The 57,671-nt window shown below is 38.5% G+C and carries 55 protein-coding genes and 2 pseudogenes (2 of these 57 only partly in view); 34 read left to right on the top strand and 23 right to left on the bottom strand.

The window, feature by feature from the left end:
- The 5 genes in view from G6W45_RS01775 to rpiB are tightly spaced (at most 20 nt apart) and all read right to left on the bottom strand, a layout consistent with a single transcriptional unit that may run on beyond the window.
- A protein-coding gene (locus G6W45_RS01775; protein ID WP_194167326.1) for a leucyl aminopeptidase crosses the window boundary here: on the bottom strand, nt 1–82 show its beginning. 1,370 nt of this gene lie to the left of the window's left edge; the window shows 82 of its 1,452 coding nt (coding positions 1–82); its start codon is at nt 80–82; its stop codon lies beyond the left edge, outside the window.
- Complete coding sequence (locus tag G6W45_RS01780) at nt 63–668, bottom strand: DedA family protein (protein ID WP_021083652.1); 606 nt, start codon at nt 666–668, stop codon at nt 63–65. The genes G6W45_RS01775 and G6W45_RS01780 overlap by 20 nt, the downstream gene beginning before the upstream one ends.
- A gap of 1 nt (nt 669) precedes the next feature.
- Entirely contained in the window at nt 670–1,218 is a 549-nt protein-coding gene (gene apt, locus G6W45_RS01785; RefSeq protein WP_103571278.1) for an adenine phosphoribosyltransferase, read from the bottom strand.
- 20 nt (nt 1,219–1,238) lie between these two features.
- Complete coding sequence (locus tag G6W45_RS01790; RefSeq protein WP_002939538.1) at nt 1,239–1,571, bottom strand: hypothetical protein; 333 nt, start codon at nt 1,569–1,571, stop codon at nt 1,239–1,241.
- A complete protein-coding gene (gene rpiB / locus G6W45_RS01795) occupies nt 1,568–2,011 on the bottom strand; it encodes a ribose 5-phosphate isomerase B (RefSeq protein WP_021086444.1) in 444 nt (147 codons plus the stop codon). The genes G6W45_RS01790 and rpiB overlap by 4 nt, the downstream gene beginning before the upstream one ends.
- A gap of 110 nt (nt 2,012–2,121) precedes the next feature.
- Between rpiB and G6W45_RS01800 the strand changes: the two genes are divergently transcribed.
- Nucleotides 2,122–3,507, top strand: coding sequence for a DUF4139 domain-containing protein (locus G6W45_RS01800; protein WP_194167327.1), 1,386 nt, complete (start codon nt 2,122–2,124; stop codon nt 3,505–3,507).
- A gap of 18 nt (nt 3,508–3,525) precedes the next feature.
- Here G6W45_RS01800 and G6W45_RS01805 read toward each other — a convergent pair whose 3' ends face one another.
- Genes G6W45_RS01805 through folD form a run of 3 tightly spaced genes read right to left on the bottom strand, consistent with a single transcriptional unit; the run spans nt 3,526 to nt 5,940 of the window.
- Entirely contained in the window at nt 3,526–4,185 is a 660-nt protein-coding gene (locus G6W45_RS01805; protein WP_194167328.1) for a site-2 protease family protein, read from the bottom strand.
- Nucleotides 4,172–5,077 carry a signal peptidase I gene (lepB, locus tag G6W45_RS01810; protein ID WP_194167329.1) on the bottom strand — a complete coding sequence of 302 codons (906 nt, stop codon included), beginning with the start codon at nt 5,075–5,077 and terminating at the stop codon, nt 4,172–4,174. The genes G6W45_RS01805 and lepB overlap by 14 nt, the downstream gene beginning before the upstream one ends.
- A 2-nt stretch (nt 5,078–5,079) precedes the next feature.
- Entirely contained in the window at nt 5,080–5,940 is an 861-nt protein-coding gene (folD, locus tag G6W45_RS01815) for a bifunctional methylenetetrahydrofolate dehydrogenase/methenyltetrahydrofolate cyclohydrolase FolD (RefSeq protein ID WP_194167330.1), read from the bottom strand.
- 83 nt (nt 5,941–6,023) lie between these two features.
- On the opposite strand from folD, the pseudogene G6W45_RS01820 reads away from it, so the two are divergent.
- From G6W45_RS01820 to G6W45_RS01860, 9 genes and pseudogenes are all read left to right on the top strand, one after another.
- Nucleotides 6,024–6,359: pseudogene (locus tag G6W45_RS01820) on the top strand (c-type cytochrome); the annotation flags it as partial.
- Nucleotides 6,360–6,622: 263 nt separating this feature from the next.
- A complete protein-coding gene (hemL, locus tag G6W45_RS01825) occupies nt 6,623–7,906 on the top strand; it encodes a glutamate-1-semialdehyde 2,1-aminomutase (protein WP_194167331.1) in 1,284 nt (427 codons plus the stop codon).
- Nucleotides 7,906–8,187, top strand: coding sequence for an AtpZ/AtpI family protein (locus G6W45_RS01830; RefSeq protein ID WP_194167332.1), 282 nt, complete (start codon nt 7,906–7,908; stop codon nt 8,185–8,187). The genes hemL and G6W45_RS01830 overlap by 1 nt, the downstream gene beginning before the upstream one ends.
- Nucleotides 8,135–8,695 (top strand): hypothetical protein, encoded by a 561-nt coding sequence (locus G6W45_RS01835; RefSeq protein ID WP_242039026.1) that lies wholly within the window; start codon nt 8,135–8,137, stop codon nt 8,693–8,695. Before G6W45_RS01830 ends, G6W45_RS01835 begins: the two co-directional genes overlap by 53 nt.
- Nucleotides 8,685–9,929: an MFS transporter gene (locus tag G6W45_RS01840; protein WP_107811827.1), complete on the top strand. Its 1,245-nt coding sequence runs from the start codon at nt 8,685–8,687 to the stop codon at nt 9,927–9,929. Before G6W45_RS01835 ends, G6W45_RS01840 begins: the two co-directional genes overlap by 11 nt.
- Nucleotides 9,930–9,950: 21 nt before the next feature.
- Nucleotides 9,951–11,582 (top strand): flagellar hook-length control protein FliK, encoded by a 1,632-nt coding sequence (locus tag G6W45_RS01845; protein WP_194167333.1) that lies wholly within the window; start codon nt 9,951–9,953, stop codon nt 11,580–11,582.
- Complete coding sequence (locus G6W45_RS01850) at nt 11,582–11,842, top strand: FlhB-like flagellar biosynthesis protein (protein ID WP_021090972.1); 261 nt, start codon at nt 11,582–11,584, stop codon at nt 11,840–11,842. Before G6W45_RS01845 ends, G6W45_RS01850 begins: the two co-directional genes overlap by 1 nt.
- 111 nt (nt 11,843–11,953) lie before the next feature.
- On the top strand, nt 11,954–12,523 hold the full coding sequence (locus tag G6W45_RS01855) for a CheB methylesterase domain-containing protein (protein WP_021090732.1): 570 nt from the start codon (nt 11,954–11,956) through the stop codon (nt 12,521–12,523).
- On the top strand, nt 12,510–13,334 hold the full coding sequence (locus tag G6W45_RS01860; protein ID WP_021090925.1) for a CheR family methyltransferase: 825 nt from the start codon (nt 12,510–12,512) through the stop codon (nt 13,332–13,334). Before G6W45_RS01855 ends, G6W45_RS01860 begins: the two co-directional genes overlap by 14 nt.
- 49 nt (nt 13,335–13,383) lie before the next feature.
- Here G6W45_RS01860 and G6W45_RS01865 read toward each other — a convergent pair whose 3' ends face one another.
- Genes G6W45_RS01865 through G6W45_RS01875 form a run of 3 tightly spaced genes read right to left on the bottom strand, consistent with a single transcriptional unit; the run spans nt 13,384 to nt 16,261 of the window.
- Nucleotides 13,384–14,580, bottom strand: coding sequence for an MFS transporter (locus G6W45_RS01865; RefSeq protein ID WP_194167334.1), 1,197 nt, complete (start codon nt 14,578–14,580; stop codon nt 13,384–13,386).
- Between the two features lies 1 nt (nt 14,581).
- A complete protein-coding gene (locus G6W45_RS01870; protein WP_194167335.1) occupies nt 14,582–15,784 on the bottom strand; it encodes a copper resistance protein NlpE in 1,203 nt (400 codons plus the stop codon).
- Between the two features lie 48 nt (nt 15,785–15,832).
- Nucleotides 15,833–16,261: a copper resistance protein NlpE gene (locus G6W45_RS01875; RefSeq protein ID WP_194167336.1), complete on the bottom strand. Its 429-nt coding sequence runs from the start codon at nt 16,259–16,261 to the stop codon at nt 15,833–15,835.
- A gap of 80 nt (nt 16,262–16,341) precedes the next feature.
- On the opposite strand from G6W45_RS01875, the gene G6W45_RS01880 reads away from it, so the two are divergent.
- Together G6W45_RS01880 and G6W45_RS01885 are read left to right on the top strand one after the other, a co-directional pair.
- Nucleotides 16,342–17,256 carry an SPFH domain-containing protein gene (locus G6W45_RS01880; protein ID WP_054196349.1) on the top strand — a complete coding sequence of 305 codons (915 nt, stop codon included), beginning with the start codon at nt 16,342–16,344 and terminating at the stop codon, nt 17,254–17,256.
- Complete coding sequence (locus G6W45_RS01885) at nt 17,253–17,645, top strand: NfeD family protein (RefSeq protein ID WP_021090625.1); 393 nt, start codon at nt 17,253–17,255, stop codon at nt 17,643–17,645. Before G6W45_RS01880 ends, G6W45_RS01885 begins: the two co-directional genes overlap by 4 nt.
- 21 nt (nt 17,646–17,666) lie before the next feature.
- Here the strand turns inward: G6W45_RS01885 and G6W45_RS01890 are convergent, their stop codons facing one another.
- On the bottom strand, nt 17,667–17,879 hold the full coding sequence (locus G6W45_RS01890; protein WP_087576785.1) for a hypothetical protein: 213 nt from the start codon (nt 17,877–17,879) through the stop codon (nt 17,667–17,669).
- Nucleotides 17,880–18,011: 132 nt separating this feature from the next.
- Here G6W45_RS01890 and G6W45_RS01895 point away from each other — a divergent pair, with 132 nt between their 5' ends.
- Genes G6W45_RS01895 through recG form a run of 3 tightly spaced genes read left to right on the top strand, consistent with a single transcriptional unit; the run spans nt 18,012 to nt 22,095 of the window.
- Nucleotides 18,012–19,058, top strand: coding sequence for a dehypoxanthine futalosine cyclase (locus G6W45_RS01895; RefSeq protein WP_194167337.1), 1,047 nt, complete (start codon nt 18,012–18,014; stop codon nt 19,056–19,058).
- Nucleotides 19,059–20,288 carry a M16 family metallopeptidase gene (locus tag G6W45_RS01900; protein WP_194167338.1) on the top strand — a complete coding sequence of 410 codons (1,230 nt, stop codon included), beginning with the start codon at nt 19,059–19,061 and terminating at the stop codon, nt 20,286–20,288.
- Entirely contained in the window at nt 20,278–22,095 is a 1,818-nt protein-coding gene (gene recG, locus G6W45_RS01905) for an ATP-dependent DNA helicase RecG (protein ID WP_194167339.1), read from the top strand. The genes G6W45_RS01900 and recG overlap by 11 nt, the downstream gene beginning before the upstream one ends.
- 70 nt (nt 22,096–22,165) lie before the next feature.
- Here the strand turns inward: recG and G6W45_RS01910 are convergent, their stop codons facing one another.
- The 4 genes from G6W45_RS01910 to G6W45_RS01925 all read right to left on the bottom strand — a co-directional run bounded on the left by G6W45_RS01910 (nt 22,166) and on the right by G6W45_RS01925 (nt 25,291).
- A complete protein-coding gene (locus tag G6W45_RS01910) occupies nt 22,166–22,372 on the bottom strand; it encodes an excalibur calcium-binding domain-containing protein (protein WP_103628107.1) in 207 nt (68 codons plus the stop codon).
- A 79-nt stretch (nt 22,373–22,451) separates the two neighbouring features.
- A complete protein-coding gene (locus tag G6W45_RS01915; protein ID WP_194167340.1) occupies nt 22,452–23,225 on the bottom strand; it encodes an ABC transporter ATP-binding protein in 774 nt (257 codons plus the stop codon).
- Nucleotides 23,225–24,232 carry a FecCD family ABC transporter permease gene (locus tag G6W45_RS01920; protein WP_021084752.1) on the bottom strand — a complete coding sequence of 336 codons (1,008 nt, stop codon included), beginning with the start codon at nt 24,230–24,232 and terminating at the stop codon, nt 23,225–23,227. The genes G6W45_RS01915 and G6W45_RS01920 overlap by 1 nt, the downstream gene beginning before the upstream one ends.
- 3 nt (nt 24,233–24,235) lie before the next feature.
- A complete protein-coding gene (locus G6W45_RS01925) occupies nt 24,236–25,291 on the bottom strand; it encodes an ABC transporter substrate-binding protein (RefSeq protein ID WP_194167341.1) in 1,056 nt (351 codons plus the stop codon).
- A 217-nt stretch (nt 25,292–25,508) separates the two neighbouring features.
- Between G6W45_RS01925 and G6W45_RS01930 the strand changes: the two genes are divergently transcribed.
- Nucleotides 25,509–27,740 (top strand): nitric-oxide reductase large subunit, encoded by a 2,232-nt coding sequence (locus G6W45_RS01930; protein WP_148817083.1) that lies wholly within the window; start codon nt 25,509–25,511, stop codon nt 27,738–27,740.
- A 71-nt stretch (nt 27,741–27,811) separates the two neighbouring features.
- A complete protein-coding gene (locus G6W45_RS01935; RefSeq protein ID WP_194167342.1) occupies nt 27,812–28,354 on the top strand; it encodes a DUF1523 family protein in 543 nt (180 codons plus the stop codon).
- 471 nt (nt 28,355–28,825) lie between these two features.
- On the opposite strand, the gene hpf is transcribed toward G6W45_RS01935, so the two are convergent.
- The 6 genes from hpf to fliW form a co-directional block, all read right to left on the bottom strand.
- Entirely contained in the window at nt 28,826–29,353 is a 528-nt protein-coding gene (hpf, locus tag G6W45_RS01940) for a ribosome hibernation-promoting factor, HPF/YfiA family (protein ID WP_194167343.1), read from the bottom strand.
- Nucleotides 29,354–29,433: 80 nt separating this feature from the next.
- Complete coding sequence (locus G6W45_RS01945) at nt 29,434–29,856, bottom strand: hypothetical protein (RefSeq protein ID WP_103560627.1); 423 nt, start codon at nt 29,854–29,856, stop codon at nt 29,434–29,436.
- Nucleotides 29,856–30,872 (bottom strand): type II secretion system protein, encoded by a 1,017-nt coding sequence (locus tag G6W45_RS01950; RefSeq protein ID WP_242039027.1) that lies wholly within the window; start codon nt 30,870–30,872, stop codon nt 29,856–29,858. The genes G6W45_RS01945 and G6W45_RS01950 overlap by 1 nt, the downstream gene beginning before the upstream one ends.
- Nucleotides 30,869–31,564, bottom strand: coding sequence for a type II secretion system protein (locus G6W45_RS01955; RefSeq protein WP_054196360.1), 696 nt, complete (start codon nt 31,562–31,564; stop codon nt 30,869–30,871). The genes G6W45_RS01950 and G6W45_RS01955 overlap by 4 nt, the downstream gene beginning before the upstream one ends.
- Complete coding sequence (locus G6W45_RS01960; protein ID WP_194167345.1) at nt 31,558–35,775, bottom strand: hypothetical protein; 4,218 nt, start codon at nt 35,773–35,775, stop codon at nt 31,558–31,560. Before G6W45_RS01960 ends, G6W45_RS01955 begins: the two co-directional genes overlap by 7 nt.
- Nucleotides 35,776–35,835: 60 nt before the next feature.
- Complete coding sequence (fliW, locus tag G6W45_RS01965) at nt 35,836–36,219, bottom strand: flagellar assembly protein FliW (RefSeq protein ID WP_054196362.1); 384 nt, start codon at nt 36,217–36,219, stop codon at nt 35,836–35,838.
- Nucleotides 36,220–36,331: 112 nt separating this feature from the next.
- On the opposite strand from fliW, the gene bamD reads away from it, so the two are divergent.
- Both bamD and lon read left to right on the top strand, forming a co-directional pair.
- Nucleotides 36,332–36,979 carry an outer membrane protein assembly factor BamD gene (bamD, locus tag G6W45_RS01970; RefSeq protein ID WP_194167346.1) on the top strand — a complete coding sequence of 216 codons (648 nt, stop codon included), beginning with the start codon at nt 36,332–36,334 and terminating at the stop codon, nt 36,977–36,979.
- Between the two features lie 8 nt (nt 36,980–36,987).
- A complete protein-coding gene (gene lon, locus G6W45_RS01975; RefSeq protein WP_194167347.1) occupies nt 36,988–39,405 on the top strand; it encodes an endopeptidase La in 2,418 nt (805 codons plus the stop codon).
- A 627-nt stretch (nt 39,406–40,032) separates the two neighbouring features.
- On the opposite strand, the gene G6W45_RS01980 is transcribed toward lon, so the two are convergent.
- The gene (locus G6W45_RS01980) at nt 40,033–40,491 is read right to left on the bottom strand and encodes a methylated-DNA--[protein]-cysteine S-methyltransferase (RefSeq protein ID WP_194167348.1); all 459 of its coding nucleotides are present in this window, start codon (nt 40,489–40,491) and stop codon (nt 40,033–40,035) included.
- Between the two features lie 126 nt (nt 40,492–40,617).
- Between G6W45_RS01980 and G6W45_RS01985 the strand changes: the two genes are divergently transcribed.
- From G6W45_RS01985 to G6W45_RS02050, 15 genes and pseudogenes are all read left to right on the top strand, one after another.
- Nucleotides 40,618–43,203 (top strand): bifunctional aconitate hydratase 2/2-methylisocitrate dehydratase, encoded by a 2,586-nt coding sequence (locus G6W45_RS01985; RefSeq protein WP_194167349.1) that lies wholly within the window; start codon nt 40,618–40,620, stop codon nt 43,201–43,203.
- 36 nt (nt 43,204–43,239) lie between these two features.
- Nucleotides 43,240–44,451 carry an ankyrin repeat domain-containing protein gene (locus tag G6W45_RS01990; protein ID WP_194167350.1) on the top strand — a complete coding sequence of 404 codons (1,212 nt, stop codon included), beginning with the start codon at nt 43,240–43,242 and terminating at the stop codon, nt 44,449–44,451.
- A gap of 8 nt (nt 44,452–44,459) precedes the next feature.
- The gene (locus G6W45_RS01995; protein WP_194167351.1) at nt 44,460–45,206 is read left to right on the top strand and encodes an SDR family NAD(P)-dependent oxidoreductase; all 747 of its coding nucleotides are present in this window, start codon (nt 44,460–44,462) and stop codon (nt 45,204–45,206) included.
- Between the two features lie 9 nt (nt 45,207–45,215).
- Nucleotides 45,216–46,910, top strand: a complete 1,695-nt coding sequence (locus tag G6W45_RS02000; protein ID WP_194167352.1) for a Na+/H+ antiporter NhaC family protein — start codon at nt 45,216–45,218, stop codon at nt 46,908–46,910.
- Between the two features lie 2 nt (nt 46,911–46,912).
- Nucleotides 46,913–48,016, top strand: coding sequence for a tRNA (uridine(54)-C5)-methyltransferase TrmA (gene trmA, locus G6W45_RS02005; RefSeq protein WP_194167353.1), 1,104 nt, complete (start codon nt 46,913–46,915; stop codon nt 48,014–48,016).
- 22 nt (nt 48,017–48,038) lie between these two features.
- Entirely contained in the window at nt 48,039–49,250 is a 1,212-nt protein-coding gene (gene ilvA, locus G6W45_RS02010; protein WP_194167354.1) for a threonine ammonia-lyase, read from the top strand.
- Between the two features lie 103 nt (nt 49,251–49,353).
- On the top strand, nt 49,354–50,049 hold the full coding sequence (locus G6W45_RS02015) for a DUF4230 domain-containing protein (RefSeq protein WP_194167355.1): 696 nt from the start codon (nt 49,354–49,356) through the stop codon (nt 50,047–50,049).
- A 16-nt stretch (nt 50,050–50,065) separates the two neighbouring features.
- Nucleotides 50,066–50,989 carry a Dyp-type peroxidase gene (locus tag G6W45_RS02020; protein ID WP_194167356.1) on the top strand — a complete coding sequence of 308 codons (924 nt, stop codon included), beginning with the start codon at nt 50,066–50,068 and terminating at the stop codon, nt 50,987–50,989.
- A gap of 51 nt (nt 50,990–51,040) precedes the next feature.
- Nucleotides 51,041–51,463, top strand: a complete 423-nt coding sequence (locus G6W45_RS02025; protein ID WP_194167357.1) for an EamA family transporter — start codon at nt 51,041–51,043, stop codon at nt 51,461–51,463.
- 98 nt (nt 51,464–51,561) lie between these two features.
- The gene (locus G6W45_RS02030; RefSeq protein ID WP_194167358.1) at nt 51,562–52,137 is read left to right on the top strand and encodes a cytochrome C; all 576 of its coding nucleotides are present in this window, start codon (nt 51,562–51,564) and stop codon (nt 52,135–52,137) included.
- Between the two features lie 84 nt (nt 52,138–52,221).
- Nucleotides 52,222–54,789, top strand: coding sequence for a molybdopterin-dependent oxidoreductase (locus G6W45_RS02035; protein WP_194167359.1), 2,568 nt, complete (start codon nt 52,222–52,224; stop codon nt 54,787–54,789).
- Between the two features lie 157 nt (nt 54,790–54,946).
- Nucleotides 54,947–55,138, top strand: coding sequence for an EamA family transporter (locus G6W45_RS02040; protein WP_234411978.1), 192 nt, complete (start codon nt 54,947–54,949; stop codon nt 55,136–55,138).
- A gap of 235 nt (nt 55,139–55,373) precedes the next feature.
- A pseudogene (locus G6W45_RS10040) lies at nt 55,374–56,099 on the top strand (PDC sensor domain-containing protein); the annotation flags it as partial.
- A gap of 774 nt (nt 56,100–56,873) precedes the next feature.
- Nucleotides 56,874–57,314: a methyl-accepting chemotaxis protein gene (locus tag G6W45_RS10045; protein WP_374048479.1), complete on the top strand. Its 441-nt coding sequence runs from the start codon at nt 56,874–56,876 to the stop codon at nt 57,312–57,314.
- Nucleotides 57,315–57,511: 197 nt separating this feature from the next.
- A protein-coding gene (locus G6W45_RS02050) for a cache domain-containing protein (RefSeq protein ID WP_194167361.1) crosses the window boundary here: on the top strand, nt 57,512–57,671 show its start. Its footprint extends 1,169 nt past the window's final position; only the first 160 of its 1,329 coding nucleotides appear in the window; its start codon is at nt 57,512–57,514; its stop codon lies beyond the right edge, outside the window.

Raw genomic sequence — 57,671 nt, forward strand, 5'->3', positions numbered from 1 at the left:
TTAAGTCCTTATCTACTACAAAAATTAGTTCAATATCAGCTTTTATATCTTTTAATTTCTTATCAACTATTTGAAACTGCATGTCTTCTGTCTCTCCTTTCGTTTAAAATTTTATTTTCGATGCGCTTAAATGTATAGATCAAAAGCCCCATAAATATGGCAACCACTGGGATAGCGACATACCAGTGCTCTTTTGCTTTTTGAAGCAGCACTAATATATGCTCTCCAAGTATCCAAGCAGGTATGGTGGTGATCGCCGCCCAGCACCAAGCGCTGATCAAATTTATAAAGGCATATTTTTTAGCATCATAGCCGGTAAGCCCTATGCAAAGCGGTATGATGACACGAAAGCCATACATATAGCGTTGCAAAAAGATGATCGGCCAGCCGTATTTTTTCAGCATTATGTGCGCCACTGCAAATTTTCTCCGCTGCGTGTGAAGTCTTTTTGCGATGTATTTTTTATTGTAACGGCCAAGGTAGAAGTAAATTTGATCTCCCACAAAGCCTCCAAGTCCAGCCACAAAGATAGCAAGCGCGATGTGCATGTGCGTGGTGTGAGCGAGAATTCCAGCCATTATTAAGGCCATCTCGCCCTCCATGATACACCAGACAAAAAGTATGATGTAGCCGTACTCTTTAAGCAGTTCTATAAAAAACTCTTCCATTCTAAACCTCTAAAACGCTGTAAATTTTAGTAAGCGACTTTAGTTTTTCGCTTCCTTTTAGATCGACTAGATCTATGAGAAAGCAAGCTTCAACGCAGGTTGCGTTAGTTTGATTGATAAGCTCGACTGAAGCCTTTGCAGTGCCTCCAGTGGCTATGAGATCGTCCATCAAAAGCACTCTTGCACCTGCTTTTTCTCCAAAAGCATCGATGTGAATTTGCACTTCATCGACGCCGTATTCTAGGCTATATTTTTGAGAAAGCGTAATAAAAGGCAGTTTTTTGGGCTTGCGAATAGGCACAAAAGGCAGTCTTAGCCTTGCTGCAAGCGCCGCGCCAAAGATGAAACCACGTGACTCGATGCCAGTGATGTAGTCAATCTTTGCGTCCTCATATCTAGCCACTAAATGATCTATCAAAAAGTTAAATGCCTCTTTGTTGTTTAGTAGCGTCGTGATGTCACGAAAGACTATGCCAGGCTTTGGAAAGTCGTTTATGCAGCGAATAGAGTTTAGTAAAAATTCTTTGCCTTTTTGATCTAAAATTTTCATAAATTTCCTTAAATTTGATGTTAAAGTAACGCTTCGATCTTGCCTTCAAGCTCACGAATGCGTTGTCTTAGCTTGTCGTTTTCTAAGCGGTACTGGGAGTTTCTTGTGCGAAGTGAGGTTACGTCGTTTTTAGTTTTGTTTAGCTCATCTGTCAAGATGTCGATGTTGCCTAGACTTCGTTGAAGTTGGATCTGAAATTTTCTTATGACGACCTCGGTATCTTGGAGGTTATTTTTCATAAAATCTTTTGTCGCACGCTCTTTTTTTAGAAGCGTTTTGAAGTAAAAAACCATGACGGTTAGGTAGATCGCAGCACAAACAAGAGCGGTAAAAACGATCCACTCGCCTATCATTTGCCTGCCTCAAGCTCTATTTTTTTAACCCTTCTTTCGTGTCTGCCGCCTGCAAACTCAGTCTTTAAAAAGGCTTCAACCGCCGAGATAGCCACGCCTGCGCCAATAACCCTTGCACCAAAAGCGATGACATTTGCGTCGTTGTGCTCTCTTGCAAGTCTAGCGGTAAATTCGTCGTGGCAAAGGGCGCATCTTACGTTTTCGTGCCTGTTTGCAGCTATTGATATGCCTATGCCTGTACCACAAACTAGCACGCCGTAGCAGTTAGGCTCAAGCTTGCTCGCCAGCAAATGCGCATAATCAGGGTAATCAACGCTATTTTTATCGTTTGTGCCAAGATCAACTACTTCGTATCCAAGCCCTTTAATAGCCTCTTTAAGCTCGTTTTTTAGCTCAAAACCAGCGTGATCGCTAGCTAAGAAAACTTTGTCTATCTTCATGAAAAGTCCGTTAAATTTTTTGTTGATTATAGTCAAAGTTGCATTAAAATAAAATTTTGCTTGCATGTGAGAAAAGGCTATAATTTGTGAAATTCTTAAAAGGGAAAAATATGAAAAAGACACTCTTTTTAATGGTCTCAGCGCTAGCCTTTGCAAATGAAAATTTGATAGAGATCTACACGGATCAAACCATAATCACTCAAAAATTTAGTGACGCAAATAGCTCTTTTAGCGCCTTTGTGCCAGAGGGCGTACAGAGTGATAGTATCACTATAAATGGTGATTGTGACGTGAATGCTAATCTAGAAAAGATCAGTGAAGAAAATAGCCCAAGCTACATAAAATGGAAGCAAGAAGTTGCAAATTTAAGTAGCAAGCTTGAGGCACTAAAAGCAAGAGGTAGGTTTATAGAGCAAGCTTTAGTAGAAGAAAATAAAAGTAACGATGTGACAAAAAGAGCTGATGAGTTTTATAAATTTAGCCTAGATAATATCGAGAAAATTTCAGCTGCTAAAAGCGAGCTTGAAGCGCTTAAAGAAAATGAGCCAAAGAGTGAGATGGCTGGATTTTTGCAGATTGATATGAAATTTGCTTGTAGTCCAAAAGAGGCGATGCTTTCATATATGGATGACGAGGCCCCAAAGACGCTAAATGAAATTTATGCAGATACAAAAAACAAAAATATCTTGATAAAACAAGAAATTTTGCTTACCAACCCTTTTGCAAGTGATGTTAAAAATTTAAAACTAGCTATTTATCCGACCAGATATCAAAAGGCGCTTGCTCCAAGCAAGTTTTACTCTTGGTACGAGGAGAGCGAGGCGGAGGCTGATGGTTACGGCGCTTCAAAAAATATGCTAAAAACTGCGAAAGTCACTGCTGAGGTCGCTGATATGCGTGTGCAAAGAGATGAGAATGAGTTTGCCAAAATTTGGAAGATAGATGGGATAAATTTAGTAAAAGGCGAGAGCAAATATATAACTTATGATACGCAAAAAATGGATGCAAATTTTAGCGTTTTTGCTGATTTTTACGGCTCGCTAAAGGCATATAACGTAGCTAGCTTTAAGCTAAATGACGATCTAACTCCAGCTAAAACGCAGTTTTACGTTAATGGTGTGAGTGTTGGTAGTCCTAGCGAGTTTGAGATGAAAGCTAAAGATGAGCCAGTGCAGTTATTTTTAGGGCAAAACGAGCTAATCGAGCTTAAAAAAGAGCGCTTGAATAAATTTAAAAAGAGCTCGCTTCTTGGCAAGGAGCGCATAAGCGAAGAGGGCTATGAGATAAGTGTCAAAAATAACTCAAGCAAGAGCGTTGATGTCACCTTGGTGGAGCGCGTGCCAGTATCTGCTGATGAGGCGGTAAAGGTCGAGATAAAGGGCTTTGATAAAAAAGATATCAGCAAAGATGGCAAGGTGGAGCTTAAATTTAGCCTTGCGCCAAAAGAGGAATTTAAAAAAGAGTACTCTTATAAGATCAAAAAGCCAAAAATTTAGAGCAAATTTGCTCTAAATTTAGCCATTTATAAAGGCACTTGCGATATCTAAAACGTATCTTGTTGGATAAAAGATAGTATCTTTTAACGGCGAAACAAGGATGATAATAAGGATGACAAAGCCATATCTTGAGATGCCCTCAAGCTTTTCAGCCAGTGCGTGAAAGCCAAAATTTCTAAGTGCGTACTCGAGCGCGTGAAAGCCGTCAAGTGGCGGGATCGGATAGAGGTTGAAGCTGGCTAACATCAAATTTAAAAGCGCAAGCGTAAATAAAAACTGAAGTAAAATTTCAAAGGTTTCTATATTTAATAAAGCCTTTAACACAAAAAGCGATAAGACACCCAAGATGATGTTGTAACAGATGCCAGCTAGACTTACGTAGATAGCTGCCTTGTAGCCGCCATTTCGCACGACTGTGTAGGTATTTACAGGCACTGGTTTTGCCCAGCCAAACATCATACCAGTGCTTAGATAAAGTACTAGTGGCACGATGATAGTGCCAACTGGGTCAATATGTTTTATAGGATTTATGCTAAGTCTGCCAAGATTTTTTGCTGTGTTATCGCCAAATTTATAAGCGACATAGCCATGGGCGATCTCGTGACCGACGATGGCGATTATTAAAGAGATGACGATAGTGGCGACTTTAACTATGTCTATGTTATCAATGAAGCCCATCTACTTCGCCTTCTTTTAGAGCTTGTTTTGTAAAAAACTCATCGTTTTCTATCGTATCTACAAAGCGTCCGATACGCTCCCAGCGCACATTGTAGTTATTATCCCAGCTAAAATATATAAACCAAGGCTCTCCGACTATGTCCTTGTAAGCCACGCTTCCCCAAAAACGGCTATCATTTGAGTGATCGCGGTTGTCGCCTATCATGAAGTATTCGTCTTTTGGCACTTTTACATAAAATGCATTAAGGTTAAAATTTGGATTTTGCGGTAGTGAGCTAATGGACACTGGCTTCATAAAAACACTATCTTTGTTTGTATTTAGCATGAAAATCATCTGCTCAAATAAATTTACATTTTCATCGTAGTGGATGCCGCTAAATCTATATGGCTCTTTTATAAAAAGCTTGCCATCAAGCTCGGCTATATCGCTACATGAGTAGCCAAATTTGCTCTCTTTGCCGTTTAAATTTTCACGGCAGTTTGCCTTTATAAAATCATCTCCCTCTTTTGGACGCAAATACAAGGCTTTTTCGGTAAATACTATCTCATCTTCGCTAGTTGCAAAGCAGCGCTTTACAAAGTGAGTTTTCTCATCGTTTGGATAGCGAAATACGACTATGTCACCCCTTGCAGGACTGTCGCCTGTGATGAGGTGACCATTGTCATTTAGCTCAGGTAAAATTTTCACCTCAAGCCATGGAATTCTTGGTGTTGGTATACCATAAACAAATTTTTTGGCGAATAAAAAATCACCAACCAAAAGCGTGTTTTTCATCGAACCAGACGGGATCACAAAGGCTTGAGCTATGAAAAATATAACAAAAAGTACGATGATGACCGTGCCTGTCCAGCTTGAGCAAAAGTCATAAAATTTAGTAAAAAATTTTTTCATTATTACGCTCTTTTGTGGCTAGCTATCTTAGCTTGGGCTGCAAGGATTGTGTTATTTAAAAGCATCGCAATCGTCATCGGACCCACGCCTCCAGGAACTGGCGTGATGTATGAGCATTTTGGTGCGACCTCGTCAAAGTCCACATCGCCTACAAGTCTGCCATCATCAAGTCTATTTATGCCCACATCAACGACTACTGCGCCATCTTTTACCATGTCAGCCTTTAAGAAAAATGGCTTACCGATGGCTGCGACGATGAGGTCAGCATTTTTACAAATTTCTTTTAAATTTTTAGTCTTGCTGTGAGTGATCGTAACTGTTGCAGAAGCGTTTAGGAGTAAATTTGCCATAGGCTTGCCAACAATGTTGCTTCTACCGATCACCACCGCATTTAGTCCAGCCACATCAATGCCATACTCTTTTAAAATTTCCATAACTCCAAGCGGCGTACAAGGCACAAAGCCATCTAGTCCACTAACAAGTTTGCCGACATTTACAGCGTGAAAGCCATCTACGTCTTTTGCTGGATCGATCGTTGCTAAAACGGTATTTGTATCTATATGTTTTGGAAGTGGCAACTGCACCAAGATGCCGTGGATACTATCGTCTAAATTTAGCACATTTATAAGTGCTAGAAGCTCTGCTTGGGTTGTATTTTCGCTTAGACGGTGAGCTACGCTTTTTATGCCGTATTCGTTGCAGGCTTTTTCTTTGGCTCTAACGTATGTTTGAGATGCTTTATCTTCGCCTACTAAGATAACAGCTAGGGTTGGCTCTATGCCAAATTTTTTTAGTTCTTCAGCTCTTACTTTTACGCTTTCTTTGACCTTTAAAGATACGGCTTTGCCGTCTAAAATTTTCATATTGGATCCTTATTTAAAAGCTTTTTTAATCACAAGGGTGGTATCATACCTAAAATTAAATTAAAATTTTTAAAGAGAGGTTTATGCGGTCTGTTTTTTTGATTTTGCTTTTTTGCGTGGCGATTTTTGGTGCTGATTTTATCACAAAGACCGAATATGCCAAAATGCTCTACCTAAATCCACGTGGCATAGGATGCGATAAATGTCACGGCGCAAAGGGTGAGGGCAGTCTAATCTCCAAATACAAACACTTTGACAAAAAGGCAAACAAAACGGTTGACGATGAGCTTAGAGCGCCAAAGATAAATGATATAGAATTTGAAAGCTTTAAAGCCGCTTTAACTAAGCCAAAAGGCGTCATGCCAAGCTATTTTTTGACAGATGAAGAGACAACGATTCTTTATGAGTACATTACAAATAAGATAAATACTCCTTTAAAAGCAGCAAAAGCGCAAAATTTAAGTAGGCCAGTTTCCACTGATACGACGCAAAAACAGCCAGAGCAATCTGCCAAAGTCGCCCCTGCTACAAAACCAGCAGAGCCAGCTAAAACTACCACAGCTAAGCTAGCTGAGCCAGCAAAAGCTGCTACACCAGTGGTAAAAACACCGACTAAACCAGCTACAAACCCAAAAGATAATCAAAAGACAAATTTAAAAACACAAAATCAAAAGGATAAAAAATGACAAATAAAGAGGCATTTAGTGAAGCTAAAAAATATATCCCAGGCGGCGTAAATTCACCTGTTCGTGCATTTGGTAGTGTTGGTGGTGAGCCTGTAATGATCGATCACGCCAAGGGAGCTTATCTATACGACGTCGAGGGTAAAAAATACCTTGACTTCATCCAAAGCTGGGGTCCGCTCATATTTGGCCACTGCGACAAAGATATCGAAGAGGCGATCATCTCTGCTGTAAAACAAGGCTTATCTTACGGCGCTCCCTCTCCAAAAGAGACCGCTCTAGCAAAGCTAATATGTGATGAGTTTAAACAAATAGATAAAATTCGCTTCGTAAGCTCTGGCACAGAGGCCACTATGAGCGCGATAAGAGTGGCTAGAGGATATGCCAAAAAAGACGGACTTATAAAATTTGAAGGCTGCTACCACGGACACAGCGACGCACTTCTTATCAAAGCAGGAAGCGGTGCAACGACATACGGCAACGCTTCAAGCAGCGGCGTACCACAAGATGTTGTGAAAAACACCTATTTGGCAGTTTATAACGATATAGAAAGCGTAAAAGCCATTTTTGAAAATAATAAAGACAAAATCGGCGTCGTCATAATCGAGCCAATCGCAGGAAATATGGGGCTTGTGCCAGCTGATAAGAAATTTTTAGAGGAGCTTAGAGCGCTTTGCGATAAATTTGGCGCTGTGCTTATCCTTGATGAGGTTATGAGTGGCTTTAGAGCCTCACGCCTCGGCTCATATCCATTTCACGAAGTGGATGCTGATCTTATCACATTTGGCAAGGTTATAGGCGGAGGCATGAACGTCGCTGCATTTGGTGGCAAGGCTGAGATAATGGACTGCTTAAGCCCAGATGGAGCTGTCTATCAAGCAGGTACGCTAAGTGGCAACCCGGTGGCGATGAGTGCTGGCATAGCAGCTATTTCAAAGATAAATAGTGATCTAAATTTATACGCTAGACTCGAAAAACTTGCCACAAAACTGATGGCTGGCTTTAAAGAAGCTGCAAAAAGCGCTGGCATCACTATCCAAACTGAGGTTCGTGGCTCGATGTTTGGCTACTTTTTTACAGATCACGTGGTAAAAAACTACGATGATGCGCTAAAGAGCGACACAAAGCTCTTTGCTAAATTTCACCAAGCGATGCTTAAGCGTGGAATTTATCTAGCGCCAAGTCAGTTTGAGACTGGATTTGTCTGCGATGCGATGAGCGAAGCTGATATCGATCTAGCGGTAAGCGCAGCTAAAGAGGCGTTTTTGGAGATAAAAGCCTAATGGCAAAATTTAAGATAAAAGATATCGTAGCAGGTGCTGAGCAGCTAAGCCTTGGCGTTTCAATCGTTGTTGCGATCTTGCTTGGCACTGGACTAGGGTATTTTATAAAAAAGGCTACAAATTTCACGCCAGCTCTTTGGATGGGCTTTGCTATCGGCATCGCAGCTGCTATTTTAAACGTCTATAAAGCTTACAAAGCACAGATAAAAAGCCTAGATGAGCTAAAAGATGAAAGCAGATACAAAGGCTACACAAAAGACGATGATGACGAGGACGATTAGCAAGCTTTTTATTTGCTACTTTGCGCTTTGGCTAGCTCTTAGCGTGGTTGGTAAATTTATATCAAATCAATTTTTTATAAGCTCACAAATTTCATTTTTTGCCTCGCTTATCATCCTAACGGCTAGTTTTTTTGCCTATAAAAACCGCATAAATTCTCGGCTAGAAAATGCTAGAGATGAAATTTTAGCCAAGATAGAAGAAGAGGACGAAGAGGATGAAGAAATTTTGCCTGAGAGAGAGGCAAAAGAATTTAGCCTAAAAGAAGAAAAAGCAAGGCTAAAAAAGCAGAGATTTTCATTTAAAGATAAAAGTTTCGCAGCAGCCTTTATGCCTTACCGCTTAGTGGCTTATGCGATACTTTTTTTTGGATTTATTTTTTTAAAAAATGAAAATTTACTAAACGTGCCTGGCTTTTTGGTGGGGCTTGCTCCGATGCCTATTGGTGCATTTGTTTTTGGGCTTATGGAGAATAAATTTAATACCATAAAGGATACTGATGGCAAGTAGCTTTAGGATCATCCGCTCGATGGGACCGCTATTTTTGGGCATGAGTTTACTTTTTATCGGAAATGGCCTAGTCATCGCATCTTGCAGCGCACTTCTTAAACAAAACGGAGTGGGCGAGCTAGAGATTGGATTAATCAATACAGGCTTTTTTGTGGGTGCGTTAATTAGCACCATTACAGCTCACAGAGTCATCTCAACTACTGGCCACATCAGAGCATTTGCCATCTTTTCAGCCATTTTTGCAGTCTCAGCTATGCTTCATGCGGTAAATCAAAATTTAGTATTCTGGGCGATCTTGCGTGCATTTTTGGGATATTGCTACTACGCGCTTTTGATGGTTATAGAAAGCTGGCTAAATGCAAAAATTCCAAACAAAATAAGATCTCGTGTGATAGCCTTTTATGAAGGCGTTTTTTACACAAGTTTTGGACTTGGCATTTTGATCTTAGCGCTTGATCTTAAAACCTTTGAAATTTTCATCATAAGTGCAGCTTTTATCATGCTCTCAAGCATTCCATTAAATTTGATTCGTATAAATCAGCCTCAAATCCCAGAGCGTCAGCCTATAAACATCCCAAAAATTTTTGGTATCGTCCCGCTTGCTCTTGTTGGCGCGCTCATTGCAGGCTTAGCGATAAATGGCTTTTTTTCGATGGCAAGCCTTTTTGTTTTGCTTCAAGGATACGGCACAAAAGAGGCGTCATTTTTTATGACGGTTGCGATGATTGGAGGCTTTTTAGCTCAAGTTTTTATCGGTAGTTTCTCTGATAGATATGGCAGAAGGCCAGCTATTTTGCTTTGTAGCAGCGTGGCTTTAATAAGTGCGGTTTTGTTTTTGCTAAATGGCAAAAATTTAACGATTGAATATCTACTTTCATTCTTTTTTGGGGCTGGAATTTTTTGTACATATGGGCTTTCTTTAGCTAGAGCAAATGATGAGATCACAGATAAAACTAAAAGCGTGCAAGTCGCACGTGCTTTGTTATTTAGCTACTCTTTGGCTTCGCTTTTCTCACCGCTTCTTATGAGCTATGCGATGAAAATTTTTGGAGCATTTGGCTTTATCTATGTTTATTTGGTGCTTTTTGCTGGACTTATTTTATTTGCACTAACGCAAAAGACAATACCACAGCACATGAGAAAAGAGTATAACGACAGGCTCGTTGCAAGAACGGCTGGCATAGCTACTATTGAGCAAAATGGAAATTTTGCCGATAGAAAAAATAAAAAGTAAAAAATGGACGTAGGAAATTCTTTGAATATATCAAATACTTCGGTTCAAACTGGACAAAATACTACTCAAAATGTGCCAGTTCGTAAAAATGAAGGCTCGCTTTTTAAAAATCAGCCAAGTGTGCAAACGCCTAGTGAGCAGAGCATTTCAGAGACACTTGATAATGTTGGAAAACTCGTTGCAAGAGTACTTGATGATCTAAAAAGTGCTTCAAGTCTTAGCAAGGCTGAACAAATTTTATCTCAGGCAAAAGATACGAAAATCGCTCCAAATTTAGCCAGTGAGCTATCAGACCTTACAAAAAGCTTAGAAGCAGAAGCAACCCAAAATGAAAGCCCTGAGATAAAGAGCTTGGCTTTAAAGCTCAAAGAATTTCTAAAGCCAATAGCCGATCTAAAAGCTGGCTCGCTCAATGATCAGATCAAAAATTCAGGTGTCATGCTTGAAGCAAATTTAAAAGATGCACTTAGCCCAGAGAAGCTTCCAAACTCGGTTCAGAAGCTACTAAGCGATATAAAAAATCTCTCAAGTGGGAATTTACTAAATCAAATTTTAACCCTAAATGATGAAAAATTAGATAATCAAAACTCTTTTTCAAAGCTTGCTTCTATACTTGAAAAAGCGAGCAATGACGCAAAAAACATTCTTGATAACTCAAACATAAAAACCCTTTTAAAAGATGTTGATAAGCTTGATAGTGTGGTTAAATTTTTAGATAAAAATTTTTCAAAAGATCAAAATGGCGAGCTAGTAAAAAATCAAATAGGCAAAATGCAAAATTTCATCTCAAATTTAAGCGAGAAAGTCGCAAGCCTAGCAAATGAAAAGCTAAATCAAAATTTTGGTTTTAGCCAAAATCACAAAGAGCTAAAAACTATCCTTGATAGCATAAAAAACGATCTAAAAACGCTAAATAATATAGGCGATGAAGTAGGGCTTGTAAAAGCGTTTAATGAGATGAGCGATGTTTCAAAGGATGGCAGCTTGCAAGATAAGCTTCAAAGTGCGGCGAGACGTCTTGCTCATAGCCTAAGTCTTGCTGATGCTAAGGCAAGTTTGGCTAAAAATGAGCTAAGTGAGAGCAAGGCGCTTTTAAAGCAGTTAAATCTCGCTACAAATGATATAAATAACATTACGACTAAAAATAGTGGTGAAATTTCAAAGGTGCTAAGCCAAGATATAAAAAGTACGCTTTTAAATATCAGTGAAAAGAGTCAAAACTCACAAAGCGTAAATGCTGCAAATAAGATGATTTCACAGATTGAGATGCATCAAATGATATCAAGCCTTCAAGGCGGGATTCAAACCTATATGCCTTATATTTGGGACGGCGTTGAGGGTGGAAATATCGCATTTAAGCAAGGCAAAAAGGATAAATTTTACGCTCAGATCGATCTGAATTTTAAGAAATTTGGACAGATAAATGTGATGGTTGGACTTATTGATAAAAGATACATTGATCTCTCGGTAGCTACGCAAACAAATGAGTTTAAGGAGCTAATTCTTTCAAACTCTAGTGAATTAAAACAAGCAATATCAAAGCTTGGACTCATAGTTTCAAACTTTAATATCAAAACTTTGTCAAAAGTAAAGTTAAATGATAGATTTAAAAAATTTGGTGGCCTTGATGTGGGCTTTGATAAGAAAATTTAATGCAAGTAAATAAGAAAAAAGCAGTAGCTCTTGGCTACAACAGATCTAAAGATAATGCTCCAAGAGTGCTGGCTAGTGGCGCTGGCGAGATAGCAAATAGAATAATTGATCTTGCAAAAGAGCATGATATACCGATCAAAGAGGATCCTGATCTTATTGAAATTTTAAGCAAGGTTGAAGTTGATCAAGAAATTCCACCAAATTTATATAAAGCTGTTGCTGAAATTTTTAGCTTTTTATATAAGATCACAAAGAAATGATCTATAAATTTGCTTAAAAATTAGCAAGGCATATAAAGAGTGGCAAGGATATTGACGATATACAAAAAGTGGTGTAAGCTAAATATTAAATTAAAATTTTAAAGGCTATTTGTGGCACAAAAATTAATATTAATAGGGGCGTCTACTGGCGGGCCTGGGCATTTAAAAAAGTTATTAAAAAACGTAAAACTAAATGGAGCTATCATCGTGATAGCCCAGCACATGAATAAAATGTTTATAAACTCTTTTGCTATGCAAATCGGAAAAGAGTGTGGCTTGGATGTTGAAATTTTAAATGAGAGGAAAATTTTAAAAGAAAATACCGTATATGTTTGCGAGCAAAATGTAGTGGTATCACCAAATTTACCAATCAGTGCAAAACCAAATACAGAAGAAAAGACTATATATACGCCAAATGTTGATGTGTTGTTTAAATCTGGAGTAGGAATTTGTAAAAGCGCAAATGTCCTAGCTATCTTGCTAACTGGTATCGGAGATGATGGTGCATCTGGGCTTGATAAGCTTTATAAGGCTGGAGCAAAATGTATAGCTGAAAATGAAGAGAGCGCGATAGTTTATGGCATGCCAAAACGTGCAAAAGAGCTAAATCAAAGCTTAAAATCATTAAATCTAACTATGATAAAAAAAGAGCTGGAGGATTTTTTAAATGCTATTAACTAATGACGCAAAAGATACAAAAACAATGCAAACAAATACTTCACAAGATATGGATAGTTTTAATGAATTTATGAACGTTATCAAAACTCTTTGCGGAGTTGATCTGGAGCCAAAAAGAGATATTACGTTGCAACGAATTACCATTTTTATTAGAGATCGCCAGATAAAAAGCTTTAAAGATCTTGTTTCGATGATAAGATATAACTCAAGCTTACGACAAGACATTTTAAATCTAGTAACTGTAAATGAGACTTATTTTTATAGAGAGTTGCCTCAACTTAAAGATGTGATCTATTACGCAAAGGAGCTTGGAGGAGCTAGAATTTTGTGTGCTCCTTGCTCCACTGGAGATGAGTCATATTCTCTCGCAATGCTTGCTTATGAGATGGGATTTAAACAGCATGAAATTTCAATCGTAGGTATAGACATAAACTCAGAAGCCATAGCAAGCTGTCAAAATGGCATTTTTAGTGAGAGGAGCTTGCATAGGTTAAGCGATTTTCAAAAAGAGAGATTTTTTACAAAAGTCGATGATAAATTTAAGATAAAAAAAGAAATTTTACCAAGGTGTGAGTTTAAAATTTTAAATGTTTTTGATGATGCTATTTTTAATCTAGGAAAATTTGATATCGTGCTTTCAAGAAATATGATGATCTATTTTGATGATGATTTTAGATTAAAATGCGTTGAGAGGCTTCATAAATTGCTTAAGCCAGATGGTAGGCTTTACGCTGGGCACGCTGATCTTGTTCCTTACACTCCGGCTTATGAAAAACGCTTTTCAAATGGAACTACCTACTATCTAAAAAAATAAAAATTTGCCAAGTCGCCTTTTGAACTTAGGCGACTTAATTTAAAAACAATCACCTTATTTTGTAGCTTTTTAATACTATGTGATAGTAAAAAGCCCCTATAAAAAAGAGGCTTCCCATAAAACTCGCAATCATCTCAACGCTAAATCCAATATCATAAAGCAGACCAATGATAAATGAAATAAGAGCGCTAAAGCCAAGAAAAATCATATCGTTATATGCAATCACTCGGCCATAAAATTCTTTTTTGCAGTTTTGCTGAAGCATTGTATAGGTGTAGCTCCAAAGACTTGATGTGCAAAATCCAGCGAAGATAATGCCAATAAGCGATAGATAAAAATTCCAAAGCGATAAAGCCCAAATAATGATACCAAGGCCTTGACCGATATATACGAAAATAAGCGTATTTTTATTTATAAATTTACTAAGTATGGCTGGAGCAAACATAAGTGAAATGGATCTTGAAGTATTTAATAGTCCTATAACTAGCGATGTCGAGAGTAAATTTGCATATTTGTAATCAGCTAAAAGTGCTATCAATGCGTCATAAGCAGTAATGCCAACAAAGGCGTGCAAAAATATAAGGTGCACGATGAGTCTGTTTTCTTTTAAATAAACAAGGCCATTTTTTAGCATTTTTAGTGGTTTTTCTATAAATTCTGGCTTTAGACCTTGTAAATTTAAAAAATATAAAAATCCAAAGCTAAGAATGTATAGTATGCCATCAAGCAAAAAGGCGCTTTTAATACCAAAAAAGTGTATATAAACTCCCGCTAGCCCCATGCCAGCGGTGTATGAGACTGCCCAGATGATAGAGTGGATCTCATTTGCGAGTTTAAGATTTTCTTTGCTTAAAATTTTTGGCAGTACGCTCATCTCTACTTGAAAATACATTCCGCCAGTGCCATTTCTAACAAAAATAATAAGTAAAAGTAGCCATAAAAAATCAAGTGAGTCTATAAAAAGAAGCATGAAAACGCTTATCGTCTCAACTGCCATCATGATGACAAGCATTGGTTTTGGGCTAAATTTATCAACTAAAATTCCACTAAATGGAGCTATGACAACACCTGGGATAAATGCCATCGCTGCACTTAGCGTAATTGCCCAAACAGGAGCGTCAAGCTTGATAAGAAGGGTAAAAATACCTGTGTGCGAAAACCATACGCCAAAATAGCATATAAGCTGAATGATGCTTAAGAGGCGAAAATTTTTCTCTTCTTTTAAAAGTTTAAGATATTCTTTCAACTTATTGATTCCACATTAGCGTTATTTGCTCTATCTTTGTTTCATCTGGTATATCGTTTAGGCTTGTTATCTCTTTTGCAAGTGGATTTTTTAGTGTGATTAACATATCGTGGCTATCTATTTTTAGATAGATATTGTTTTTGTCACTACTAAATTTAGAGGTAACGAGAGAATTTTTTATGTCTTTGAAATTTGATTTAAGGCTGATATTTTCTGGAGTTTTAAACTCGTTTGAATAAATTTCAATGTTTGTAATAATGCCATTTAGCAAGGTGTATTCAAAAATTCTTTCGTTTTTGTTTGTTACGATGTAGCTGCTTTCTTTTTTTGTATTATCTCGTTTTATGTTTTTTGAGCCATAAATTTTTATCACATCTCTATTTGCTGATTCGTTTGTCAGCTCTGCAAAAAAGCCTTTACCAAAGAGATTTTTTTGATCTTTATCTTTTTTATATTGTCCGCTTATGTGAGCATTTTTACAAATTTTGTTATTTGCTACTAGAAAAATTGCATTATTTATCCTGTGTATGCTTAGAGCAATGCCTTTTTCATCTAAAAGGTAAAAAATTCCTTTGTCGTAAAGTAGCTCAGAGCTAAACTCGCAAAGTGGCGAGCCATTTTTTAACGATGAATAAAAACTTATTTTCGCACCATTTTTACTTGGCACGATTACTATATCTAAAAAGTTATCTTTGTTTTTAAATTTATAAAATTTAGCAAAAAAACTATCTTTGTAAGCTTTATTTACCGGTTCAAAATTATAAATTTGAGCTAGCACGCCAACTCGCTTATTTTTCTTGTCATCAAGCTGAAGAAGTGAGTTTTTATTTGGTGCGAAGTAGCTAAGATTGCCATTTTCATCTTTTAAAATGATAGCACTATCATCAACATCAAATGTGCCATTTTTTTCAACTAAGCTTACTTCTTTATCCATAGTAAGCATTGTTTTTGTGTAGGTTTTGTCTTTATTTAACGTGATGATAGTTTTTATACCTTCGCAGTTTGGGCAAGGCAAAATAGTGTGAAAACTACTATAAATTGAGTTTGGAAGTATTAGCTTTTCTGGCTTCTTTGGTGTATTTGCCTGAACTAACGGCTTGTCTTCTTTTACTGTATTTTGTGTGTTTTGATTTGGCTCTAAATTTTCATTTTTTGCGCAGCCAAGGATGAAAAATGAGATAAGTATGGCAAAAAGATATTTCATTTGCAACTCCTTAAAAATTGCGAAATTATATCATTTTGCCTTTAAAATTTATTTTACGCGTTTAAAGATGTATTTATCTTTTAGCTCGCCAGTGACCTCTTTTTGATCCATATCTAGCATTTTTAGGTTCTCGCCTTCTATTTTATAAAAGCTCTTTTCTTTATACTCATCAATCGTTGTTATCACACCATTTTCAATTGAGTATTTGCCTTTGCTAACGGCTTTGTAGTTGTCTTTTGACTTATAGTCCATTACACTTTCAAATGTGCCATCTTTTTTTAATGTTAAGCGTGAATCAACACCCATGCAACTAGCGCAAGGTAAAAATGCTTTATAAGTGCCCTCGATGCTGCTAATTGGAGCTTCGCAGCTACTTTTTACTTCACATTTGCCTTGTGGGACGTTTGTGTTTTGGCTAGATGATGCACAACCTGCCAAAAGTAGAGCCGCACTTAGTGCAAATATAAAATTTTTCATGCTAATCCTTTTTGAAAATAAAATTTAAAATGTATTATAATACTTAAGAAAATAACAAATTATAAATTAAAGGAGTAAAAATGCAAATCGAAGCATTTGGCGTTTTAGTCGTAGTTCTGGTTATCTTTGCGTTCTTGTTTTTAAAGGCTGGCATCAAGATCGTCTCACAAGCTGATAATCTACTCATCGAGCGACTTGGTAAATTCCACAAAGTGCTTGACGGTGGATTTCACATAATTATCCCATTTGTCGATCAAATAAGAGCGATAATCACCGTAAAAGAGCAGCTAGTAGATATTACAAAACAGCAAGTCATCACAAAAGATAACGTTAATATAAGCGTCGATGGTATCGTTTTTTTAAAGGTATTTGATGCAAAAATGGCGGTTTATAATGTAGATAACTATAAGCGCGCCATAGCAAATTTAGCCATGACAACGCTTCGTGGCGAGATCGGCGCGATGAATCTTGATGATACACTAAGCTCACGTGACCGCCTAAATGCCGCACTTCAAGTGGCTCTTGGCGACGCTGCTGGCAACTGGGGCGTAAAGATCATGCGTGTAGAAATTTCTGAAATTTCTGTCCCACTTGGCATCGAAGAGGCGATGAATATGCAGATGAAAGCCGAGCGTGAAAAACGTGCGATCGAGCTAAAAGCCTTGGCTGAAAAAGAGGCTTTAATTCGCAATGCCGAAGCACTAAAACAAGAAAAAGTGCTTCAAGCAGAGGCTATAGAGCGTATGGCTGATGCAAAAAAATACGAGCAAATAGCCATTGCAACGGCTCAAAAAGAGGCTATGGATATGATAAATGATAGTATGAGCAAAAACGCAAATGCGGCTGAATTTTTGCTCGCTCGCGATAGAGTCGGTGCATTTAGCGAGCTAGCTAAAAATAGCTCAAAAGATAAAATTTTAGTCCCTTATGAGGCAACTGAGCTTATTGGCTCCCTTAGTGTTTTGAAAAATTTCCTAGCTAAGGATAAGGCGTGATCAGCCCTTTTATAATGATAGCAATCGGTGTGGTTTTGTGTATCACCGAGTTTATCTTCTTTTCATTTTATTTGCTATTTTTTGGCATAGCTTTTATCGTAGTTGGAGCTATAAATTTTGGTTTTAGTTTTGCTTGGAGCTATCAAATTTTAATTACAGCAGCGATTGCGATCGTGCTCCTTGTGCTTTTAAAAGCGCCGTTAAAGAGTAAATTTATGTCCAGAAAAGAGAGCTTTAACGAGGAATTTTTAGACGAAGCCGGAGTTGGCGAGATCAGAGAAAATATGGTCTATTTCAAAGGTACACTTTGGAAATATGACGGAAATTTAGCTAACGGAGAGAAGGTGACGGTTCTTGGCACCAAAGGTGACAAGGTGATATTAAAATAAAAGTGCCATTTGGCACTTTTACTATTTTGCGTGAGCTGGGCAGCCTTGCATATCGCTGTGCATTGAGCCTTGCATCATGCAGCCTTGATGGTGGCAACCTTGTTTTTGCATATCGCTTTTTATCTCTTTGTGATGAGGACAACCGCAACCTTCGTGGCTTGCTGGCTTTGGCTCATTTTTAGCACAACCGACTAAAAATAGTCCGCAAATAACGGCAAATACTATCTTTTTCATAACTCGCTCCTTTAAAGAATTTTTAACATTTTAGCCTTTAAAAATTAATTTTTCATAACGCCTGATTTATCATATTTAAAAGCATTTTTAGCTAAACTCTCGCCCAAAAATAAGCAAAATAAAAGGTTAAATTTGAAAAGACTTAGTGTAAATGAGGCTATCGATCTTATAGAAAATGCACCGCTTCACGAGCTTGGCAAGATGGCGCTAGCTAGAAAAAAAGAGCTTCATCCAGATAACATAACGACCTTCATTGTAGATCGCAACATTAACTATACAAACGTCTGCTGGGTGGATTGTAAATTTTGCGCATTTTACCGCCACGCAAAAGAAGAAGACGCTTATGTGCTAAGTTTTGAGGAGATCGGCAAGAAGATCGAGGAGCTTATCGCCATTGGCGGTACGCAAATTTTATTTCAAGGTGGCGTTCATCCAAAGCTAAAGATCGAGTGGTACGAGGAGCTTGTCGCCTACATCAGTAAGCACTATCCAAGCATCACGATACATGGTTTTTCAGCCGTTGAGATCGACTACATCGCAAGAGTTTCAAAAATTTCTACAAAAGAGGTCTTAAAACGCCTGAATGAAAAGGGCTTATACTCGATGCCAGGGGCTGGAGCGGAGATTTTAAGCGACCGCGTTCGTGACATCATCGCCCCAAAAAAATGCGATACCTCAGACTGGCTTCGCATACACAAAGAGGCGCACGAGCTTGGTATGAAAACGACTGCTACGATGATGTTTGGCACGGTTGAGAGCACTCGTGAGATCGTCGAGCACTGGGAGCATATCAGAAATTTACAAGATGAAACGGCTGGATTTAGGGCATTTATACTTTGGAGTTTTCAAGGGCTAAACACAAAGCTCATGCAAGAATTCCCTGAGATCAAAAAGCAAAGCTCAAACGTCTATCTAAGACTTCTTGCGGTCTCAAGGCTCTTTTTGGATAACTTTAAAAATATCCAAAGTAGCTGGGTTACGCAGGGCAGCTACGTAGGGCAGCTTGCACTTCTTTTTGGTGCTAATGACCTTGGTAGTACGATGATGGAAGAAAACGTCGTAAAGGCAGCAGGTGCTAGCTTTAGGATGAATCAAGATCAGATGATTGAGCTTATAAAAGATGTCGGAGAAATTCCAGCTAAGCGCAACACAAACTATGATATTTTGGAGAAATTTTAGATGAAAATTTTAGATATCAATGTAAAAAATGTAAAAATCCCAGTCGTTTTTGAAAGCTCAAAAGCGATGCCAGTAGTGAGCCTCAGACTTGTTTTCAAAGCAGCTGGCAGCTCTCAAAATGGCAAGCTTGCAGGCCTTGCAAGACTAAGTGCAAATTTACTAAACGAGGGCGATATGAAGCTAGGCTCGGCTAAATTTGCCAAAGAGCTTGAAGTAAGGGCGATCAGCCTAAATGCAAGCTGCGGTTTTGAGACATTTTGCATCGATCTAAACTGCCTAAAAGAGCACTTTGCCTTTGCGTGTGGCAAGCTAAAAGAGCTACTGCTCGCTCCAAATTTGACAGAAGAAATTCTAAATAGGTGCAAAACCGTCACACTTGGCGAGATCGCAGCAAATGAAAATGACTTTGACTACTTAGCAAGGCAGGGACTTTTTGAGCTTTTGTATCCAAAAAGCGTGCTTGCTCAGCCTAGTATTGGTACTAAAAAGAGCATTAAAGCAATCACGCTTGAAGATGTGAGCAAATTTTTAAACGAGCATTTAGACCTTTCAAATTTGCTTTGCTTGCTAGGTGGCGATATCGATGAGAAGCAGACAAAAGAGCTAGCCGGCGTTTTAGAGATCCTAAAACCTGGCAAGGTGCGAAATCTAGAGCGCTTTAGCCCAAGTGACAAGTGCGAAAGCAGCGAGATCATCAGGCAAAGCGAGCAGGCATACATCTACTTTGGTGCGCCATTTAACGTGAAACCTGAAGAAAAATACAAGGCCGCAGTGGCGACATTTATCCTAGGTGAGGGTGGCTTTGGCTCGAGGCTTATGGAGGAGATCCGTGTGAAAAGAGGGCTTGCTTATAGCGCCTACGCTAGAAATTTGCTAAATCTCTCTTACAGCCAGCTCTACGGCTACATGCAGACAAAAAATGAGAAAAAAGATGAGGCTATCGCCGTTATAAAAGAGGAAATTTTAAAATTTAGTAAAAAAGGCGTTAGCAAGGCCGAGCTTGAGCAGGCGAAGAAATTTTTACTTGGTTCGTTGCCGCTTAGACTTGAGACGCTATTTAAGCGCCTTGACATCGCGCAAAGCGAGTTTTATGAGCATGGCGAGCTTGGGGCATTTTTAAAGGATCTAGATAAAATTTCAGCCCTTTCGCTAAGCGAGCTAAATAGCTTCATAAAAGCCCACGCAGAGATCAATCGGCTAAGTTTTTGCGTCCTAAAAAATGAAATTTGAAGCAAGTGACAGAGCAAAACTTCTAAAAATAGGCGTGCTTAGCCTACTTGACCTTGCTCTAGTGCTACCAAAGGGCTTTGAGGATACGACGATCGCTAAGAGCCCAAGAGAAGGGCAGGTCTGCATAAATGTAAAGATCACTTCGCTTGCCTCACGCCCTGGCATGCTAACAGCACTTGCCTTTTGCGAGCAGTGGCAAAGTAGCGTAAAGATCGTCATTTTTAACGCGAAGTCTTGGCACTACGGCGCTTTTAAGGTAGGCAAAGAGATGGCGATATATGGGCTTTGCTCCTACGCCTTTGGCTCGTGGCAGATAATAAATCCAAAAATCACCACAAAAGTAGGCCAGATCGTGCCTAAATTTAAGACTGAGCTAAAAGATGATGAGTTAAAAAAACTTATCTTAAAATATCTAAATTTCCAAAATTTACTGGCCGAGGGCTTAAATGAAAAAGAGGCTAAATTTTTAGCCAATCTGCAAAGGCTAGATGAGCAAAGTGTACAAATTTTATACCGCCTAAAAAATGATGGCGAGGGCGTGGAGATCTTAAAATTTGTAGAAATTTTTAACTACATAAAAAAGCTAAGTGCTAAAAAAACCTACTTTAAAAGCCCCAAGATCAAGCTTTTTGATATAAGCTCTTGGCTTAAGAGCTTGCCATTTACGCCGACAAACGACCAGATAAAAGCGATAAACGACATCAGAGACGACCTTAGTGCTGTGCAGGCAAAAAGGCGCGTCATAATGGGCGACGTGGGAAGTGGCAAGACGCTAGTGATCCTAGCAGCAGCACTCAGCGTCTATCCGCAAAGTGCCATTTTGATGGCGCCAACAAGCATCTTAAGCGAGCAAATTTATAACGAAGCAAAGAGGTTGCTACCTACTTTTATGAACGTGATGCTGGTGCGAAGCGGGGAGAAAAAGATAGACTTTAGCGGGGTAAATTTGATCGTTGGCACGCATGCGCTGCTCTTTCACGAGCTGCCAAATTCGCCGCTAGTTATGGTCGATGAGCAGCACCGCTTTGGCTCAAATCAGCGCAAAAAGATAGAAGAGCTTGCCTCAAACGAGTATGAGCGAGCAAATTTCGTGCAGTTTTCAGCTACGCCTATACCTAGGACGCTAAGTTTAATTCAGTCTGAGATCGTAAATTTTAGCTTTTTAAAGCAGATGCCATTTAAGAAAAATATAATGAGCCAAATTATAGGCGCTAGCGAGTTTGGCTTTTTGCTAACTCACATCAAAAAGCAGCTTGCGGGCGGCTTTCAAGTAGCCATCATCTATCCGCTAGTTGAGAGCAGCGAGAGCTCAAACTACCAAAGTCTAATCGAGGCACAGGGTTTTTGGCTAAAGAATTTCAAAAATGTTTTTGTAACGCACGGCAAGGACAAAGAGAAAGAAGAAATTTTAAGACGGTTTAGAGAAGAGGGCGAAATTTTGCTCTCAACAACCGTTGTTGAGGTTGGGATCTCGCTGCCAAGGCTAAATACGATAGTGATCGTGGGCGCTGAGCGGCTAGGGCTTGCCACGCTTCATCAGCTGCGAGGCAGAGTGGGGCGAAATGGTGGTGATGGATACTGCTTTTTATTTACCAAGCTAAAAGAGGCACCAGCTAGGCTAAAGGAATTTTGCGCGACAAATGACGGCTTTAAGGTGGCTGAGCTTGATCTGAAAAACCGCCAAAGCGGCGATATATTAAATGGCTTTTTCCAGCACGGGGCGACCTTTAACTTCTACGACTACGAGGATGATATCACACAGGCTGCAAAGACTAGAGTGGCGGCACTTGCTAAAAATAATGCCTAGTTGCTTTTAGCTTAATCTAAATTTTTGATTTTGTTGGCTTTAAAATTTAGCGGAGTAAATTTTAATAAAATTATTTTTCTACTCTTCGCTCTTTGCATACATTCTCGCATGGTATGCCGTCACGATCACGATCAAACCCACTGCGTCCGCATTTTCTTAGATAGTGATATGCTTCTTCGCAACTTTTCATCTCTTTGCAGTAGCGTTTAGAACAATCAAATTTATCCGCCGCATTTGCTATCAATGCAAAAAATAAAATCAAAACTACTTTTTTCATTTTTACTCCAAAGGTAGTATTAAATAAGAAAAATAATACAAAAAGCCCTCAAAAGAATTTCTCTTTTGAGAGTATAAATTTAAAGAGGATATGTTAAGCAACACTCTCTTTTTACTTCGTCGATGTAGCTCACATTTAAATTTAGTCCGTAAAGCTGGCTTAAATTCTCGCTTCTAATGATCTCATCAACCGTGCCAAAACCAACCTCGCCATCACCTTTTACAAGTGCCACATATCCACCAAGAAGCACGGCAAAGTCAGGGTTGTGAGTGGTTAGCACGACCGAGTAGCCAAGCTCTTTTAGCCATTTGACGGTGCGTAGGAATTTATACTGGTTGCCAAAATCAAGCGCGCTCGTTGGCTCGTCAAATATGATCATCTTTGGCTGCGCAGCCATCGCACGAGCGATCATACACATCTGCTTTTGACCGCCACTCATCTGCGTGATAAAGCGATCTTCAAGATACTCGATCTCAAGCTTTTTAGTGTAAATTCTAGCGATCTCTTCGTCCTCTTTGCTAGGTCTTGCAAAGATACCAAGGTGCGCCGCACGCCCCATCGTGATAAACTCAAGTCCAGTGTAGTCATACTCTGTAACCTCGCTTTGAGCCACGTACGCCATGATCTTAGCGCGCTCTTTGTTGCTTAGACTATCTACATTTTTGCCATCAAGAAAGATCTCTCCTGAAACTGGCTTTAGCGAGCCACTTATTAGCCCAAGAGTTGTTGATTTGCCAGCTCCATTTCGGCCAAGTATGGTTAAAATTTCCCCAGCGCCTATCTTTAAATTTACATTTTCTAGTTTGCCAGCCCCATTTGGGTAGCTAAAGTTTAAATTTCTAACTTCAAGCATCATGCAACCTTTTTATTTCGCCATAAAACCCAGACGAAAAATACCGTGCCGATAAAGCCAGTAAGTACGCCAAGAGGCACTTCGCTCACGCTTATGCTGCGCGCTAGAGTATCTACAAAAAGTAAAAATATCGCACCCATAAATATGCTTGCAGGCATGCTTTTTATGTTATTTGCGCCAACTAACATGCGCGCTAAGTGAGGCATGAGAAGTCCCACCCAAGCGACTATGCCGCTTATGCAGACGCTGCATGCTGTAAGAAGCGTAGCGCAGATGATGATGACAGCGCGCTCAAATGAGACATTTACGCCAAGTCTAGCCGCACTCTCGTCGCCAAGAGATAGCAAATTTATACGCCAGCTCATGGCGATTAGCAAAATGGCGCAGATGATCATCACTGGAGCTATGTATTTTAAGTTGTCACTATCAAGCTTTGCAAGACTACCAAGCTGCCAATAAACAATGTCAGGCAGCTTCGTCTCAGGGTCGGCGACATACTTTAAAAAGCCGATAACTGAGCCCATAAGGCCACTTACGATGATACCAGAAAGAACCAGCATAAGCGTGCTCGTGCGTCCCATCATCTTTGGTATGGCTAGCGTGATAGCAACGGCTGCTAGGCCAAAGCCAAAGGCAAAAGCCTGCACCCAAAATAGCGATAGATCAAAGATGATAGCAGTGGCTGCTCCCACACAAGCACCAGCTGAGACGCCTAGAAGATCAGGGCTAACTAACTGGTTTTTAAAGACGCCTTGATAGGCTGCACCACTCACGCTAAGAGCGGCTCCAACAAGGATGGCTGCGATGATGCGTGGGATGCGTAAATTTTCTATCACGTTTGTGATGTTGCTAGCTGCGCCATCTCCAAAACCAAAGCTGTGAGCCAGCACGCTAAAGACGTCGTTAAATGGTATGTAAAATCTACCAACGCCCAGTGCGACAAAGGCGCAAAGAAGCGTTAGTAGAGCTAAAAAGATAACAACTATTGAAAAATTTGCGTTTTTCATATCTTACTTGCTGCTACCGTCTGGATTTAGACCTTTTAGGATATAGCCGTACTCTGTGTCGCTAAGATCGTGATTTAAGAACTCTTTATAAAACTCTTTTGTTTTTACTTTCATATCGACATCTTTAAATAGATCTGGTTGGATAGTCTTTGCTGCCCATAAAATTTGAAGCACGTTTTCAGCGCCATATCTATCCCAGCTAAATACACCTTTTGGGTTACCATAAACTTTGCCGTTTTTAACAGCATTTGAGCCAGAGAATGCAGGGTGTTCTTTTATCTTTTTGATCTGTGCATCTGTGTCATTGCCGCCAACGATGATGATATCAGGATTTGCATTGATGATCTCTTCTGCGCTAACTTCGATCATTGAGCCCTCAGTTTGGATAGCATTTACACCGCCACCTAGCTTGATCCAAGTGTTTTGGATAGTATTTGTGCCATCAATTTTTAGCAAATTCGCTCCGCCAAGAAGGTGAAGTACTTTTGGACGTTTAGCGTCAGGGATGTTTTTTGTTCTTGCTGTTACAAACTCAGAGTTATCATGGATTTTATTAGCAAGCTTTTCAGCTTTTTTCCTAGCGTCATCAGTGCCTATGACTTCAGCTGTTGCGTAGATGCTTTTCTCCATATCTGGATAGTCTCTAAAGATTAAATTTACCGCGCTAAAGCCGTTTTTGATAAGCTCATCTTGGTAGTTTTTGTTAAAAACTATGATAACATCAGGTGCAAGCTTAACAAGCTCTTCGATCTGAAGATCTTTGCCGTTTAGTGCAGCTGGCAAATTTTTAAGTTTTGGATAGACGTGCTCAAACCACTTGTTGGTTTTGATCAGATCAGTTGTGGCTACAACCTTATCCATACCGCCAAGTGCTAGGATGATCTCGTTGTTTGCGTTCCAAAGAGCAGCGATCTTCTCAACCTTCTCAGGCACGCTTACTTTGACGCCTTGCATATCGGTAATGCTTCTTGCAGACTCAGCTGCGTTTAGACTAAGAGCCATAAATAGTGAAGCAACAAGGCTAAATTTGGTTACTTTATGCATAAAATTTGTTTGCATATTTTTTCCTTTATTTTTGAAGTATAAACATGTATATTAATAATATTTATATTAATTCTATGTAAATTTTGCATATACATTATGAAGAATTTACATATATTGTAAATTCTTATAAATATAATAAGATAAATTCTCTCCTTTTGTTGACATATGTCATTATTTGCTTTTTTAAAATGAGATAAACTTCGCCTTAAAATTTTTAAAAAAAGGAGAATCAATGCGTGAATACAAAAAGTATTGGCTAGCACTTGTTGCAGTACTAGTAATTTGCTTTAGTATTTTAGGCTACTACGGCGTTGAAGTTTATAGAAGCTCGCCACCAGTTGTAAATTTTACAGATGAGAATGGCAATGTCGTGATCGACAAAGAGAGCATCTATAAAGGTCAAGAGGCCTGGCAAAGCATAGGAGGTATGCAAGTTGGCTCTGTTTGGGGACACGGCGCATATCAAGCACCTGATTGGAGTGCGGACTGGCTTCACAAAGAGTTAGTTATATTTTTAGAGTTAAAAGCAGATGAAATTTATCACTCAAAATATGCTGACTTAAATGATGAACAAAAGGCAAATCTAAAAGTTCTACTTAAAAAAGAGTACCGAGAAAATGGCGTAAAAGACGATAAGATCGTACTTAGCAGCGATAGATTAAAGGCTATGAAACAAGTAAGCCAAGAGTATTCAGCACTTTTTGGAAATGATCCTAAGTTTAAATCTTTAAGAGAAGCTTATGCGATGAAAGAAAATACTCTTCCAAATGCTTCTGATAGAGATGATCTTAATAACTTTTTCTTCTGGTCAGCCTGGGCAACCGCAGCAAACAGACCTAATAGCGATGCTACATACACAAATAACTGGCCACATGAGCCACTAATCGATAATGTACCAACAAGCGAAAATATCTTTTGGTCAATCGCAAGTGTTGTAATACTTATTGCTGGTATTGGATTTCTTGTTTGGTTTAGCTCTTTTTATGGCAAAAAAGATGATGAAAAGTTGGAAGCTATTAGCGAAGATCCACTTAGTAAATTAAGCCTAACTCCATCTCAAAAAGCTCTTAAAAAATATCTTTTTGTGACTTTGGCTCTTTTTGCATTCCAAATTTTAATAGGCGGCTTTACAGCTCACTATACAGTCGAAGGACAAGAATTTTACGGTATAAATTTATCAGCTTATATTCCTTATTCACTTGCTAGAACATGGCACATTCAGGCTAGTATTTTCTGGATTGCGACAGGATTTTTAGCAGGCGGTCTTTTCCTAGCACCTATTATAAATGGCGGTAAAGATCCAAAATTCCAAAAGCTTGGCGTAGATTTATTATTTTATGCACTACTAATCCTTGTGGTTGGCAGTTTTGCTGGCGAGTATTTAGCGATTGCAAATATTATGCCTATAAATTTAAGCTTCTGGTTTGGACACCAAGGATACGAATATATCGAGCTTGGACGTGTTTGGCAAATTATTTTATTTGTTGGCCTTGTCATTTGGATGCTACTTTTACTTCGCGGATTTATCGGCGGATTTAAGAACAAAGGTGATAAAAATTTACTTGCTATCTTTGCAGCTTCAGCTGTTGCAGTTGGATTATTTTATGGAGCAGGATTATTTTACGGCCAAAGAAGTCCACTTCCGGTGATGGAATACTGGCGCTGGTGGGTTGTACACCTTTGGGTTGAAGGCTTTTTTGAGGTCTTTGCTACCGCTTCACTTGCTTTTGTATTTGTTAGTCTTGGTCTTGTTTCAAAGAGATTTGCTACGTTTTCAACACTTGCGAGTGCATCACTTTTCTTAGTAGGCGGAATTCCAGGAACTTTCCACCACTTATATTTTGCGGGCACTACAACGCCTATAATGGCAGTTGGCGCTAGCTTCTCAGCACTTGAGGTAGTTCCTCTTGTATTGCTTGGCGCTGAAGCTTATGAACACTACAGACTTCAGTTTGCTCAAACTTGGGCTAAGACATTAAAATGGCCACTTTACTGCTTTATCGCAGTTGCTTTCTGGAATATGCTAGGCGCTGGTGTATTTGGATTTTTAATCAATCCTCCGATTTCACTATTTTATATCCAAGGCCTAAATACGACTCCAGTTCACGGACATGCTGCGCTATTTGGTGTTTATGGATTTTTGGCACTTGGATTTGTTTGGCTAGTAGCTACTTATCTATTCAAAGGTCAAGAATTTGATGAAAAACTTATGAAAGTAGGTTTTTGGGGCTTAAATATAGGTCTTATGCTAATGATCGTGCTTTCACTACTTCCAATAGGAATTTATCAAGCATTTGCAAGCCTAGAGCATGGTATGTGGTATGCAAGAAGCGCTGAGCTTTTACAACAATCACACTTACAAAATTTAAGATGGGTAAGAATGATTGGCGATACGATTTTAATAATCGGTGGAATCAGCTTCCTTGCACAACTTCTAAAATTTATGCTTAATAAAAAAGCTTAAAATTAAAGGGGTATTTTGCCCCTTTATTAAGCTATCTTTTCATAAAATAACGCAAATTTAAAAGGAAAGAAATGATTACATTTTTTAAAAGAATTTGCGTTATTTTCATCGTACTCTTACACGCTTTTTTGGCTCTTGTAGTTGATTATTCGTTTCCACACTATGCAAATGTGCAAATCACGGGTGGCGATGTCAAACGTATGGACAAAGATGGTATCATCGACGCTAAAAATCCAGCAGATGGCCCTACCAGAGATGTTTATTTTATCTACACTAAAGATTCTAATAATTCAAATAAAGTCATGGCTTATAGAAATGAAGATACTGCATGGGGATTTCCGTTTTATTTTAAATTTAACTCAGCTGATGTACAAGCCAAGGCTCAAGGCTTTGCAAATAGCGATAAAAACGTAACTGTAAAATATTATGGATATAGAATTTCTATGCTTCAAGAGTTTAGAAATGTCATCTCACTAAAAGAAAGCGGCACTGATACTAGTTGGCCGGTAGCTAGCTATGTATTTTACTTTATCTTGTTTATCTCGCTAATCATTTGGATAAGAAAGATAAATAAGGCCTTTAGACCAAAAATTAGTGAAAATTTAGATAAATAGATAGTATTTGTTTTAGCTATTTGATATTTTAAAAATCAAAAAGAGAGCCTTGTTTCTCTTTTATCTTTAAAAATTTCTAGTGCTATCAAGCATTTTTAGCTCGTTTGCTCTGTTATGCCATTTGTTATATTTATCTACACTTTCTCAGTCTATAAAATAAAATTCTACATCTAGATTATTTTTAAGAAAATCACCCACTTTTTTATGGCATATACCTCTTTTGCTACGCTCTTCACTAACTACAACCTAGTTTATGTCGTTTTAATTTAGTTCGCCAAGATCTTCTAAAAAGAGGCTCGCACGAAAGCCACCTTGTATCTATACCTATCTCACGCAAGGATATCTATTCTATTTTTGAAAATTTAAAGCCATTTGCTGGCGTATCAGTTTTTGTAGTAGAATTTTTAGATTTCAGAAAGAAGATTTATAGTGAATTAGCATAAATTTTTAGGGGCAAAGCTGCCCCTAGTTTTAGTAAAGACCGAAAGTTCCGTCTGTTCTTTTGTAGATCACACGCATTTTTGCGTAAACATCGTTAAATACGTAAAATTGTTTATCGCTTGATTTTAGTTTTTCAAGTGCTTCTTCGACCTCAAGAGGTTTATAAATTTCAAGCTCCATAGGTACGATCTCCTCGACACCTTCGATCTTTTCTTCTCCTATTCTTGAGCGAAATTCTTTGTCGTCAGCCTTGCCTTTAACAGTAAATTTCTTATCATGCTCTCTTCTTAAAACTTTTGATGCTTTTTCGATAGCAAGATCGATCGCAGCGTAAAGATCTTTATCTTTTTGGCGAACGACTATGGTGTCTTTATGAGCCATATTTAGAGAAAATTCTGCATTAAAGCCTTTTTTTCCTTGTTTTTCATCGGCTGCCACAACACATCTTGCTGAGATGATGTCGAGATTGTATTTACCAAGCGTATCAAAAGCGTCTTGGATATAGTTTTTGATTGGCTCTGTTAGCTCAAATTGTTTTCCTACAATGCTTATGTTCATCGTAATCTCCTTTATAGAAAGTAAGATGATTATAACACGCTAAAACTAAAAACAAATTAAACTAAAATCTTTATAAAATTTTAAAGTTTCTGAAGAGTTCGTTTGTGAAAATTTATAGGATTTGGTGTTTTTTTATCTTTTGATGTTACAAAAACATCAAAGATCATATTGCCAGTACTTGCGACTCCGTTTGTTCCTGGCATGATGGTCGGTGGAGTGCATATGCCGATATCGCCAAAGTAAGTTATTTTTACTTTAAAGTCGAACATATCGTTAAATTCTCCATCTACTTTATCTAGGCATTTGTTTGAGAAATCGGTTCTAAAAATTTCAAACATCGCATACTCTGCTGCTGCTTGAGCAACGAGTTGTGCTTGCTCTCTTAGATAAATTTCACTGCTTTGTCTAGCTGATGTGCTAGCTATCGAAAGGGCAAGAGTGCTGATAGAAGCTGCCACAACTAGAAAAAATATCGCCGCTATTAATGTAAATCCTTTTCTCATTAATAAACAGCCTTTGACTTGCAAATGGTTATTTCTGATTTTTCTGCTTTAAGGCAAAGCTTTAACGCGATGACTCCATTTTTTTCTGTAAAGACAAATCTTGTTACGTGTTTAGCCAGTGTTGCACTTTCGGCTTTGATAGCCTTTGTAGATGTTGAGCTAAATTTTTTAAAGCTTTCATTTAGCCATGGCCTATAGTTGTAGTAAATTTTAAGGTCAAAAGAGCCGTTTTGTACATCCTCGGCACTTTGCTCAGCTGGCGCTATGGCAATGGCTGTATAAGCTAGCTTATACTGTTCTGAAATTTTTTTATTTTTAAAATCACTTGAAATTTTAAGCGTATTGATTGATTGTATGCCTACTTTTGCGATATCTAAGTGCCTTTGGTCTAAATTTTCTTGATAGCCAAAGCTGCTACCAACTCTATAAAGTATGCTAGAAAATATCGCTACTAAACCGCCATTTTCATTATCGGCGTTTATACACCTAGAGCCGCTATTTACATCTTCTTCATCGCTATCATTTTCGCAGGTCAAGTCCATTACGCCGTTTCTAAAAGCATTATTAAATTTGCTTCCAGGGCTTTTTAATCCATTTGCAACAGAACTATTTGCAAGATCTACATATCCGCTATATATGCCTTCTTCGATGATCGGATCTCCGTTAGTATCATCTCCTTTATATTCGTTTATGCCATCAAATAGCTCATAAGCGGCTGGGATAAATTCTAAAATTTCAAAGTCGCTACTTAAATTTACACCACTATCATTTAGAGCTAGGTAATCTCCATTTTTTTTCCTAGCGATAACGCTTTGTTTGATTCTGTGGCTAAGTAGCATTGAAATTTGCTCTAGAGCGATTTCGCTTTGTGTTTCTAGTTCGTTTATTACTTTGCTTTGAAAATAGTTTTGATATAAATTCATAAGCGTGTTAAAGCTCATAAGTGAGATAACACCAAGTACGGTGATGACTATTATTAGCTCAATTAATGTAAAAGCTTTTTTTGTTTTTTTCATTTCCATTCTTTTACACTTAGGGTGCTACTTTCACCTATGTTAAAGGCATATCCATAAAGTACGCTTTTGCTCTCTTTTGTAGTTTTCATAGTCGTATCTAGCTTTATCTGTAAAACGTCACTATCGTTTAAAGGAGTGCTAACTACAAATTTATCAGCTCCATTTGTTATGGTTGGAGTCGTTTCTGTATCTATGATAAAGTCGCGTTTAGTAGTGCTAGCAGTTGGCGAGATGGATTTTTGAGTATTGAAATTTTTGATAGATTTTACTTTAAAATTTACGCTTTTGATTGATTCTGGAAGCTTTGAATCACTAGGCCTTGTGGCACATGCAGATGAATTTTGCACTGGATATGCAAGTATCCTATGTCCCTCTCCTTTTACACCGCTTTTTTCATAAAAATCTGGATTTGCCCCTTGATCGCAGATAATAAGAGGAAAAATTATAGCCTCTTGAGTGGTTATGGATGATGGCATGGTATTTTTACCGGCTATTAAGACTTGATCGCTAAATGGTGCTTTTAATATTAATGACATATAAGTTTTAGCATTCATTAGTCCTTCTTGCATTAAGGACTGCTCGCTTAGATTCGAAGTAGTTCTTACTGCTAGTGGTAGGCTTGCACTTACTATGGCCACTACAAGCACTGATAAGATAAGCTCTATCAATGAAAAGCCACCTCTTTTTACCACTCTATTCTCCTGTTTGTCTTGTCACTTATATCTAGGTTACTATCACTATTAGATTTTACTCCTATAAAACCTCCAACTGCACCGCTTGTCTTATCTTCTATGTTATTGCTCTTTAGGACTTTACCAGCCCATTCGCCATTTGGTACTAGAAAATTTAGATTGAAATTATTTGTTTCAGGTTTCTCATCAAATTCGCTATAAAGAAGCCAGCTAGGTGCTCTCATTTTAGCCACATCAGTAACCGCTGAAGGGTTTCTTATAAAAATTATCTGCTCGCCATTGCTTATACTACTTACATCATTTCTTAAAACAGTGCCGCTGTAAGTGTTTGTAAAGCTAAAGTCGTGATAGTTAAGTACTCCTGCGCTATGTTTTGGATTGGTAGCCCAAAATGGTGCAGCTGGAAAGTCTTGCCACAGTTTGCCATCATTTTTCATGTAGGCATTTTTATTGCATCCATCGCAGTAGGCACCATAATAAATTTTGGCATAAAAACCGCTATAAAGCCCTTCATAAAATGGTGCATAAACCCTACCAAAGTAAAATTTTGCTGTTGTTTCTGTTGCTGGTTTTTCATATTTTTTTACTGTATCGGTGCTATCTGACATGCCGCTAAAGCTAAAATCATTACTTGAAATAGTAAAAGGATTTTTGGCATGATTTACTTTTCTTTCAAAATTAAAATACACTTCACCTTTGCCTACGCCATTTACAAAAGTATTTTTTTCTACATAAAATGTTGATTTTGTAGCACTTGGATCTATTGCTTTTCTAGTGTTTGAGCCAGGAATTTCAAAAAACAAAATTTCTTTATTTGCTTTTGCTAATGTACCGGCATTGCCATCGTTGTCTGTAAAATTTAAAGGAACTCTATCTAGCTTTATGTCAAAGTTCATATTTTTTGCATAGCAATCTTCATTATAAAGTTTTGCAGGATCATCGTTAAACAACCTAGCAGTTACTTCAAAGTCAAGCTTTGCTTTTTGTATGCCTTCATTATCAAGGTATGTTATATCGCTATCTTTTGTTATCTTTAACTTGCTTATTTGTATATCTTTTGGCCTAAATAAATAATCTCTATTACCTTCTAGCTTTATACTACATCCTATCCTTCCTTCTTGAGCAGTATCTTGTGATGGATCGTTGCTAATTGAGTTTTTTACACAATCATCAGCTCTTGATGGTGTATGTTGATCAGTTATTGTATAGTCTTTGTCTAATACATAAAAATATGTATCGCCTATATCTGAGTAAGAAAAGCCAACAGGTCCACTTGATGTGTGACGGAAAATTTTACCCAATGCTTTATTTGGATCGTTAAAATCTACGCTTAGTTTGTTTTCGCTTTCTATAATGCTAGGATCGCAAGTCGCACTATATGCTGGTACAAGTTTTATCTCTCCATTTGAGCCACTTATGTTGTTTATATATCCATTTGCTAAGCCACTATCAAGAGGTTTCATAGCCGCAAGAGCAATGTTATTATAAACTTTGCCGCCCATTAAAACATTGTTATTATTGATCGTATTCTTGTCAGTATCCCATAGTCTAAAGTGACTTGGTCTTATAGCAAAATCATCTAATTTTTCACATTCAACCTTTGTGGTATTTGTCACTGGATCAAGATGAGAAATTCTAAATTTTACGCTTTTATAGGCTCTGTCAATACTAATGCCTGACAACAAAATATCAGTTACACCATTAAATGTTATATCTTGTTCATATAAATTTGTTGGAGCATTGCAAGACTCGACCAACTCTACTTTTACATCTACTGGGGCATCTGGTACTTTTTTGTTGCCATCTGTATCATAGTTCGTGATATAGACATTAAATGGCGTAGAAACGATTTTAGTTAGAAGTCTATTTTTAAATTTAGTTTTAAAAGCTACCGAGCCATCGTCTTGTCTATTGCTTGCGACGAAATTATTTGGACTGGCACTAACGCCTAAAGTAATGTTGTAATTTTGATTGCTACATCTTCTTATGTATGTGTCATAGGGCTGTAAATTTATATCAGCATTTGCAACCGTGGCTTTGTAACTATTTGGCTCAAATTTAGACTTAAGGGTAGTTTCATATATGGCATAAGCGTAGTTGCCTTGATGAATTAGCATTTCTCCACCCTTATTTGCAGCCGCACCTTGTCCTAAATAAAAAGTTAAGTCATTTCCGCTTAATTGCTGCAAGCCTGTGTTGTCGTTATAGTGTACCTGTCCTGACATAGTAAGCAGATCACTAGGCCCTTGTGATGCTTTATCTGCGTAAATGTAAGTTGAGTTTGGATTATAAATTTGACTTGGATCTATTGTAGCTTTTAGCGCAAAGTCTTGGGCAGCTTCATTAGTATTATTTGTAACTTCAACGAAAGTTTTTAAAATAGTATTTGCTGGCACTACCGTCGGAGTATTTTCTTGCACCTTTGTAAAAGTACTATCGCTAGGTTTTTTTGCATAAATATATTCCATATAGCAAACATCTGGTTTATATATACGAGAAGAGAAGCCAACTAGAGCTAAATTTATACGGTCAGCACTTACGACATTAGCACCGCCTGAGCTTTTAATCGTTGTAACTGTAAATTTTATATCTGCTTCTTTTTGAGCATATGACATTTTGTCCGATATATCAAATATATCTAAGTCTGCTTGAGAGTGAAATTTTTTACCTGGATTTATAAGTTGTCCAAATTTTGTCATAGTTGAGTTAAACTGATCGCCTTGCGCGTTATATCCGCTGGTGATACTCTGATAGCTACCACCATTTTTTATCTTGATATCTTCACCTTTTGTTTCTGGCTTGCCACCAAATGAAAACATTGTAAGCGAAGCATCTATATTTCCTGCTTTTGGTGTGTAGATATTTTCAAATTTTACATCTATGGTTGAGCTCTTTACAGTACCAAATGGATCGCTTGACTTCATCCAGTCTGCTGCAAGTCTTTCTAATCCATCAAATATACTAACAAGCTTTGGCTCTATATTGTTTGCTGCGGCAGTTTTATCATCAAAGTCATAAATTATGACCAAACTCCAAGCTGCAAATTGTGGTGCGATGGATTGTATCCAGTAGCCATTTTGTCCTTGAACTGGTGAGAATAGTAGCGTGCCGTATGTTTTTTTTAGTTTTCTATTAGTGGAATTGTTTACCTTATATATGCCATCATTTGGGTCTATAAATTCATCACTAAAGGGAATCGTAGTGGATCTGATATTACCAGCATAAAATGTCCTATCTGACTCACTAGTACCAAGAGAGTCTCTAACTATATCTGTTACATCAGCACTTGCTACATATTGGTAGTTTATTCCAGCTTTTACATAGTAGCTATTGGACTCGTTTTGATTATATGATTCAAGAGTCATTGATTTTGGTTTATACTCACTAAATGAGCCAAACCAAAAGACATCTTTTGGATCAGCATCTATTGTAATTACATTTTTTCCAGGAGCTTTAAAATCAATCCTGCTATATCCTTTTATGTAATTTAAAGCACTTATATATAAATTTGACCCAAGATTTTTTATGGCCCAGTTTTGATAAAGAGAGCCGCCCCAATAAAGCCTGGCATAGACTACGTTTTTGCCTTTTAAATTATTTTGTATAAAGGTATTTTTCTCACTAAAATCAAATGTGGAAGAGGATGAATTTTTACAATAAGGATGCTTGCTAGGATTGTAAATATATGTTGTTTGACAAAGTGTGTAATTGCTAGACGAAAAATTACCAGTATCTAAAAATATTCTATCGGCTGTAGATGATGTTTTTGTTACGTTAGATGGATCTGGAACAAAATTATATCCAGTGTATTGTGGAATCATAATGGTAGCACCAATGGTAGCTATATCGCCATTTACTCTGGTATTTAGATTGCCATTTATTGATCTTTGTCTTAAGCCTTTAGAGTGATCATCCCACATGCCTATTAATGATCGTTTATTCCATGGAGAAAATTGCTCAACGTAAATATGATAGTGATCTTGTGCTAAGCCTGAAGAAAAGCTATTGGTATCTATCGTCCAGGTTCTATCAGATTTTCTTATGCAATGTGGGATATTTTTAGAAGAGTTGTCTTGGTACTCTTCAGCGTCTATAAAGCAAGAATAATTTGCTCCACTACAACCAATAGATGCTGCTTCTGCTGTCGTACAAGCTCTGGGTGCACAAAAACCAAACGTGACAATAAAACAGAGTAAGTATGCTATCTTCACAACAAATCCTCTAAATAACAATAAAAAATCTCTCCTTAGATTTTTAAAAGCTTTTAGCTACTATTTTTGTATAAAATTTTCTATCATTTCAGCTTGCCCGTACTGAGGATATTTGGCAATGTCTAAAACGACTTGAGATAAGGTCATATTGTCCATATTGCAAACGATAGGAGCTATAAAATTTACAGTTGATTTTTCAAGCGGGAGTGCAACAACGATAATGTTATAAATTCTAAGTTGAGAGCTTTCTTTAATCTCCATAAGATCTTCATAATAGCTTGGAATATCGAATTCGTAGCTTCTTAATGCAAAAGGATTTATCATTGTAAAAGATGTCTCATCATCTTTGCTTGCTAGCTTAACAAAAAATTTATCAAGTTCAATTAACTCCATCGTTTTGATATGCTCAAAGCCTAAAATAGGGCTTTTAACACTAAAAATCATACTAACTCCTATTTTGTAAAGTTGCCGTATTTTATCATAGTTTTAAAAAATTTATACAAAAATAATAGCAAAAAATGTAGAATACGAGGATTTAAACTTTTTAAGGAAAAGCATGAAAAGATTTTCTAAAATTCTAGCAGTTGTAGCTCTTTTGGGGCTTTTTAGTGGTTGTGCTGAAAAATATACCGAGCTTTACAATCTAACTCCTGATGAGTGGTACGCTCAGGTTATCGCTGATATAAAAGATGGTGATCTTGAAGCGGCTGATAAACACTATGTTTCAATGGCTAGTGAACACGTAGCAAGCCCCCTTTTGGAGCAAATTTTACTTATCCTTGCCCAAGCTCACGCAAATGATGAAGAGTATCTAATGGCAAATCACTATCTTGACGAGTATATCAAAAGATATGGCGACAACGGCCCAAAAACAGAGTTTGCTCAGTATCTAAAGATAAAAGCAAATTTTGACTCATTTACTCAGCCAAACCGCAACCAAAAGCTTATGGAAGATAGCGTAACAGAGATCGAGAAATTTCTTTATATGTATCCAAATACTGAATATAAGCCACTTATTGAGACTATGCTTATTAAATTCAAACTCGCGCTTTACTTCCTAGATATGCAAATAGCTGATCTTTACAATAGGACTGGTCGTGATGTTTCGGCTAAAATTTACGAGCAAAAGCTAGAAGAGTCGCCGTTTAAAAACTCAGATCTTATCAAACCTGATGTAGCATGGTATAGAAAACTGTTTGAATAGGAGAAATTTTGCAAATAAACGAAAACAAAGGCTTCCCAACCGAAATTCCCATTATCGTTGAGGATGAGCTATTTTTATATCCATTTATGATAACTCCGCTTTTTTTAAGCGACGATGAAAATTTAAAGGCACTTGAACTTGCCATACAAGAAGAGACTCCAATCCTTGTAGTGCCTACAAAGCCTCAGCAAGACGGCGCTAGAGACTTTGATGGTATCTATGATGCTGGCGTTATCGGCACGATAATGCGCCGTGTGCCACTACCCGATGGACGTGTAAAAGTACTATTTCAGGGCATCGACAAAGGTAAAATTTTAAAACAATCAGGCATAAATCCGCTCCGTGGCATTGTCGATATGCTCCACGTCAAACGTCCATCACAGGTCAAAACTGACGCTCTCATCGTAGTTTTAAGAGAAAAAGTAAGAGAGCTTTCGCAGTTTAGCCACTTTTTCCCACCTGATCTTTTAAAAACGATCGAAGAGAGCGCTGAAGCGATCAGAGTTTGCGACCTAGTTTCAAGCGCGCTTCGTCTAAAAAAACAGATCGCTTATAGCTTTTTTGTCGAAGAAAATTTAGAGCAGCGCTTGCTAAAACTAATTGACTACGTCATCGAAGAGATCGAGGCAAATAAACTTCAAAAAGAGATAAAAAATAAAGTCCATTCAAAGATTGATAAGACAAATAAAGAGTATTTTTTAAAAGAGCAGCTAAAGCAAATTCAAGCTGAGCTTGGAGCGGATACGAGCCGTGAAGAGGAGCTTGAAGAGTACCGCAAAAAGCTTGATGCGAAGAAGAAATTTATGGCCGAGGACGCTTACAAAGAGATCAAAAAACAAATAGATAAGCTTTCGCGTATGCACCCAGACTCAGCTGACGCAAATACTTTGCAAAGCTATCTTGACTGGGTACTTGAAATTCCATTTGAAAATGTAGCTAAGAAAAAATCATCTATCGCTGAAGTGAGCAAACACTTAAATGCCGATCACTACAGCTTAGAGAAGCCAAAAGAGCGCATCGAGGAGTATTTTGCTTTGCGTGAGCTTTTGGAGCTTAGAGGTGTTGGCGAAAAGGTAAATAATGGCGCTATTTTATGCTTTGCAGGCCCTCCAGGCGTAGGTAAAACTAGCCTCGCAAACTCGATCGCAAAGGCGCTAAAACGCGAGCTAGTTAGGATCGCACTTGGTGGACTTGAGGACGTAAACGAGCTAAGAGGACACCGCCGCACCTACATAGGCGCTATGCCAGGGCGCATCGTTCAAGGGCTCATAGAAGCCAAGCAGATGAATCCAGTGTTTGTTTTAGATGAGATCGATAAGGTTGGCAGAAGCTACAGAGGCGATCCGACTGCTGTTTTACTTGAAATTTTAGATCCTGAGCAAAATAATAAATTTAGAGATTACTACTTAAATTTCAACATCGATCTTAGCAAGATTATCTTCATCGCTACAGCAAATGATGTGAGCATGATCCCAGCCGCACTTCGCGACAGGATGGAGTTTATCGAGCTTAGCTCATACACCCCACAAGAGAAATTTGAGATCGCTAAAAAATATCTCTTGCCTCAAGAGCTTAAAAAACACGGGCTAAAACCAAGTGATGTGAGTATCAGCAAAGAGGCACTTGAGCTAATTATCAGCGACTATACAAGAGAGAGTGGCGTGCGAAATTTACGCCGCAGGATCGCTGATATATTAAGAAAAGTCGCCAAAAATATCCTCACTAAAAAAAATGAGGGCAAGATCAGCGTCACGGCTAAAAATTTGAAAGAATTTTTAGAGAAAAAGGTCTATGAGATCGAGCCAGCGGATAAAAAAGATCAGATAGGCTTGGTAAATGGCCTTGCATGGACGAGCGTCGGCGGCGACGTACTAAGGATCGAGGCTATCAGGATCCAGGGTAAAGGCAGCATGCAAATCACAGGACAGCTAGGCGATGTGATGAAAGAGAGTGCTCAGATCGCATTTAGTGTTGTTAAAGTGCTAATAGACAACAAAAAAATAAAAGTACCGATGACTATCGTGCCAAAATTTGACGATGACAAGCACAAGCTAGAAGCCAGCGACGTTTATAGACGCTATGACCTTCACTTGCACGTACCAGAGGGTGCTGTGCCAAAAGACGGACCAAGCGCTGGCATCACGATGGCAACTGCGATCGCATCGATACTAACCGATACAAAGGTAAGACATGACATTGCAATGACTGGTGAGATCACGCTAACTGGTAGAGTGCTACCGATCGGTGGTCTAAAAGAGAAGCTAATCGCCGCGCACAAAGCAGGCATCAAAACAGCCTTGATACCTCGTAAAAACTATGACCGCGATCTTGTCGATATCCCAACTGAAGTAAAAGCCTATATGAAGATCATCGCCGTTGATACGATCGATGACGTGTTAAAAAATGCTCTTGTAGCTAAAAAATAATTTTTCTCTAGTCCTAAGTGAGATTAGGGCTAGGGAAATTTATAAATTTTTGACGATTCTAAATCCAAACAAAAAGTCATATAACGAATAAAAGCAATTAATAATTTAAACATTATAAGCACATGCAGCACAGCAGAGAAAAATAAATTTTAAAATTTATGAACGAGCATATCGCGCTTCGATTTCAGTGACAAGCAAATAATGAAAACTGAATTTTGGTAAGTTGCTAAGATAAGTGCGTAAAGTTTTAAAATTTGTAAAATTGCTTTGTTAAATCAAGTGAGTGTCAAGTAAATTTTAAAATTTCATGAACGAGTAATTTCAGCTCTAAAATTTGAACTAAGCGGTAAGCGAATTTAGATTTTAGTTCTTGCGAGTGAATGGAATTTTAAAATTTGTAAAGACAGCTTGATTAAATTTGTAAATTCCTTTTTATTCAAAAGAGAGACAAGAGGACTCAAATTACGAGGCTGTCCTCTTATCTTCCTTTTTAAATCCGCTAGATCCCTCACGTTCAAGGTGCATTCAATGGCGCTAAAGCACTGCATGCGTTTCAAATACTCTGATAAATTTTAGAAACGTTCGCTTTAAAATTTGCCGGACTTTTATTTTGCTGTAAATTTTTAGCTATTTATGCTTTGCTTCATGCTCTAAAAGCCAAATTTTAGTTGGTAGACCATCTCCGCCAGAATAGCCGCCAAGCCCGTTACTAGCTAGCACTCTGTGGCAAGGGATGATGATAGGCACTGGATTTTTAGCATTTGCTGATCCTGCTGCTCGGTAGGCATCTTTGTGACCTGCGGCAAGTGCAAGAGCTGCGTATGTAGTCGTTTCTCCGTATTGTACTTTTTGTAAGGCCTCGTAAATTTTTGCTCTAAAATTAGTTGTTTTTATATCAAGCTTCACACTAAATTTTTTAAGCTCACCATTAAAATAAGCCTCTAACTCATCCAAACAAAGCTTTAAATTTTCATCTTTTACCGCTATTTTTTCAAATTTATCTACAAAATTTATCTCGCAAATTCCATTTTTACTGGCAACGATCTCTAAAATTCCGATAGGCGATTTTAGGTAAGCTTTTGACACATTTGCTCCTTGAAATTTGAAATTTTGGGCAAATTTTACTTTAGTTTGTTTTGCTTTTTGATAAAATGCAAGCAAAGCTAGCGATTTTAGACTAAAAATAACGAGCAAAAACCACAAAGGAATTTCATGAGCTTTTTTACCGACTACGAAAAACACGTGAGCGAGCGAGAAAAAGAGGGCGTACCACCGCTTGCGCTAAATGCCAAGCAAACAAGCGAAGTTTGCGAGCTAATAAAACTTGCCAGCAAGTCTAGTTGCGACGAAAAGGCACAAAGCGAGCTAAAATTTCTTATAAGTTTGCTTGAAACTCGTATTAATCCTGGCGTTGATGATGCAGCGAAGATAAAGGCAGAATTTCTTGGTGAAGTGATAGACGGGCTTGCTGTTAGCGGCCTTGATGCTATGCGTGCTATTAAAATTTTAGGCAAGATGCTTGGTGGATATAACGTGGAAATTTTGGTGCGAGCGCTAAAAAATAGCGATGAAAATATTGTGCGTGCTGCAGCAAATGAGCTAAAAAATATCATTCTGGTGCATGAATATTTTGACGAGATCGTAAAGCTAGCAAGTAGCAATAAATTTGCAAAAGAGGTACTTACTTCTTGGGCGAACGCAGAGTGGTTTACGCATAAAAAGCCAATCGAAACCTGTATAAACGCAGTCGTTTTTAAAGTACCTGGTGAGACAAATACAGATGATCTAAGCCCTGCAAGTGAGGCCTATACAAGGGCCGACATACCACTTCACGCAAAAGCAATGCTTGTTAAAAAGATGCCTGAGGGTCTAGAAATTTTAAAAGAGCTCAAAACTCGTGGTAAAAAAGTGGCGTATGTTGGCGACGTGGTTGGCACTGGCAGCAGCAGAAAGAGCGGTATAAACTCGATCCAGTGGCACCTTGGCGATGAGATCGAGGGCGTGCCAAATAAAAAAACGGGCGGCATCGTGATCGGCACTACCATAGCTCCTATATTTTTTAACACCGCGGAAGACAGCGGTGCAATGCCAATAGTTGCAAACGTAAATGAGCTTGAGATGGGCGATGAGATAGAAATTTATCCATTTAAAGGCGAAATTTATAAGCTTATTGGTAGCGAGAAAAAGCTCGTGGCAAATTTTAAACTAAGTCCAAATACTCTAAGCGACGAGATAAGAGCGGGTGGCAGGATACCACTTATGATAGGGCGCCAAGTGACCAAAAAGGCCAGAGAGGCTCTAGGGCTTGGCGAGGAGCAAATTTTTATAAAGCCAGATCAGCCAAAAGAGCAGAGTGGTGGCTATACACTGGCTCAAAAGATGGTCGGCAAGGCTTGTGGCGTGGCTGGCATTAGAGCCGGAGCTTATGTGGAGCCAGAAATTTTAACTGTTGGCTCGCAAGATACGACAGGGCCGATGACTAGAGATGAGGTAAAAGAGCTCGCAAGCCTTAGTTTTGGCGCGGATTTTGTTCTGCAAAGCTTTTGCCACACGGCCGCTTATCCAAAGCCAAGCGATCTTGTGATGCATGAGAGCTTACCAAAATTTATAAATTTACGTGGCGGTGTGAGTCTAAAACCAGGCGATGGCGTCATCCACTCTTGGCTAAACCGCATGGTACTGCCTGATACGGTGGGTACTGGCGGAGATAGCCACACGAGATTTCCTATTGGTATCAGCTTCCCAGCGGGAAGTGGTCTAGTGGCGTTTGCAGCGGTGCTTGGAATGATGCCACTAAATATGCCAGAGTCGGTTTTGATCAAATTTAAAGGCGAGCTAAAAGAGGGCGTGACACTTCGCGATCTTGTCAATGCGATACCTTATTTTGCGATCAAAAAAGGGCTTTTAAGCGTTGAGAAGAAAAACAAAAAGAATGTTTTTGCGGGTAAAATTTTAGAGATAGAAGGGCTTGAGAGTCTAAAAGTAGAGCAGGCGTTTGAGCTAAGTGATGCTTCGGCTGAACGCTCGGCGGCGGCTTGCGTGGTAAATTTAAGCGTTGATAGTATTGTGGAGTATGTTCGCTCAAACGTCGCGCTAATTGATGCGATGATAAAAGCTGGTTACGAGAGCCGTGAGACTTTGCTTAGACGAAAAGAGAAGATGCAAAAATGGCTAGAAAATCCAACACTTTTAAGAGCCGATAAAGATGCAAAATACGCTGAAATTTTGGAGATCGATCTAGCTCAGATAGATGAGCCGATTTTGGCGTGTCCAAATGACCCAGACGATGTGGCAACGCTAAGCGAAATTTTAGTTGATTACAAAAGAGTGCATAAAATCGACGAGGTCTTTGTGGGAAGCTGTATGACAAATATCGGCCATTACAGGGCGCTTGCTAGAATTTTGGAGCATGAGAGCAAGCTTACAACTAGGCTTTGGATAGCACCGCCGACAAAGATGGATAAAAGCACACTTGAAGATGAGGGTGTTTATGAAATTTTTAAAAGATTAAACGCAAGGACGGAGGTGCCAGGCTGCTCGCTTTGTATGGGCAATCAAGCGAGAGTAAACGACAATGCAGTGGTATTTTCTACTTCAACTAGAAATTTTGACAACAGAATGGGCATGGGTGCGAAGGTCTATCTAGGAAGTGCCGAGCTAGCTGCTGTTTGTGCGCTACTTGGACGTTTACCAAGTGTAGGTGAATATAAAAAGATAGTAAAAGATAGTCTTAGCTTAAATAAAGATGAAATTTATAAATATCTAAATTTTAATGAAATAAGCGAGTTTAGTATATAAATTTGTTACAATATCGCGAAATTTTAAGGAGCTTTGATGAAAAAAGTAGTTTTTTTTCTCTTTTTTAGCGTTTGTTCTTTGATAAATTTACACGCTTTAGAGTGCAGTGATCTTGCCAAAAAAGAGAGCTTTAAAACTACTCCAAACGATCTTGCTTACACGAATGAGGGGCTATTTTATTGCGATGGCTCACTTTTAAATTTAAAAGAGGTAAAAGAGCTTTTTGAGACGAGTATAGCTATTAGAAGCGAGTCACAAAGTTGCGTTGGTGATAGAGTTTATAAAGAAAATTTAAACAAGCTTAGATGGCTTTTGCTAAAAGCATCATTTGTTCCTGAGCTTTATCAAAAAGAGCTTGCAAAGCCAGAGGTTGCTGAGAGCGAAAAAGACGCTAGAATGGAGTATCTTAGATACTGGGCAAACGAGAGCTTATTTAATTTTTTAAAATATAAAAAATTTATCGAAGCTTACAAAAACGCTCAAACTCCGCTTGTAAAATTTTATGAAAGTCTGGGACTTGATACACCAAGTGCCGCTTACTACGCAACTAGCGTGGTAAATGAGTTTTTGACTTTTGGCGTTGGTAAAAATGTAAATAAAGCTAAAATTTTAACGCCTGAGCAAAATATAATGGCACAAAGGATAAATTCCGATGAGCTGGCAAATTTACTTTACTCAAAAAATTTCAGTACCGCTGAGCTTACAAATTTACTTAATATCGCGCTTTTAAACGAAAAAAGTAGCGATATGATAAAAGAGATCATAAGGCGTGGGGCCGATGTGAATTTGGGTGATGAGACACCGCTATTTTTTGCTTTAAAAAATATAGAAAACGTAAAAATTTTACTTGCAAATAAAGCCGATGTAAATCACAAAAATTTCTTTGGAAAAAGTGTACTTTTTTATGCTGTGCAGTTTAGCGATAAGCCACTTTGTGAGCTTTTGCTAAAAAATGGTGCCAATGCAAATGAGAGCTACATAGACGAAAATGCCAAGATGAATATGATAAATTTGGGTATGACGCAGGTTGAAGATACATGCGGCCTAGAGCATACAAACAGAAGCGTTTTTATGCATGCAGCAGCTCATGCAACACCAGAAATTTTAAAACTTTTGATGGATAATGGCGCTGATATTAATGCCACTGATGACGCTGGGTTTAATGCGCTTGACTATGCCATGAAAGAACAAAACGAAAAGACGATCAAATTTTTAGAAAATTTGGGTTTAAAACCAAATTTCAATTAGGAAAAATCATGAAAAAGACAGCTTTTGTAACTGGTGCAACATCTGGATTTGGCGAGGCGATCGCCAGAAGACTCTCAAAAGAGGGCTACAAGATAGTCGCTCTTGCAAGGCGCGAAGATAGGCTAAAGAGGCTTGCAAGCGAGCTTGGCGATACGCATATCATCGTAGCTGACATACGCGACAAAGAGGCTGTTTTTAAAGCGGTAGAGAGCCTGCCTGATAAATTTAAGGACATCGAAGTGCTTGTAAATAACGCTGGTATGGCGCTTGGACTTGAAAAGACAATAGATGCGAAAGTAGAGGACTTTGAGGCGATGATAGACACTAACGTCAAGGGTCTTATCTACTCGACAAAGGCGGTTTTGCCACTACTTTATAAGCAAGAAAAGGGCTATATCTTTAATATTGGCTCGACAGCTGGCTCATGGCCATATCCTGGAAGTAATGTTTATGGTGCCACAAAAGCCTTTGTAAAGCAGTTTAGTTTAAATTTAAGAAACGATCTAGTCGGTACAAATATCAGGGTGACAAACATCGAACCAGGGCTTTGCAAAACCGAATTTAGCGAGGTTAGATTTAGGGGAGATAAGGCAAAGGCGGATAGTCTTTATGAAAACACAAATTTCATCACATCTGAGGATATTGCGACTATTTTGGTAAATTGTCTAAATATGCCCGGAAGTGTCAATATAAATAGAGTCGAAGTCATGGCAAATACGCAGACTTGGGCTGGGCTTGCGATAGAAAAATTTTAAGGAGTTCTTGTGAGACAAATTTTATTATTACTTTTTTTTAGCGTTGCGCTTTTTGGTGTCGATCCAGAAGTGGCAAAGAGAAACGCTGAAATTTATGGCGTATTTACGCTTATACCACCTGTTGTGGCAATAGCACTTGCTTTTATCACAAAAGACGTCATCTTGTCGCTATTTATAGGTGTTTTTAGCGGAACATTTCTCATAAATATCATCAATGAAAACATCTTTATGGGTATCGTAAAAGGCTTTACAGGTATCGTTTCAAGGGTCGTTGAATCAATGGCTGATAAGACTGATTCAGGAATTTTACTTCAAGTGCTTTGTATCGGTGGTGTGGTCGCACTCATCACAAAGATGGGTGGTACAAAGGCGGTTGCTCTTTGGCTTAGTAAAAAGGCAAAAAGCGGCATTTCAGCTCAAATTTCAACATGGCTGATGGGTATCTTTGTATTTTTCGATGACTATGCAAATGCTCTAATAGTAGGTCCAATCATGAGACCAATAAGCGATAAATTTAAAATAAGTCGCGAAAAGCTAGCTTTTATTATAGATGCTACTGCAGCACCGATCGCTGGTATTGCTATCATCTCGACATGGGTTGGGCTTGAGGTTTCACTCATCGAAAAGGGCTATGAGCTAGTTGGAGAGACTGGTATTAACGCTTATTCTATATTTATCGAGACAATTCCATATAGATTTTACAACCTCTTCATCTTATTTTTTATAGTCTGTACAGCCTTGATGCAACGTGAATACGGACCAATGCTATTAGCTGAAAGACGCGCTAGAAGAGGTGAGCTTCACTCAGGTAAAACTCAAATTCAAGATCTTGAAGATAAAACACTTGAGCCAAAAGAGGGTGTAAAACTAAGTGCTGCAAATGCTGTTGTGCCACTTCTTGTGCTGGTCATTGGCGCATTTACTAGTTTTTATTTTAGTGGTCTTGCTGCACTTGAGGGTGATACTCTTAAAAATGCACTCGCTAATCCGCTTGCTTTTTCTACTTTTAAAGATACTTTTGGCGCGGCAGACTCGGCTACATCGCTATTTCAAGCAGCATTACTTGCTAGTATCGTAGCTATCACAATGGGCGTTTGGCGTAAAATTTTTGACGTAAAAGAGGCTATTAGCACATGGGTAAAGGGCTGGAAGACTATGATAATTACAGTTGTGATCTTGCTTCTTGCTTGGAGCCTTAGTGCTGTTATCAAAGAGCTTGGCACATCAAGATATTTGGTTGATCTATTAAGCTCTTCAACGCCTAAATTTATATTGCCAGTTGCTGTTTTTATCCTTGGTTCATTTATTAGCTTCTCAACCGGAACAAGCTACGGCACGATGGGTATTTTGATGCCTCTTGCTATCCCACTAGCTTACGCAGTTGGCAAAAACTACGGCTTAGATGGTGACGCTATGCATGCATATATGATCGTAAATATCTCAGGCGTGCTTACAGGTGCAATCTTTGGTGATCACTGCTCGCCGATATCGGATACTACGATCCTTTCATCAATGGGCGCAGGATGTAATCATATCGATCACGTCTCAACTCAAATGGTATATGCGCTTAGCGTTTGTGCGGTTTGTGTGCTAGTTGGTTACTTGCCAGTTGCTCTTGGTCTTAGTGTTTGGATCGCGCTTCCTTGCGGATTTTTAGCGATTTGGGCACTAGTTAGATTTGTTGGAAAGAAAGTAGAAGCATAAATTTGGATTGCAATTATTTAAAAGAGTGCGGCTCTTGCACTCTTTTTACTCCTTATGATGAGCAAATTTTATTTAAAACTGATCTTATAAAACAAAATTTTTCAGAGTTTTATGATGGTGAGGTTGACGTTTTTAGCTCAACACCAAAACACTACCGCACAAGAGCTGAGTTTGGTATCTGGCACGAAGGCACAAAGCTTTGCTATACGATGCATGCAAGCGAAAAGGACAAAAAGGTCTTTATAGATGATTGTCCAAAGGTTTGCGAGCAAATTTCAGAGCTTATGCCAACCTTGCTTTATAACTTGCAAGAGAACGAAATACTGCGCGCAAAGCTTTTTGGAGTGGAATTTATCTCTTGTAAAAGTGGTATTTTGGTCACACTTCTTTACCATAAAAGGCTTGATGGCGAGTTTGATGCGGCTATGAAAATTTTAGCTAACAAGCTTAATGTCACCATACTTGCCAGATCTCGCGGGCAAAAGCTACTAAGTGGTGAGCTAAATTTGATCGATGAGCTAGACGTTGGCGGTGAAATTTATAAATTTAGCCTAAGTGAGAATGCCTTTATCCAGCCAAATAGAGCCGTAAATGAAAAGATGATAGCTTGGGCAAAAGAGTGCGTGCAAGGCAGTGCTGACCTTTTTGAGCTCTACTGCGGACATGGAAATTTTACTATTCCGCTTTCGTTTAAATTTAAAAACGTTCTTGCCACTGAAATTTCAAAGAGCTCGATCGCAAATGCCCTCAAAAACTGTGAGCTAAACAAAGCTAAAAACATCAAATTTCTACGAATGGATGCTGATGAGCTTATGAGCGCATTTGCTGGCATTAGGGAATTTAATAGACTAAAGGATATAAATTTAAGCGATTTTAACTTCTCTCACGTTCTTGTCGATCCGCCTCGTGCAGGACTAAGCGAAAGTGTCGTAAATTTCATCAAAAATTTTAAAAACATCATCTATATCTCGTGTAATCCAGAGACTCTAAAAGAAAATTTAAAAGAGCTTTGTAAAAGCCATAAAGTGATAAAATTTGCCATTTTTGATCAGTTTGCAAACACTCATCACATCGAGTGTGGCGTGCTACTAAGGGCAAAAGAATAATTTAAAAAAAGGAAAATAAAAAATGGTTTCACTAAATAAAATCATCCAAGCAAAGATCACGATCGGTCATTTTATAAATAAAACTCCATTTGCTTTGAGTGCGAAACTTAGTAAAAATTTGGGAGCAAGCATCTATCTAAAAGAGGAAAATTTACAACGAACCGGAGCTTATAAAATAAGAGGCGCATACAATAAAATAGCTAGCCTAAGCGATGAGGAGAGAAAGCGTGGTGTCGTGGCTGCAAGTGCTGGCAACCACGCTCAAGGTGTAGCTATAAGTGCGAAAGAATTTGGCGTACACGCTTGTATCATCATGCCAGAATCAACCCCGCTTCTAAAGGTTGCTGGTACGAAAGACCTTGGTGCAGAGGTTATTTTAAAGGGTGATAATTTCGATGAGGCGTACGCTTTTGCGGTTAATTACGCCAAAGATAAGGGTATGACCTTTGTTCATCCATTTAACGATGAGTATGTCATGGCGGGGCAGGGCACTGTTGGGCTTGAGATGCTAGATGAGATAAGCGACCTTGATATAGTCATCGTCCCAGTTGGAGGTGGCGGGCTAGCTAGTGGTGTGGCTAGTTGTATAAAGCAGGTCAATCCAAAGACAAAAGTAATCTGTGTCGGTGCAAAAGGCGCTCCAGCTATGTTTAATAGCTACGGTGCTAAAAAGAGCATAAACTCAAAATCAGTCCGCACCATAGCAGATGGCATCGCTGTGCGTGATGCGAGCGAGATCACGCTGGCAAATATTATTGAGTGTGTTGATGAGTTTGTGCAAGTTGATGACGAGGAGATCGCAACTGCGATTTTGTTTTTGCTAGAGACTCAAAAGATCGTTGTAGAAGGAGCTGGCGCAGCTGGCGTGGCAGCACTTATGCATGATAAGATCAAATTTAAAAAAGGTGCGAAGATAGGCGTGGTGCTAAGTGGCGGAAATATCGACGTACAGGTACTTTCTATCATCATTGAAAAGGGCCTTATCAAGTCTCACCGCAAGATGACTTTGCAAATAACGCTTGTGGATAAGCCAGGAGCGCTCATGAGCCTAACAGATAGTCTCAAATCAGCAAACGCAAACATTGTGAAGATCGACTACGATCGCTTCTCAACAAGGCTTGATTATGGTGATGCAAGTATTACTATCACACTTGAGACAAAGGGTCTTGAGCATCAAGAAAAGATCAAAGAAGTGCTTGAAAAAAGTGGTTTTTCATTTTCTCAATTGTTTTAAAAATTTTTTGCTATTTTGTGGATTTCAAGATAGCAAAAAACAAGCTAAAATTCCTTTTGCTTTACAAATTTAAGCTAAAATAGCAAGCTTTAAAGGAGAAAAAATGAGCGAATATGCAAATTTGATATTAGCTATCTTACTAGCTGTTTTGGTATTTGCATTTTATAGGTCAAATAAGGCGTTAAAAAAGGCAAAAGATGATAGCGAAAATCTCTCACTCAGCACTGAAATTTCGCAGCTAAAAAGCATCGGCGAGCTATCTGTTTTTCAGGTCTATAGCAAAGAGATCGTTACAAAGACAGATCATGCGTTTGGAAATTTTGGCAAAGAGTATCTAAGGTGGCTGGTAAGCGAAAAGAAGCTTTCGATGATATTTGAGTTTGAGATAAATTTCATCTACGATCTAACTAGCCCTAGACTCGAGATCATGCAGATCGCAAACTCTAGCTACAAAATAAAAATGCCCCCATGTAAGTATAAATTCTCAATCGCAGATATGAAATTTTATGATGAGAAAAATGGCAAATTTATACCATTTTTGCTGCCTGATTCGCTAAATGGTTTTTTTGGAAGCACATTTACAGAAGAGGACAAAAACAGACTTATAGAAGAGGCTAGAAGTGAAGTGAAAAAGATGAGTGTTCGTCTTATCTCACAGCTTCAAAGCAAGATACATAAATCGGCTCGCGACACGCTTGAAGCGATAGCAAAGAGCTTTGGGGCAAACAAGGTCGAATTTGTTTTTGATGATAACGATGAGCAGATAAATTCACAGCTAAATTTAGAAAATATCGCATAAATTTAAAGGAGAAAAAATGAGTTTTAGTTCTCAAGAGGTCACACAAACTCCAGGCAACAATACCGTCTTTCAAACATGGGTTTTAACAGCTGATAAAAAGGCTTGTAAAGAGGGGTTTGCCGAGCTTTGTGCCTTGGTTGTAAATTTAAATAAAACTGCCAAGATTAGATTTGGCGCAAATGAAAATGTAAACTGCGTCCTTGGCGTGGGTCATGATGCTTGGAAAAAGCTTGAAATTTCAAAAGATCTGCCAAAAGAGCTTGTAAATTTTAAAGCGATCAAAGGCGATAAACACGAGGCTGTTAGCACAAAGGGCGATATCCATATCCATATTCGCGCTTTAAATGCACCTGATTGCTTCGATATGGCTCAAGCAATAAAAGCTGTGCTTTTTAAATTTGCAGAGCTTACAGACGAGACGCAAGGCTTTAAGTATCATGACGGCAGGGCGATAATTGGCTTTGTTGATGGCACTGAAAATCCTGAGGGCGAGGAGAGAGACTTCTTTGCTAAAGTTGGCGATGAGGACGCTAAATTTAAAGGCGGCAGCTACGTTTTTGTACAAAAATATTTCCATAACATGAAAGAGTGGAACGCTACAAGCGTAAGCGAGCAAGAAAAGGTAATAGGCCGCTCAAAAGAGCTTGATATCGAGATGAGCGAGGATGTAAAACCTACAAATTCACACTCAGCTGCTGCAAACGTCGGAGATGATAAAAAGGTCGTGCGTGGCAATATGCCATTTACAGAAGGCAGCAAAACTGGCACTTATTTCATCGCTTATGCGAGCACGTTTTCAACGGTTGAGCTTATGCTTAAAAAGATGTTTATCGGCGAGCCAAAGGGCAACTCAGATAGGCTACTTGACTTTAGTACGCCAGTAACTGGTGCCCTATATTTTGTGCCAACAGTTGATATGCTTGGCGATTACGAGGGATAAATTTAGCTTGGGGCGAAGCAAATTTGCCCCTTTAAATTTATAAGGATAAAAATGCCAGAGTGGTTTATCTACGCAGCTCTTTCAGCCGTTTTTGCTGCACTTACAGCGATCTTTGCAAAGCTTGGTGTAAAGGACATTGACAGCGATTTTGCGACATTTATAAGAACGATCGTTGTTATTTTTATGCTTGTTTTGCTTTTAAGTGTGGCTAAAAAATGGCAACCATTAAGCTCGCTAAGTCCTAAAAACTGGCTCTTTCTCATACTAAGTGGCATAGCAACCGGACTATCTTGGCTCATGTATTTTAAAGCTATGCAGGCAGGCAAGGTCTATCAAGTAGCCTTGGTTGATAAATTTAGCGTTGTGCTGGCTATCATTTTGGCTGTTGTCTTTCTTGGTGAAAGGCTAAATTACAAAGAAATTTTAGCCATTTGTCTTATCGTGTCTGGTGTATTTTTACTCATTTTTAAATAAAATTTTCTGCATTATTCTTAAATTATATTTTTAATTTTAATTTGTAATTAATTAAAAAGCTCCTAAAATTTGAACAATTTCATTTTGAAGGGAGAAATATGAAAGAAATCATTCTATCAACCATCGTGGCTTGTGCGGCATTTGGTGCTAGTGTAAACTACACAGATGCTGTAAAAGATGTTTACGGTGATGCTATCTCAACAAAAAGTATAGGCAGACTGCTACCAACCAACGCAGTTGAAATTTTACAAACAAGCGGTGACAGAGCGCAAATTAAAGTAAAAGGCTATCAAAATCCAGCCGTTAGCAACGTAGTTTATTTTGCTGATGGCGCGAGGATTATCTCGGTGGCATTTGCAAAAACTGCACCTTTTGATATTAAAGTGATCAAAGAGGGCAAAAACGGTAAATGGAATGAAGTAGAAACAACAGTTTTTGTTCAAAAAGATGGCTTTAGCACTGACGTAAACGCGATGTTTGCAAAAGCTGACAAGATGTATAAGGAGAGTTGTGGTGTTTGCCATGCGTTGCCTCAAACCACACATTTCAACGCTAACCAATGGCCGTCACTTCTAAAATCAATGATCGGCAGAACCGCAATAGAGAAAAAAGACGAGTGGTTGGTTGTTGAATACCTTCAAAAACACTCATCTGACGTAAACCTAGGTAAATAAGGAAAACTTTTGTAGCGGCGAGTAAAAACAAATATTAAAGTTTAGCTTATTTAAAAGAAAACTTAAAAATGAAAGGGAGATAAGATGAACGAGAACAGACGAGAATTTCTAAAAAAAGGTGCTACAGCAATTGCAGCGACACCTTTGCTTTCAAGCGTAACAGCTTCAAATTTATTTGCTGATGGCGTAAAAAAGAGTGTTTTAAGAGATAGCGAGGTCATCACAGCTGCCCACTGGGGTATGCTAAAAGTGACAACCAAAAACGGCGTTGCAGTAAAGTCAGAGCCTATCCAAAAAACAAGTGAAATTTACAATCCGCTTCAGCACTATACACCAGATATGATCTACAAAAGTCGTATCAAGCGCCCAGCAGTAAGAAAGAGCTACCTTGAAAATCCAGATAGTCCAAAGCCAGAGCTTCGCGGCAAGGATGAGTGGGTTGAGGTGCCTTACGAAGAGGCGATCAAGCTAGTTGCAAGAGAGCTGAAAAAAACAAGAGCACAAAAAGGCTTACAAAGTGTATTTGCAGGTAGCTATGGCTGGAAATCAAGCGGTAACGTGCATAACTCAAGAATTTTACTTCATAGATTTATGAACCTTAGTGGTGGCTTTGTTGGCTCGTTAGGGGACTACTCAACAGGTGCTAGCCAGATCATAATGCCTCACGTTGTTGGTAGTATCGAGGTCTATGAGCAGCAAACCAGCTGGCCAGTCGTGCTTGAAAACTCAAAAGTCGTAGTCATCTGGGGTGCAAACCCACTTGCGACACTTCGCATAGCTTGGACTAGCACCGACGAGCAGGGCTTTAAATACTTTGAAGAGCTCAAAAACAAAAAAGATATCAAAGTGATCATCATCGATCCTATCAAGAGCGACACAGCGCAATACTTTGATAACGCTCAGTGGATCGCCCCAGTGCCAAACACCGACACAGCAATGATGCTTGGCATGATGCACTACCTATATGAGAGCGGCAAGTATGATAAAAATTTCGTTGAAACCTACACAACAGGCTTTGATAAATTTCTCCCATATCTACTTGGTAAGACAGACAATACTCCTAAAAATTTAAAGTGGGCGAGCAAAATTTGTGGCATTGATAAAGATACTTTAAAAGAGCTAACTGATACATTTGTTGCAAACCGCACGATGATAATGAGTGGTTGGGGTATGCAGCGCGCTCACCATGGCGAGCAACCACACTGGGCGATGGTGACACTAGCAGCTATGATTGGTCAGATCGGACTTCCTGGTGGGGGATTTGGCCTTAGCTACCATTACTCAAACGGCGGCGCTCCGACTTGTAAAGGTGCGGTCATCGGCGGCATAAATAGCGCAAGTGTGGGTAAATTTAACGATAAGGGCGAGTTTATTGGCACAGACACAGGTGAGTTTGACAAACGAGGTCGCTTCGTCGCAAAGGCAGCTGCAGCAGCAGGTACAGGCCAAAGTTGGCTACAAAAAGCAACCAACTATGCCTTCCCGGTCGCAAGGATTGCTGATGCGTTGCTACATCCTGGTAAAGTGATCGACCACGACGGCAAAAAGATCACCTATCCAGATATCGACTTTATCTACTGGGTCGGCGGTAACCCACTTGTGCACCACCAAGATACAAATACAAATTTAAAAGCGTGGAGAAAGCCAAGAACGGTTGTCGTACATGAATCATACTGGACACCGACAGCAAAAATGGCTGATATTGTCTTTCCAGTCACTACAGAGTACGAGAGAAACGATATCACCATGACTGGTGACTACTCAAATATGAACATAGTGCCGATGAAACAAGTCGTTGAGAAATACCACGAGGCAAGAGACGACTACCAAATTTTCACTGATCTTTGCAAGGCTTATGCTAAAAATTTAGTAATTGCCTACACAGATAACGGCAAGGATGAGTTTGACTGGATCAAAGAGTACTATGACTCAGCCTACGCTCAGGTCAAGGCTGTGCCAGAGCTAACTACTGATATGAAGCCATTTGAAGAGTTTTGGAACGAGAATAAGCCAGTTACATTTGCCTCATCTCAAGATAGCGATAGCTGGGTGAGATTTGGCGAATTTAGAGAGGATCCTGTACTAAACGCTCTTGGAACTCCAAGTGGTCTTATAGAAATTTACTCAGAGACTATCGAGAAAATGGGCTATGACGACTGCAAAGCGCACCCAATGTGGTTTGAGCCGATCGAGTGGCTAGGCATGAAAGATAAACCAGCTAAATATCACATGATAAGCGCTCACCCAACAGACCGCTTGCACTCACAGCTAAGCCAAACTTCACTTCGCGATAACTACGCTATCGCAAATCGCGAGCCTATCTGGATCAACGAAAAAGACGCAAAAGAGCTTGGTGTACAAAGCGGCGACTTGGTGCGTGTATTTAATGCACGTGGTGAGGTTTTGGCAGGTGCTCATGTTACTAAAAACATCAAAGAGGGCGTTGTAAAACTAGCTGAGGGCGCTTGGTATGACGGTTTTGATAGTGGAATTTGTAAAAATGGCGGTGCAAACGTGCTAACCATAGATATCCCAACAAGTAAGCTAGCAAATGGTAACATCAGCCATACAGCTCTTGTAAATATTGAGAAATATAAAGGCGACGAGGCATTAAAGCTTACAGCTTTTGCTGAGCCAAAAATTTCTAAATAATATTAAAAGCAGGGGAGTCTTCTCCTGCTTTTGAACTTAAAATTTAAAATAAATCTACTACTCACGAAAGCTTAAATTTATATTAAAGTCTATAGCTTTATAAATTTTTTATTTTGCAATTATATTTGTAAAACTTGACGTAAAGGATATCACCACTGTGTTATTTTGTCCTGTGTGTTTTAAAGAAATACAAACAAGTAATGCCTATCAAGTGGCGCTGGTTGATAAATTTAGTGTTGTGCTTGCTATTATTTTGGCTGTCATCTTTCTTGGCGAGAGGTTAAATTTAAAAGAAATTTTAGCCATTTGTCTTATTATTTCAGGTGTTGTTTTATTGATTTTCAAGTAAAAATTTATACTTTAAATCTAGCTAGAGAATAAAAAGCAAAACTAGATTATTCGATGGCGTTTTTTGATCTAAAATTTATTCAAAAATTTTTAATTATCAAGATATCTTTATTAATTTTTAAAAAGCATTAAATAGAGGGTAAATTTAATACTAATTTTAATTCTTTTTCGATAAATTAAAGCGATTTTAACTTTTTAAAGGAGGAAAGATGAAGTCCATAACTTCAAAGATAGCGATGATTATCATCTCATTGCTGGTTATTTCGTTTGCTGCTATTTCAGCAGTCAGCTACTATACAGCGGAAAGTAAGGTAGTAGAGTTGGTCAGCCAGACCCAGGATCAGATTCTAAGTGACATCAAAGCTACTACGGATTCTTTTTTTGAAGATTATTTAGAAGTTGCCAAAAAGTCTGCTTTAGATATAGCACAAACACCAAATAATGATGACTCGTACATGGAAAAGACAAAAATACAAAAAGAAAATGTTAGTCATCTAGTTACTGATATTTTTTATGGTCGCGAGAGTGATGGACATTTTTTCCAATCAGATGGAACTAAAACAACTCCAGCCGATAATTACGATCCTAGAACTAGAGGCTGGTATAAAGCAGCAAAGAGTGCAAATGGTGCTATATATACCGAACCTTACAAAGCTGCCTTGTCTAATGCTTTAGTAATTAGCTTTGCCGCTCCAGTAAATAAAAATGGAAATTTTGATGGTGTTTTGGGGCTTGATTTAAATATAGATGCTTTAAGTAAAAAAATTCTCGAAATGGGTAAAACGAAATACGGTTACGTCTTTTTAATGAACAAAGACGGCTTAATGCTAATGCACAATGACCCAAACAATGTTGGTAAAACCGTTCCTGCTAGCAAATATATTGCTGAGGCTTTTGCAGCTAAAAAATTTGATGAAAATGGACTTATCCCTTATACAAACTATAAAGGCGAAAACGTAACCGCTAAAGTTCTTTCTATAAACGATCAAGGCTGGCTAGCCGTAGCCGCTATCGGAGCAGATACTTTTTCGTCTAATACCTTACCTTTATTAAAAGCTCAAATAATCCTAGCCGTAGCTTTTATAGTCATACTTTCGGCTATCGTATTTACTCTTCTTAAAAAATCCCTTAGCCCTATTAGAACTATTCAAACCAAGCTTGAAGACGCGTTTAAATTCATCACCTACGAAACCCCTAACGCTCCGGAAAAGCTAGTAGTAACTACTAAAGACGAATTCGGCAGAATGAGCGAATCTATCAACGAAAACATAGAAAAAGTCCTTAACGGCGTTAAAAAAGACAGCGCCTTAATAGACGAGATGAACGGTATAGCAAATCTCATGATAAAAGGACACATGGGGGCTAAGATTAACTCCGTCCCTAATAATCCGGCTTTAGTTCAGTTAAAAGACCTGCTAAATAAATTCTTTGCATCAATTTCTGAAAATTTAAAAGGAATAGCGGTAGTTTTAGCTTCTTACAATAAAAACGACTACACTCCTAGACTAGAGCTAAAACCCGAGCTTGAAAGCGATCTAAAAGATATGATAGTAGGCCTTCAAAGCGCGGGCGACGCCGTAAGCAATATGTTAAGAGAAAATTTAAAAGAAGCTCAGGTCCTAGAAGAAAAAGCTAAAATCCTAGCAGAATCTATGAGAACCCTAACCGACGGAGCCCATAAGCAAGCAGACTCTATCCAAGAAAGCGCGGCTGCTATAGAAGAGATGAGCAGTTCTATGAACGCCATTAGCCAAAAAGCTAGCGACGTAACGAGACAAAGCGAAGAGATTAAAAACATCATCGTTATTATTAGAGATATAGCCGATCAAACTAACCTACTTGCTCTAAACGCTGCTATCGAGGCAGCGCGTGCTGGTGAGCATGGACGAGGCTTTGCCGTAGTTGCCGACGAGGTTAGAAAACTAGCAGAGCGAACTCAAAAATCACTTGGCGAGATCGAAGCTAATGCAAATGTTCTAGCTCAAAGCATCAATGAGATGAGTGAGAGCATCAGAGAGCAAAGCGAAGGCATAAATATGATAAATCAAAGCGTAAGTCAGATCGACAGTATTACAAAACAAAATATAAATATTGTTGGTACAACAAACGAAATTACTGACCAAATAGACGACATGGCCAAGACGATAGTAGCCGACGTTAGAAAGAATAAATTTTAATCTTAGACCGAATTTAGGGGTTTGTTTCCCCTAAATTCTAATTTTATTTCACTTACTTTAACTATCCAAAATGAAAAAATAATTCAAAATTATTATTTAATGTATACATCACTATTTTGTAATTAATATTATTTAATACTATTTAATATAAAAAAATATACAATCGCATCTTAAAAATTTTTGTAAAAGGAAAGTAAATGCGATCAATTGCAAACAAAATATCTTTAATGCTCATACTGGCATTATTCATATCATTCTCGCTAATATCTTTAGCTAGCTATAACACAGCTCATGATAAAGCCATTGAGTTAGTAATACAAACTCAAAAGCAAATTTTAAAAGATGTGAAAATCACAC

The sequence above is a fragment of the Campylobacter concisus genome (genome assembly GCF_015229955.1).
In the GTDB taxonomy this organism is placed as follows: domain Bacteria; phylum Campylobacterota; class Campylobacteria; order Campylobacterales; family Campylobacteraceae; genus Campylobacter_A; species Campylobacter_A concisus_AT.

Excerpts from the sequence above, each read along its gene's own strand:
- G6W45_RS01805 (WP_194167328.1), bottom strand. The coding sequence starts at position 4,185 with ATGGGCTTCATTGATAACATAGACATAGTTAAAGTCGCCACTATCGTC.
- G6W45_RS01925 (WP_194167341.1), bottom strand. The coding sequence starts at position 25,291 with ATGCAAACAAATTTTATGCATAAAGTAACCAAATTTAGCCTTGTTGCT.
- fliW (WP_054196362.1), bottom strand. The coding sequence starts at position 36,219 with ATGATTTTTAGTGTTAAAAGCCCTATTTTAGGCTTTGAGCATATCAAA.
- G6W45_RS02025 (WP_194167357.1), top strand. The coding sequence starts at position 51,041 with ATGCCAGAGTGGTTTATCTACGCAGCTCTTTCAGCCGTTTTTGCTGCA.
- G6W45_RS01935 (WP_194167342.1), top strand. The coding sequence starts at position 27,812 with ATGATTACATTTTTTAAAAGAATTTGCGTTATTTTCATCGTACTCTTA.
- G6W45_RS01860 (WP_021090925.1), top strand. The coding sequence starts at position 12,510 with ATGCTATTAACTAATGACGCAAAAGATACAAAAACAATGCAAACAAAT.
- G6W45_RS01900 (WP_194167338.1), top strand. The coding sequence starts at position 19,059 with ATGAAAATTTTAGATATCAATGTAAAAAATGTAAAAATCCCAGTCGTT.
- G6W45_RS01830 (WP_194167332.1), top strand. The coding sequence starts at position 7,906 with ATGGCAAAATTTAAGATAAAAGATATCGTAGCAGGTGCTGAGCAGCTA.
- G6W45_RS01930 (WP_148817083.1), top strand. The coding sequence starts at position 25,509 with ATGCGTGAATACAAAAAGTATTGGCTAGCACTTGTTGCAGTACTAGTA.
- G6W45_RS01850 (WP_021090972.1), top strand. The coding sequence starts at position 11,582 with ATGCAAGTAAATAAGAAAAAAGCAGTAGCTCTTGGCTACAACAGATCT.
- bamD (WP_194167346.1), top strand. The coding sequence starts at position 36,332 with ATGAAAAGATTTTCTAAAATTCTAGCAGTTGTAGCTCTTTTGGGGCTT.
- G6W45_RS02015 (WP_194167355.1), top strand. The coding sequence starts at position 49,354 with ATGAGCGAATATGCAAATTTGATATTAGCTATCTTACTAGCTGTTTTG.
- G6W45_RS01780 (WP_021083652.1), bottom strand. The coding sequence starts at position 668 with ATGGAAGAGTTTTTTATAGAACTGCTTAAAGAGTACGGCTACATCATA.
- G6W45_RS01920 (WP_021084752.1), bottom strand. The coding sequence starts at position 24,232 with ATGAAAAACGCAAATTTTTCAATAGTTGTTATCTTTTTAGCTCTACTA.
- G6W45_RS01990 (WP_194167350.1), top strand. The coding sequence starts at position 43,240 with ATGAAAAAAGTAGTTTTTTTTCTCTTTTTTAGCGTTTGTTCTTTGATA.
- hemL (WP_194167331.1), top strand. The coding sequence starts at position 6,623 with ATGACAAATAAAGAGGCATTTAGTGAAGCTAAAAAATATATCCCAGGC.
- G6W45_RS01840 (WP_107811827.1), top strand. The coding sequence starts at position 8,685 with ATGGCAAGTAGCTTTAGGATCATCCGCTCGATGGGACCGCTATTTTTG.
- G6W45_RS10045 (WP_374048479.1), top strand. The coding sequence starts at position 56,874 with ATGAACGCCATTAGCCAAAAAGCTAGCGACGTAACGAGACAAAGCGAA.
- G6W45_RS01890 (WP_087576785.1), bottom strand. The coding sequence starts at position 17,879 with ATGAAAAAGATAGTATTTGCCGTTATTTGCGGACTATTTTTAGTCGGT.
- G6W45_RS02020 (WP_194167356.1), top strand. The coding sequence starts at position 50,066 with ATGAGTTTTAGTTCTCAAGAGGTCACACAAACTCCAGGCAACAATACC.
- G6W45_RS01950 (WP_242039027.1), bottom strand. The coding sequence starts at position 30,872 with ATGAAAAAAACAAAAAAAGCTTTTACATTAATTGAGCTAATAATAGTC.
- apt (WP_103571278.1), bottom strand. The coding sequence starts at position 1,218 with ATGAAAATTTTAGATCAAAAAGGCAAAGAATTTTTACTAAACTCTATT.
- G6W45_RS02035 (WP_194167359.1), top strand. The coding sequence starts at position 52,222 with ATGAACGAGAACAGACGAGAATTTCTAAAAAAAGGTGCTACAGCAATT.
- hpf (WP_194167343.1), bottom strand. The coding sequence starts at position 29,353 with ATGAACATAAGCATTGTAGGAAAACAATTTGAGCTAACAGAGCCAATC.
- G6W45_RS01875 (WP_194167336.1), bottom strand. The coding sequence starts at position 16,261 with ATGAAAAATTTTATATTTGCACTAAGTGCGGCTCTACTTTTGGCAGGT.
- G6W45_RS02030 (WP_194167358.1), top strand. The coding sequence starts at position 51,562 with ATGAAAGAAATCATTCTATCAACCATCGTGGCTTGTGCGGCATTTGGT.
- lepB (WP_194167329.1), bottom strand. The coding sequence starts at position 5,077 with ATGAAAAAATTTTTTACTAAATTTTATGACTTTTGCTCAAGCTGGACA.
- G6W45_RS01910 (WP_103628107.1), bottom strand. The coding sequence starts at position 22,372 with ATGAAAAAAGTAGTTTTGATTTTATTTTTTGCATTGATAGCAAATGCG.
- ilvA (WP_194167354.1), top strand. The coding sequence starts at position 48,039 with ATGGTTTCACTAAATAAAATCATCCAAGCAAAGATCACGATCGGTCAT.
- G6W45_RS01880 (WP_054196349.1), top strand. The coding sequence starts at position 16,342 with ATGCAAATCGAAGCATTTGGCGTTTTAGTCGTAGTTCTGGTTATCTTT.
- folD (WP_194167330.1), bottom strand. The coding sequence starts at position 5,940 with ATGAAAATTTTAGACGGCAAAGCCGTATCTTTAAAGGTCAAAGAAAGC.
- G6W45_RS01985 (WP_194167349.1), top strand. The coding sequence starts at position 40,618 with ATGAGCTTTTTTACCGACTACGAAAAACACGTGAGCGAGCGAGAAAAA.
- G6W45_RS01915 (WP_194167340.1), bottom strand. The coding sequence starts at position 23,225 with ATGCTTGAAGTTAGAAATTTAAACTTTAGCTACCCAAATGGGGCTGGC.
- G6W45_RS01945 (WP_103560627.1), bottom strand. The coding sequence starts at position 29,856 with ATGAGAAAAGGATTTACATTAATAGCGGCGATATTTTTTCTAGTTGTG.
- G6W45_RS01835 (WP_242039026.1), top strand. The coding sequence starts at position 8,135 with ATGAAAGCAGATACAAAGGCTACACAAAAGACGATGATGACGAGGACG.
- G6W45_RS01790 (WP_002939538.1), bottom strand. The coding sequence starts at position 1,571 with ATGATAGGCGAGTGGATCGTTTTTACCGCTCTTGTTTGTGCTGCGATC.
- G6W45_RS01995 (WP_194167351.1), top strand. The coding sequence starts at position 44,460 with ATGAAAAAGACAGCTTTTGTAACTGGTGCAACATCTGGATTTGGCGAG.
- G6W45_RS01800 (WP_194167327.1), top strand. The coding sequence starts at position 2,122 with ATGAAAAAGACACTCTTTTTAATGGTCTCAGCGCTAGCCTTTGCAAAT.
- rpiB (WP_021086444.1), bottom strand. The coding sequence starts at position 2,011 with ATGAAGATAGACAAAGTTTTCTTAGCTAGCGATCACGCTGGTTTTGAG.
- recG (WP_194167339.1), top strand. The coding sequence starts at position 20,278 with ATGAAATTTGAAGCAAGTGACAGAGCAAAACTTCTAAAAATAGGCGTG.
- G6W45_RS01870 (WP_194167335.1), bottom strand. The coding sequence starts at position 15,784 with ATGAAATATCTTTTTGCCATACTTATCTCATTTTTCATCCTTGGCTGC.